This is a genomic window from Variovorax sp. 770b2 (genome assembly GCF_900115685.1).
GTDB lineage: Bacteria > Pseudomonadota > Gammaproteobacteria > Burkholderiales > Burkholderiaceae_C > Variovorax.
The window spans coordinates 1-57,671 of sequence record NZ_FOXJ01000009.1; the positions used below are offsets into that span (position 1 = coordinate 1).

Genomic DNA, 57,671 nt, shown 5'->3' on the forward strand with positions numbered 1-57,671 from the left:
ACCTTCACGCAGATCGCCTTCCTGGTCGACTGCTGGCAGGGCAAGGTGCACGAGCGCAGCTTCATCCACTACCTGCTGTTCGTGACCTACTTCCCGCACCTGATCGCGGGCCCCGTGCTGCATCACGCGCAGATGATGCCGCAGTTCGCGAATCCGGCGACCTACCGCGCCGACGGCAACAAGATCGCGCTCGGCTTGGCCATGTTCACCTTCGGTCTGGCCAAAAAGTTGCTGATCGCCGACCCATTGGGGCAATACGCCGACCTCCTCTTCAACGGCGTGCACAACGGCGTGCAGCCCACGCTATACACATCCTGGTTCGGCGTGCTTGCCTACACCTTGCAGATCTACTTTGACTTCTCGGGCTACTCCGACATGGCAGTCGGTCTCTCCTTGTGCCTGGGCGTCCGGCTGCCGCTGAACTTCAACTCGCCCTACAAGTCGACCAGCATCATCGAATTCTGGCGCCGTTGGCACATCTCGCTGTCCGGCTTCCTGCGCGACTACCTGTACGTGCCGCTAGGTGGCAATCGCAAGGGCCTTGCTCGGCGCTACCTGAACTTGTTTCTCACGATGCTGCTGGGCGGCCTGTGGCACGGCGCCAACTGGACCTTCGTGATCTGGGGCGCCCTGCATGGCACCTTCCTGATGATCAACCACATCTGGAATGCCAGGTTCCGCCGCGACGGCAAGACGCGCAGCCGCCTCACGCGCCTGCTGGGCTGGCTGCTGACCATTCTGTGCGTGATGGTCGCCTGGGTAGTGTTCCGCGCCGAGAGCATGCATGCCGCCACGGACATCTACAAGGGCATGCTCGGCCTGCACGGCGCGCCCGGCCGCGCCTTCCACGAGTTCCTCACGCTGCCTTACCGCAAGCCCGAGTTTTTCCAGACCATGCTGGTCGCCCTCCTGATCTGCTTCACGCTGCCGCCCACGATCGCGCTGCAGCGCTGGGTGCCTCAGGTCCAGTCATTGGCTGGCCGGCCAGTGCTCAGCAAGCTCCTCACCGCAGCGATGGCGCCGGCAACCGTCATCCTGCTCGGCGTTTGCGTGTCCAAGCTAGGCACCTACAGCCCGTTCCTCTATTTTCAGTTCTGACATGACGCCTGTAAAAGTCTGGCTACTGACCTTCCTAAGCGGCTTCTTCGTGATCGTCGCACTGCTGATCCTCACGCTCACGACCCCTATTCCCTACGGCGATCTGACCCGCCTCGGCTTGATCTCCGACAGCGAATTTGGCTGGACCCGCGAGCCCCCTCATGTTCCTCCCGAATTGCTGCGCGCCGCGCCTGTAGCCCAAGCCGACGTCCTCGTGATTGGCGACAGCTTTTCCAGCACCGGTCGCTGGCAGTCGGTGCTGACCAGGGGCGGCTACCGCGTGACCACGGTCTTGTGGGGCCAGGTCAACGAATCACTGTGCGACGACTTCGGCGACTGGCTGGCGCGCAACGGCTTCAAGGGCAAGCTGGTGATCATCGAAAGCGTCGAGCGCATCCTCAATGCGCGGGTCGCGCAAATGCGCAGTTGCAGGCAAATGAAAAAGCCGTTCGAATCTCGCGTCGAGCCCTTTGCCACGCCGGCCGAAAACGTTCCCGGCTTCGCGCTCAACTGGGACGCCAAGATCACTTCAGGCTGGTATACCGTGCGCAATACCCGCAGGGCGAAGGCGACGGCGGCTGACACGACCTCCGGCTACGCGACCAAGGCCCGCAGCGTAGTCAACGGCTGCGAGATGTTCAGCCACCGCCTGTGCACCAAGGCGCTGTTCTTCAGCGAGGACGACAGCAACGGCGAACTCCCGGCGGAGAACATCGCCACCATGCAGGCCTTCACCAAGGCGCAATCCTCGATCCCAATCCTGTGGATGGTGATCCCGAACAAGACCACCACCTACATCGATCTCGACCATTCCAAGGCCTTCGTCGAAGTCTTCAAAGCTTCCGGCCTGGGCCCCGACCTTTTCAGCTTCGCCCAGGAAAAGAAGACGCAGATCCGCGACTTCTACTTCCCAAATGACACCCACCTGTCCATGCACGGCCAGCTTGCACTGGGCGAGCGCATGCTTGTCGAAGTTCGCAAGAACGTGCCCGAACCCCCTTAGGACCGGTTGCAATGAAGCCATAAATTTCGCAGCGGACGACCAAAACGCGTGATCGGAGGGCGAGCAACAGTCGCTGACCCATGCGCAACTTCAGGCGCTGGTGCTGGGTCTGCCGTGGCAGCGCATCGGCGACGAAGGCGTCATCGGCCTGGTGTGAGCCTGCGCGAGAAGCACAGGCAATTGGGGCGTTCGCCGATGGTCCAGGCCTCGTATCCTGGCGACACTACGGAGTATGGTCGACGCCCCACTGATCAGCGCCGCTGAACTCGCCTCACTCCAGGCCGCCGGCCTCGGTGAGTTAGATGCCAAGCTGCTGCAGCGTCTGGACCATGCGCATCGCGAGATCGACTGGCGCGACGCCAGGATCGAGAAGCTGACCTTCGAGATGGCGCGGCTAAAGCGCGTGAAGTTCGGCAAGAAGAGCGAGCAACTCAACGCCGAGCAGAAGGCGCTGTTCGACGAGGCCGTGGACGCCGACATCGCCGCGCTCGAAGACCAGCTTGAAGAACTGCTGGCCGCAGCGAAGAAGCCTTCCGACACCAGCGCTCGTCCGAAGCGCACGGCCTTGCCGGCCAGCCTGCCTCGCGTCGAGCGCCATCACGAGCCCGAGAGCATCACCTGCATATGCGGCTGAATGCTCCAGCGCATCGGTGGGGACGTGAGCGAGAAGCTCGACTACACGCCCGGCGTCTTCACCGTCGAGCGCCATATCCGCGGCAAGTGGGCATGCACGCGTTGCCGCACGCTGAGGCGGCACCAGTGCATGCCGAGATCTTCGACAAGGGCATCCCGACGTCGGGCCTGCTGCCCAGGTGCTGGTCGCCAAGTACGCCGATCACCTGCCGCCGTATCGCCAGGAACAGATCTTCGCTCGCGCCGGGCTCGCTCTGCCACAGCTCGACGCTGTTGGCCTGGGTGGGCGTGTGCGGCGTGCGGTTGCAGCCGCTCGTTGATGCGCTCAAGGCGCAGGTCTGGGTTGCGCCGTCGTGCACGCGGATAAGACACCGGTAGCGATGTAGGCGCCGACACCGGGTTCCCAAAGAAGGGCCGCCACTCGGTCGGTGTCACGCGGCAATACTGCGGGCTTGCTGGGCAAGCAGGACAATTGCCAGGTGGCCTTCAGCATCTCCCTGGCCAGCAACCAGGGCAGCCTTCCCGTGGCTTGGCAGCTGTACCTGCCCGAGGATTGGGCGGCGGACCCTGAGCGCCGCGCCAAGGCCGGCGTTCCGATGAAGTGCGCTTCGCCACGAAGACGCAGATCGCGCTGCAGCAGTTGCGCACGCTGCTGGACGAAGGCGCGCCGCGCCACTGCGTGCTGGCCGCCGGCTACGGCGTGGACAACGCTTTTCGTCAGGCGCTCAGCGACATGGGCTTGGCTTATGCGGTCGGCGTCACATCGGCCGTTGTGGTCTGGCCGCCTGGGGTTTTGCCGCTGCCACCCAAGCGCTACAGCGGCATGGGTCGCCCGTTGGTAGTACCTCGGCGCACCGCCACTCTGCAGCCCATCAGCCTCAAGGCAATGGCGATGTCATTGCCGCAGGAGGCATTCCAGACCATCGCCTGGCGCGAGAGCACCAATACATTGCTGCGCGAGCGCTTCGCGCCCGTGCGGGTACGCCATGCCGGTGGCAATGTCGGTAAGGCACGCTTGCGTCCCGAGCAGTGGCTGCTCATCGAGTGGCCGGTGAACGACAAGGAACCGAGCAAGTACTTCCTGTCCACGCTACCACCAGCAGACACGCCCATCAGCGAACTCGTCAGCGTCGTCCATCAGCGCTGGCGCATCGAGCGCGACTACCAGGATCTGAAGCAGGACTTCGGTCTCGGCCACCATGAGGGCCGAGGGTGGCGAGGGTTCCACCACCACGCCGCTTTGAGCATCGCGGCCTACGGGTTCCTGATGGCCGAACGCCTGGTCGCCGACAAGCCTGTCGGTGGAAAAAAACTTCATCGAACGCCAGGTGCCTGCCCTTCCCGAGCGCTACGTCCCCCGCGGAAGCCCTGCGCGCGCAGCGCCACGTGGCGACCTCGATCACGAGTCTGCGCCAGCGGCTGAGTTACCTGCTGATCGCCCGTCTCGGGCAGTGCCCCTGCTGTGGAAGGGCAAGCGCAAAGCTACTCTTGTGACACAGTAAAACTAGGGACCCTCTGATCAAGTCGTAAATTGGCTTGTCGGAATGGCGTCAAATTCAGCCATGATCATTTGCAGTCGGCCCTCGTTTTCAACTCGCGCTGGATAGCGTCAAATTTAGTTGTATGAGCGGCGATCGTCCGTATTCAAGACCCTTGTTTACACCGGGGCTGGCTTGGACGTAGGTCGAGGTGGCGTAGATCGGCGGCATGATCGCGCCGGTCGACTGGTCAGCATGAAGTATGCGGGTATCGAAGGCGGGGCTTTCAGCGCTCTTTGGATGCTCGTTGCTCAAGTGAAAGTTCTCTATATGCATGCGCACAACTTAGCCATCAAGGCAGGGCAGGCGCAGGCAGCGAGCCACTTTGGCACATCGATGCCATGCGGGTGAGGCTGTCCATGCCGTTGCCTAACCCGCAGGCCGGCGAGTTAGCCTTCGCCCACGAACATCGCGCGGATGGGACCCTCTCCCCGGAGCTCCCGGCGGATCGGGCCGTCGCCCCGCCACTCGGCCTTCGCTTCGCCGATGGTGCCAGCCAAGATGGCTGCGAGGACGGTGCCGAACACGCCCGGGAACGTATTGCCTACAGTAGCGAGAATCAACCCACCGTAAATCCAACCGTTTTCGGCGCTCTCGATCGGATCTCCCATCAAGTGGTTCCCGGTCAGGACCACGGCCATCGCAGCGCTGAAACCACACAGTTGCCGGAACGAGTCCTTCTGCGCCTGGCTGCTCTTGGTTTCGTCGAAGACCTGGTTGATCAGAACAGTCATCACCATGCCCATATTGGCCGCGAGGTCCACCAAGCCGACGATCGAAATCTCCGCTGGGGCTAACGGTATGCTGGGGTCCACCTTGGGCATAGCGAAGAACGGAACCGGCCCTGCCAGCGATGCGGCACCCACGACCGAATAGATGCCCTTCTCCGCCTTTGCGGCCTGCTGGCTTTCGGTCAGGGCCCGCGCCGGCGGCGCGAACGTCGGATCTGACGCGGCAATGGCATCACGCGCGTTGTTCAGCGCCTTCTCGGCTTCACCCGCCAGGTAGTCGTGCGAGTCGTTGACGACGCGCCGTTCGGACGACATGCCCTTGCGAAGATCCTGGATCTGGCCTCGACGCTCCGGCTCACCAATCATGTTTCGCAGGTCTGCGGTCGTTTCGGCATTGAGGACCACTCCCGTCTCGGCGATGAATTCATCGAGGTCATTGAATTCACCCAGGATCATCCCGCGGCCGTCCGGAGTCGGCACTGTCAGCGCTCGCGGCGTATTTGTCAGCGCATCGGCCTGTTGCTTCAGGGTCTGCAAGGACTGAAGCACGTCGTCCGGCATCTCATCGGGCATTCCGTCACGGCTGCCCATGATCTTGGCGGACAGCTTCTTGATGCCCGCCCACATCTCGGGCCCGTAGAAGAGCGAGATGCCCGCGGCCGCCGAGACGACACCGACGGTGGCGGCGTAGCCATTCTGCGCTGCCTTCGGCAGGGCCTTGTAATCGGCCAGCAGCGTGAAGTAGAACAACGCGCTCTGCAACGTGTTGACGAAGTTGCGGTTGCGATTCAGGTTGAAAATTACGTCGCGGTTCGTCGTCATGCGCCACATCAGGCCGAGTGTGAGGAACATCGTCTTACTGGCCGACGCGAGGTAGAGCGCCTTCGTCTTGTTCTCGTTCTTGGCAAATGGCAAGTAGACGAAGGCCGCCAGATTAATGGCCATGAGGGCTGCATTGGACAGGACGAGCGCGGCCAGCGCTCCCTTGCCCTTCATCGTTGAGAGCTCCATGCCAGCGAGCGCATCGAGCAGGCGATGGGCTCGCTGCAGGTTCTTGGTGGCGGCGTTGTAGTTCGCCTCGGGCATGTTGGCCCGGGACGCCTGCACGCCCTCCAGTAGTTGGGTCGCGTCTTGGCGGATATCCCTGACCCCCTGCTGATAGTTGCGGTCGGCCAGGATGGCCGCCTCGTCTCCCTTGCTCAGTGCCGCCCAGACGTCCATGCCGCGGACGGCACTCAACAGCCGATCCATGAACGTGCGGGCCTGTGCCGACTGCTCGGGCGACAGGTTGTCGATGGCGTGCCGAAGTTGGAGCAGCGCGCGGGCGGGATCTCTCGGGCTCGCATCCTCCGACGGCGGCGCATGGGAGGTGAGGATGACCGACCCGCTGACTGTAGTGATTGTCATCGTCGGATCGTCGTCCGGCTGGTACAAGCGTCCGGTGACTCCGACATTTCCGCCGATGACCGGGGCTGTCTGGATATCCGTATCTGTGCCTTCCGTGCCATGGGTCGGCAAGTAGACCGTCTCGCTAGGCGGCAACGCGCGGGAACCATCATCGGGGGGCAACCCGATGCCAACATTGCGGCGAAAGTCGACCAAAGCCCGTCGCGGACGGCCGCGGTTCGAGACCGTCGGCCGCTCCTCCGACTGCGTGCGGGAAGGGGGTCCGCTTTCTTGGAACCGCCGGGTGTTCACCCGCGGCGGGGCGAGGTCGAGGTCGAGGCTCGGTATCACGCTCTGAGACTTCGGAGCATGTTTCACCGTTGGGGCTGGCGACTTGGACAGCGCAGAGCTTTCAGGTTGGACTATGGGAGACGGGAAAGGCGGGGTGCCGGTTGGGATGACCATCGAATGTCCTTTTGCGTTGTCGCGTCTAGTTCCCACTTGGGGTACTCAGCTTCAATCGTCCAAAGCATGTCATGAGGGGTCACGTCGCCCCAACGAAGGAAAACGGTATTGGATATGCGCCAACCAGATTTAAATCTGACCCCACTCCGTAGTGAACTCCATAGCCGGCTCACTTTCGACGGCAATCGACACCCGCACGAAGCCCGTTCACTCGAAAGGCCAACTCACGAATCCCGGTAGCACGGCCGGGTTTGTCTCCTGGAAGCACTGTCCTGGCGTGTCGAGCACCGTCTGATTCCATCGCTGCGCATAGACTGCCAGTACTACCTGCTCCGAGTGATTCAGATAGTCGTCGAGGGTGCTAGCGCAGTCGGCTAACTTGCGGGCTTCGAAGAGTTCGAGAATCCGCATGTTCCTGTCCAAGTACGGTGCATGCATGAACCCCGGCTTGCCGAGCAGACGAAACCCGAGCTGCAATTCGCACAGAAGGTCGCCGAACAATTCGTTGAGCTTCTCGCTGTCCGCAAGCCTCACGATGCTCTCGTGGAAGTCCAAGTTGGCCGCGCCGACGCCGACCCAGTCGCCGTTGCGGCGGCAGTGCAGCCCCATCTCCACCGCCGCGCGCATGTCGCTCCTGGCCGGATGCCAGGAACGGGCGCTTGCCACCGCCTGGCATTCGACGAGCCGGCGCACGCGGTAGATGTCGATGATCGATTCGATGCTCGGTATCGCGATGCGCACATCACCGTGCGGTTCGCGCTTGAGCAGCCCCTCTTTGGCAAGAGCGCAAAAGGCTTCGCGCAGCAGGCCGGGCGAGACCTCCAGTCGCTCGCGCAGCGCGGCTTCGGGCAGACATTGACCCGGAAAAAAATCGCCTCGGGCGATCAGCCGACGCAAGAGCCCCGCCACCCAGGCGATCGCCGCAGGCGGGTCGCCGTCGGGCGGGGTCGTCCTCACATCGATCAGGGCTCGCTGGTGATGCTGGGGCGCGTACATGAGGCCTCGACGGTGCTTTTCCCTACATGGCGCCGTATCCGCCTCCTCCGGGCGTCTCGATGATGAAGATGTCGCCGGCCGCCATATCTACCTGTGCGCTGTGGCTCAGTGTCTCGACGGTCCCGCACGCACGCTCGATCCGGTTCACACCGACAGCACCCGGTTGCCCGCCGCCCATTCCGAACGCGCCGTGCATGCGCCCGTTGCTCAGGATCGAAGCGCTCATCGGTTCCAGGAAGCGAATCTTTCGCACGCCACCGTCGCCGCCGCGCCATCGGCCGTGCCCACCGGAATGCAAGCGAATCTGGTAGCTCTCCAGACGCACCGGAAAGCGGAACTCCAGCACCTCCGGGTCAGTAAGACGCGAGTTGGTCATGTGGGTTTGCACGACGCTGGTACCGTCGAATCCGGGGCCTGCCCCCGAGCCGCCCGAGATGGTCTCGTAGTACTGGTGACGCCCATTGCCGAAAGTGAAATTGTTCATCGTGCACTGGCTGGAAGCCACCACCCCCAGCGCGCCGTAAAGCGCATTGGTGACACAGCTCGAGGTTTCCACATTGCCCGCCACCACCGCCGCGGGCGACACCGGGTTGAGCATGCATCCTTCGGGCACGACCACCTTGATGGGTTTGAGGCAACCCGCGTTGAGCGGAATATCGTCGTCAACCAAGGTGCGGAACACATAGAGCACCGCGGCCATCGTGATCGACTTGGGCGCGTTGAAGTTGTTGAACAGCTGCGCACTGGTGCCGGTGAAGTCGACTGTCGCGCTGCGCGCCGCGGCATCCACGCTCACCCGCACGCAGACGCGTGCGCCATTGTCCAGCGGAAGCTGGAATTCGCCGTTGGACAGCGCAGTGATCACGCGCCTGACTGACTCTTCAGCGTTATCCTGAACATGCTGCATGTACGCGGCGACCGTGGCGCTTCCATACTGGACCACCATCGCCTTGAGCTCCTGCACACCCTTCTCGTTGGCCGCGACCTGGGCGCGCAGATCAGCCAGGTTCTGTTCGACATTGCGTGACGGATAGGCACCGCCTGTGAGCAGTTCGCGAAGTTCTTTCTCGCGAAGATGCCCCTGGTCGATCAATCTGAAGTTGTCGATCAGCACGCCTTCCTCGGAGATGCTGGTGGAGAATGGCGGCATCGAGCCTGGCGTGACGCCGCCGATGTCCGCGTGATGGCCCCGCGAGGCCACATAGAAGGAAGGCTTCGCGTCGCGGTCGTCGATGTACACCGGCGTCACGAGAGTGATGTCGGGCAGGTGCGTGCCGCCGTGATACGGGTCGTTGAGCACATAGACGTCGCCCGGTTGCATCCTCGGGTTGCGGTCAATCACAGTCTTGATCGACTCACTCATCGAACCCAGGTGCACCGGCATGTGCGGCGCATTGGCGATCAGGCTTCCGACTGCATCGAACAGCGCGCACGAGAAGTCGAGCCGCTCCTTGATATTCACGGAGTAGGCGGTGTTCTGCAGCCGCTGGCCCATCTGCTCGGCGATGTTCATGAACAGGTTGTTGAACACTTCCAGCATCACCGGATCGGCTTCAGTGCCGATCGCGTGCGCCGTTGCGCGCGTGGCGATGCGCCGCATCTCCACGCCGCTTGCCGTGACCTGCGCCTGCCATCCGGCCTCGACGACAGTGGTAGCGTTCTTGCCGGCCAGGATCGCCGGGCCGTCGATTCGCGCGCCCGGCGCCAGTGTGTCGCCCAGATGAAGCGCAGCTTCGCGCCAGCCGGCCGGCTGCTCGTCTGCCTTGCAGTACATCGGCGCATGGCTCGCTGCGGCGGGCCGGTGTTCCAGCGCCGCCTCGAACTGTGCCGGGGTTGCCGTGCGCTCGCCAGCACACACGGACTCGACCGCGGCGGCTTCGATGACCAGTGCGCGGCCGGGCATTAGGAAGGCAAAGCGCTGACGATAGGCCTGCTCGAATTCTTCCCGGATGGCGGCAATGGCGCCCTGGGCGTCGACCCCCTGCCCCAGCGGCAGCAGGCACGGCAACGCAGTGTCAGTGCCTTCGTAGCGCATCTGCAAACGGCAGACGCTCCGGATGTCGGCACGCACGATGCCTTGTGCCAGCAACTCGCTCTCGGCCTGCGCGCGCATGCGCTCGGCGACATCGCCTGCAGCGTTTAGGCCCTCAGCATCGAGGTTGCGTTCCACCACCGCCTCGCGTATGGCAATTTGATCCGCCAAGCCCATACCGTAGGCAGACAGCACGCCGGCCATGGTGTGGGCGTAGATCGTGTCGATGCCCAGCGCATCGGCCACCAGGCATGCATGCTGGCCGCCGGCACCGCCAAAGCATTGAAGCGTGTAGCGGGTGACGTCGTAGCCACGCGCGACGGAGATGCGTTTGATCGCATTCGCCATGCTCGCCACCGCGATCTGCAGGGCACCGCTGGCGACCTCCTCCGCCCTCACGCTCCGGCCGGTCGCCTTGCTCATTTCCTGCGCCAAGGCGTCAAAGCGCCGCTTGACCGTCTCGCGGTCCAGCGCCTCGTCGGCGGCCGGGCCGAACACCTTGGGAAACCAGTGCGGCTGGATCTTTCCGAGCAGCACGTTGGCGTCTGTGGTGGTCAGTGGGCCACCGCGCCGGTAGCTGGCCGGCCCCGGATTGGCGCCGGCCGATTCGGGGCCCACGCGCAGGCGCGCGCCATCGAACCGGATCACCGATCCGCCGCCGGCGGCCACGGTATGAATGCTCATCATCGGCGCGCGCATGCGCACGCCGGCAACCTGCGTTTCGAAGGCGCGCTCGAACTCGCCCGCGAAGTGCGACACGTCGGTGGAGGTGCCGCCCATGTCGAAGCCGATCACCTTGTCATGCCCTGCCTGCGAGGCGGTGCGCACCATGCCGACAATGCCGCCTGCGGGACCGGAAAGGATGGCGTCCTTGCCCTGAAAGCGATGGGCCTGCGTCAAGCCGCCCGAACTCTGCATGAAGAACAGAGACACGCCGGGCATCTGCGCGGCCACCTGGTCGACGTAGCGCCGCAAGATGGGAGAAAGGTAGGCATCGACCACCGTGGTGTCGCCACGGGGAATCAGCTTCATCAGCGGACTGGTCTTGTGCGAGACGGAGACCTGCGTGAAACCGGCCGCCCTGGCCAGTTTCTCGGCCGCGAGTTCATGCTGGGTGTGGCGGTATCCGTGCATGAAGACGATCGCGCAGCTGCGCAGGCCTTGCGCAAACGCGGCATTCAGCTGTGGCCAAAGGTCCATCTCGTCCAGAGCCTGCACGACCTCGCCCGATGCGCCCACGCGCTCGCTGGCCTCGATCACGCGTTCGTAGAGCAACTCGGGAAGCACGATGCGGCGATCGAACAGGCGCGGCCGCGCCTGCGTGGCGATGCGCAGCGCGTCGCGAAAGCCCCGCGTGGTGACTAGCACCGTGGGTTCGCCCTTGCGCTCCAAGAGGGCGTTGGTGGCGACTGTGGTGCCCATCTTCACGCACTCCACGCGCTCGGGCGTGATGAGTTCGCCGGTCTTCAGGCCCAGGAGCCGCCGGATGCCTTCGACGGCGGCGTCCGGATATTGCTCAGGGTTTTCCGACAGCAGTTTGAGCGTGTGCAGGCCGCCTTGCGCATCCCGGCCCACCAGGTCGGTGAATGTGCCGCCGCGGTCGATCCAGAATTGCCAGCGGGTCGGAAGAAGAACTTGTTCGGTCATGACGAGAGAGAAGGAAGAATTCGTGCGGCGATGCGAAAAGGCGTGCAGACTAGTTGCGGCGTAGATCACGCCCGCTTGTCTCCGGCAGGCACATGGCCACCACGACGACGATGACGTAAGCCACCGCCGCGCAGATGCCGATGGCAGAGCCCAGCGACATGTGCAGGCGATCGCTCAGCACGCCCACCAGCACGGGAAAGGTGGCGCCGATGCCGCGCCCGAAGTTGTAGCAAAAGCCTTGTCCGGAGCCGCGCAGTTCGTTGGGGAACAGCTCGGACAGGAAGGCGCCCGCGCCGCTGAACATGCCCGACATGAAGAATCCCAGCGGAAAGCCCAGCACCAGCATCACGCCGTCGGTGATCGGCAGCAGCGTGTACGCATACACGAGCGCGCCGGCGCAGGCCGCAAACAGCATGAACGCGCGGCGGCGGCCCAGCGCGTCCGACAGGTATGCACCGCACAGGTAGCCGATGAATGAGCCGACGATGAACATGAACTGGTAGCCGCCCGAGCCCAGCACCGTAAGGTGGCGCTCGTTCTTCAGGAACGTGGGCAACCACACGCCGATGGCGTAGTAGCCGCCCTGCATGCCAGTGAACATCAGGCTGGCGAGCAATGTGGTGCGCAGCACGCCGGGCTTGAAGATCGCGAGAAAATTGCTGCTGCGTTCACCACGCGCCACAGCGGCGCGAGTCTGCAGGTAAATGTCGGGATCGCGTAGCGACCGGCGGATGAACAGGATCAGCAACGCCGGCAGCAATCCCAGCATGAACATCGCGCGCCATGAGTACTCCGGCGGCAGAAAGGTGAAGAGCGCAAGGGATACCAGCACCGCCGCGCCCCAGCCCACCGCCCAGCTGCTCTGCACCAGCCCGACGGCCTTGCCGCGGTACGCGGGCTTGATCGTCTCCGCGATGAGCACTGAGCCCACCGCCCATTCGCCGCCGAACCCCAGACCTTGCAGAGTGCGGGCGATCAGCAGTTCCTCAGGCGTGCGCGACAGCCCGCAGATGAAAGTGAAGATGGTGAAAATGAGAATGGTCAGCTGCAGGATGCGCACGCGGCCGTATCTGTCGGCGAGCACGCCAGCCGCCCAACCGCCGATGGCCGAGGCCACCAGCGTCGACGTGCCGATCAAGCCCACCTCGGTCTTGCTCATGCCCCACAGCGACAGCAGGATCGGCGTGACCAGCGGCAGCGTGTAGTAGTCGAAGGAATCGACTCCGTAGCCCGCGAACGAAGCCGCGAGCGTGCGTTTCTCGTTGGGATCGAGGGTACGGATCCAATTGCCTTCGGCCGGCGCATCGCTGGCCCGCGTCAGGCTGGTTTCCAGGATCGATTTCATGGTTTCGGTCTCCTTGTCGGAATAGTTTTGGGATAAGGCTGGAAAGCGGCGTCCCCTGGAGCGGGCCGATCTTCAGGGTGGGTTCGAAAGATTGGCGCTTCGACATGCGGCGTTGCCGATGCCAGTCGCATCGTTGTGGCGTGATGGGCCGCGATTGTGGGAATGCGTGCGCAATAAGGCCAACGCAAACTTTCTTGCTCATTCCATCGATTTTTTGAATGACCGTAACGGGTGCAAAGCGTGCACCATGGCAGAGCTCAAGGCCGCTTCCGGCAGCGGCGACGACGGATCGTCGCGGTAGCTCGCGTAGATCTGCAGCGGCTCGAGCAGGTCGTCGAAAGGCAGCACGCGCAGCGGCAACCGACGGGCCAGCAGTTCGACCACCGCGCGTGGCAACATCGCCACGCCAAAGCCAGCCTCCACGAGCTGGACCATCGCCGAGATGGAGGAAATGGCGTGCACACGCGGAGAAGGGCTGCCTGCCTTTCTGAACATTTCAATCAACGCCGCATACGGCTGGGAGTCCCGCTGGAAGGTCATCAGATCGAATGCGAGCAGATCCGGCATGCGGTATTGCCGCCGCACATGCAGTTCCTTGTGACCCACGAAGCAGATGGGCATAGCCGCGACGGCGCAAGCCCGCACGCCGTTGCCCGCGGCGGGCAATGCCGCGAACACCAAATCCAGCTTGCCGCGCTGCAAGCCGTCGACCAGCACAGGGGTGGTTTCGACGGTGAGCTCCAGCTCGAAATCCGGATAGGTCACCCGCATGTGCTTGAGCCAACCAGTAAGCCAGCTGTGCACCACCGATTCGATCGCCCCAACGCGAAGCACTGTCTCGTGGACTACGCCCTGCCCCATTTCGGCCTTGATATGCATCTGCATCTCAAGCAGCTTCTGGGCGTAGCCATGGAAGCGCTGACCTGCAGCGGTGAGACGAACCTGCTTGTTGCTGCGGTCGAGTAGGAGCACGTTGAGCTCGCGCTCCAGCGCGGCGATGCGGCTCGAAAGAGCCGACTGCGTCACATGAAGTTTCTCAGCGGCCCGAGTCACGCTCTTGAGCGCCACCGCCCAATGGAAGGCTTCTACGAAGCGAAGGTTCATGGTGATTCCGGTTTTCAGGGGAAATGCCGACACCGCGCCCTCGGCGTGTCTTGGTCGGCGAAAGCCTGCTGCAGCGCGCGACGCGCACGCAAATGACAATCCCACAGGGTCGTGAAACGGCGCGCGCGCGGCGTACAAAAAACGAAGCCGACGCCGGAATGGCGAGGCGCCGTTTTGAATTGCATCGCTCGCCTAGACGCACACTGTTTTGGGGAGAACCGCCTGCAGCCCTAGCCGCGCGGCGCTTCGTTTGCCGGAATGGGGCTTCGCACGCCATCTCGAGTCGCACGGCATCGGCCTTCAGACTGCCCACTATCCGATCGACAGGTAAGCCAAAAAGCTTCATGCATGCCCTCCCCGATCTCACGCCCCGGGACGCCGCCCGTTCAAACGGAACCGCAGCGCCCGCCACAGACGGACAGTTCATCGTCCGGTGTCACGACCGGGTCTCCGTTCAATTCCGCCTTGGTCCGCTTCCAGGACGGGGCGGCGCCATCGCTGCCGAAGCGGCGCAATTCGGTCACGGTCGCGGACCCTGTCGCCGCAGCGAGTAGCGCCGTCCTCGCCACCCGACGCAGGACCAACGCCGTGTTGCTCAAGGTACAGACCGAACGGGCGACCACACAAGCCGCGCAACAGCTGCAAAGGCTGGCAATGCAGACCATCGGATCGCTCGAACCTGCTGCCGTGCAAGGCTTTTTCGACAACCAGGTGCCGGACCTCTTCGGCCATCAGGCACCGGCGCAGGCCCGCCTGAGCCTCCTTCTCGCAGACCACGGCATCCAGGATGGCGCGCAGATCATCGACATCACGATGCGGGCAATGGACCGCCTGCTGAACGCAGCGCTCGCCGGCAACGCCGAGGGATCGTCGCCCGCGCTGCAGCCGACACCGAGCCGGCAGGAGCAGGCGGCGTTTCAACGCCTGTTCGACGCGCTCGAACAGATTCGCGGATCGACATCCGCGGCGGCGCTGCCGCCTGCCGGCGAAAACCGCATCCATGACCTCGAGACCGATGCCGACGTAGCGGCGTTCCTGGCCGAGACTGGGCAACACCCCATCGACAATGGGCCCACCCAAGGGTTGCCTCCTGCGTCGGACAACGGCGATGCCGCAACCTCCCTCCGGGGCCAATACCCGCCCTCGGAGCTCGAAGGCCGCGGCATGCTCGCCGGGCTGCTGGACGGCATGAACGGCGGCGCGATTCCGCGCTTCATCAAGCAGGTGCTCGAGAACAGGACCTTCGATTCGAAGGCGGCGCAATGGGCCGCTACAGCGAACAATGTTGCCCTGCGCAACCTCGCCTCGGTCGGCGTGACGGTCTTCGGCCGTGAGTTGCTGGCCTACGGAATCGAGCACGCGCTGAACCAGCACGGCGTCTCGGCCCAGAACCGCCGCGCCCTCAGCGCGTTGCTGGGCCCCGGCTGCCAGGCATTCGCGCACGCCGTGGGTGTGTATCGCGACTTCGCGGCCGGCACCGCCAGCAAAGAGAGTGTCGCGTCGCGCGGAATCTCCGCGCTGACCGCGATCGGAGCCTTCATGGTGGAAGACGCCTTAAACCTGTCGCAAACAACCACCGCTACACATGCGGCAATGACCGCCTACGCCCACGTGCGCGAGGTCGGGGCACAGTCGTGGCTGCGACTGCCCGCGGCAAAGGAAACGGCCCAGGACAAAACCCACTTCTGGTTCATGAGCGTCGCCTACGGCCTGGACCAGATGCTCGCATCGATGACGATGTCGATGCTGGCGCCGACGTCGGGTGCGGGCGCCGCGCTTGCCGGGCAGAGCTTACGAGAAGCGGCCGGGGCCGCCGGCATCCGGGGCGCTCTGAATACGGCCTACGAAGTTGGAGACGAGTTGCTGAACGAGGGCAACCGTGCATTGCGGGCCGGGCATGGGTTGGAAAAGGCCCTGGAAGTGGACGTCCGACAGCGCCACTTCGTCAATGCGCTGCTGGGTCAGCAACCCGCGCGCGCCGCCGTCCTCTCAGCAGTCCAAAGCTTAACTGCCGTGATTGCCCTCGAGATGGCAAAGAAGAAGGCTTCGCCGCAGACCACGCTCATGGTCACGGCGCTGATGACCGGCCTCGTCAATGGTGCGCAATATTGGCCCCGCATGACCAGCGCCTCAGGTCAACCGAAGGTAGCATCGTCGCCGGCCGACGTCGAACAGGGCTTGGCCCTGGACGACGTCGGGTCACCCCGCGTCAGCAGCGACGATGCTCGGTCGCCGCAGATCGAAGAATTGGACAGCAGCGATCCGCAGTTGGCGCACTTGCCTGTCCTGGATAGCCACCCGGTGATCGAGGAGCCCGACGGCGCACATCCCAACGGGTAGGTAGCCACAGCGCAATACAGGCTGCGCCAAATACAGGAGCGATGGCCACCGCAGCTATTGATAGATACTGGCGGGACCGAACGGGCCTGAGCCGCCGTAGTCGAGCCACGTGCCCGACAACGCAGGCTGAACTTCGCCGCGCACGGACCAATCGCACACGCCCTGCGGGAACGCGGCTCCCAAGCGCCCCTTCTGCGCAGCAGAGAAGGTCACCGCGTAGGCGGTGAAGTCGATCGGCTTGAGCTTACACATGAGAACGTCGGCGGCGGGCGGAGCGCCGGCTACCGAACGCGGGTTCTGGTGGATGGGTATGGCCTGGTTGCAAGCCGTGGCCGGATCCCATGAGATGGGCTCTTCGATCTTTTTGCCATCCACCCAGCACGCATCCTTGAGCGAGGCCGGCTTGTTTCGCATCACCTTTGCTGCAAGCGGCACCTGCGATGCATCGGCTTGAACAGCCACGAGCCAGTCGTTCAAGGCCAGCAGTGCCATCCGGTCGAGATCGGGTGCATTGGTTCCGCGTGCAGTCCAGTTGACCTGGTTGGCCGTCGTTCCCCTGGCGTTCTGAAGTCGTTGCAAGAAGCTCAGCGTCCGGTCGCGCGTGTGGATGTCGCCGAGGTTGTCGGTGTAGGCCCGGATATCGATAATGGGCAGCACCATGTTGTCGAAGTTCGTGACCAGCCGACCGCTTGCATAGGCCCGCGCAACGCCGATGGCATCGCCCCTGACGCGCCCGGTTGTCAGGTTGCCATCGATGTCGATGCCGCCCACCTTTTCATTGATATCCACGAACTCTTCCGGCGTGATCTTTCCAGCGTTGAGCGCCTGCAGGCCGTACTGGACGCCGGCGTTGTCGTAGAACGACCGCGCGAAGCCGGTCTTCGGATCCATTCCCAGACTGTTGACGTTGCCATCCCACAGCCCCCCTCGGGCACCCGTGACGTTGGTGACCGGGTCGTACCGCAGCGCCAACGGAACCACGGGCGAAAAGGTGACCGGGTTCGGCGAATAGAGCGCCGGGATGTAGCCCAGGTAGTTGTTCTGGCACACCGTCTTCCCGATCGACGGGCCCGCGTCGGCGACGGCACCGCCATCGACGGTGGAGCGGCGAAGGCTGGTCCAGACGGCCGGATCGGCTGCGAGATGGTCGAAGTAGTTGTTGAGCGGACTGCAGTCGATGGCGCTCTGGATGATCGACCCGATATCGGGCAAGGAATAGCTGGGCGTGAGGGCATCCAGCAATCCCGGATAGTTCTGCACAATGTGGTGCTGCTGGACGGAGCCGCCCGAACCGCCGGAGCCGATGGTGAATTTCGGCAGGCCGTACTGCTCGATGAACCGTTCCTTGATCATCATGAGCGTCTCCGCCGAGGTGACGTCATCAAAGCCGTTGCCGTAGGCATTGCGGGTCCCGAATGCCACCGCGAAACCTAGGCTCAGCGGCAGATCCTGAAGCGCTGAGGTGACCAGATTGCTGCCCGACCTGAAGCCGGGATCCGCACCGCCGACGAACGGGTAGGTGAGCTTTCCGTTCCAGCCGTCGCCCGGCTTCGTGCCGCCCTTGAGCCACGGATCGCGAATCGGATCTGCCGGGTCGTCGATCACCGCGATCCGGTAGATCGATTCATCGATGGTTCCGGATTCGACGCGAACGATGTAGTTGACGGTCTTGCCCTCGGTCGTGACCGTGGTCGCAAGGTCGGCGGGGTACGGCGCGGCGAGGCGTGCAAGCGGCGCGAAGGTGCCGCCGGTCGTGCGATAGAACCAGTCGTATTGCACCGCCGCGACACAGGGTCCGGCGGTGGGCGGCGCACCCAGCCCCGAAGCCTGCGTTTCGCAGATCCATGGGCTCTGTCTCTTGCCGGAAAAGATGGGACCGGATGCGGGGAAGTTCTTCATCTCCAGGCGGCCGACTTCCTGGCCACCGCTGACGGCTGCGAGCACGTTGACACCGGGCACCAGGCCGGTTAGCAGACCGTTTGCCGATCTCGCCGTCGCGTCGAAGACCATCCGGTCCGTGACGTCCACGCCATTGAGCTGGAAAGTGGTGCTTTTGTCGAACGCGCCCGCAGGCGCGGTCGCGCTCACGACCACGTCGCCTCCGCTTACCATCAGCGCGCGCGTCGAGACAGTCGACAGGTTGACGCTGGCAGCCGCAGCCGTGGGCGTCGTCGCGGGGGGATTGGCGAAAGCTGCAGACCATGCGCGCGAATGATCTCCGCCGCCACAGCCTTGCAGGCCAGCCAGAAGAATGCTGCCGGCGATCAGGCCGGCAACGGGAAATGGAATCGCACTCCGTCGATGTTGAAATTGCATTTTTGTCTCATGTAGTTCTTGAAAGAATCGATCGCTTCGGCCGTCTGCGCGGCGGCGGCATTAGGCATACGCCGCACCCACTGGCCGATCCAGATAGTGACCAGCCGTGCGCGGGGGAGCAATTGCACAATCGCTCAATCGAATGTCGTTAGACCTCAGTTCGCATCGCACCTACACATGGGAAAGCGTGCCAATGCAACACGCAATCATGTTGCGTTATTTGACGGTGGGTATGTTGGCGCGGGCGGCCCGTGGGGATGCAGCGCAGGCAGACCCGGAGTATCTAGATAGAGCAACCAGCGGGGTAGACTGCGAACACCACGAACCGAATCGCCGGCCGCAGGACCGGCGCCGGCGTAATCTCAGGCGTACAGCTTTCGCGCGATCAGGTCTTTCATGATCTCGGTTGTGCCGCCATAGATGCGCTGGACGCGTGCATCGGCATAAAGCCTGGCGATCGGATATTCGGTCATGTAGCCATAACCACCAAAGAGCTGCAGGCACTCGTCAGTCACCTTGCCCTGCTGCTCGGTACACCACCACTTCGCCATGTAGGCCGCCTCCTGGTCAAGCTTGCCATCGAGCAGGCGCTGGATGCAGTCGTTCACGAAGCTTCGCACCACGTGCGCGATCGTGGCGCATTCGGCCAGCTTGAAGCGCGTGTTCTGGAAGTCCCCGATCGCCTGGCCGAACGCCTTGCGCTGCTGCGTGTACTCGACGGTCAGTTGCACCGCACGTTCGATGACCGCCGCAGCCGGCACACACAGGAACAGGCGCTCGTAAGGCAACTGGCTCATCAACTGGACAAAGCCCTCCCCCTCTTTCTCGCCCAGCAGGTGATCAGCAGGCACGCGCACGCCGTCGAAGAACAGTTCGGCCGTATCGGAAGCGTGCTGGCCCAGTTTCTCCAGGCGCCGTCCCACCCGAAAACCGGGCAGGCCCTCGGTTTCCAGCACGACGAGCGACACGCCGCGGCTGCCGGTGTCGCTGGTGCGCACTGCCACCACAAGCAGGTTGGCGGTGAAGCCGTTGGTGATGAAGGTCTTGGCACCATCGACCACATAGTGGTCACCTTCGCGTGAGGCGCGTGTGCGCAGCGCCTTCAGATCCGAGCCGCAACCGGGCTCGGTAAGAGCTATGCCGGCCAGCATTTCGCCGCTGGCGAGCTTGGGCAGCCAGCGCTGCTTTTGCAACTCGGTGCCGTAGTCGAGGATGTAGTGGGCCGCGAGGTTGTGGACCCCGGTGTTCGCGGGAAACTCGGCCTTGGCCAGTTCGTCCTGCACCACCAACTGGTAAGCCAAGGAGGCACCTGCACCGCCGTAATCTTCGCTCAGCTCGGGCAGCAGAAAGCCCATCTGCCCGAACGGACGCCAGACCTCTCGCGGAATGAAGCCCTGGCGGCGCCAGTCGTCGAGATGGGGCGACAGTTCACCGGTGATATACCGGCGCACTTGGTCGCGAAAGGCCTCGATGTCTTCGTCCATCCAGCGATGGCGCAGCAGTTGGGGCAGCATGATTCAGCTCCCCGCGCGACTGTGGTTGCACATCGGCGCGTGGCCCGCGCAACACATCACAACGCGATCAGTGTCTTGCCGCATCGCTCGATGCTTCGCTTGAGTGAGGTTCATGCTTTTCATCTCCATCCGACCGCGGAAATCCATGGCCTTCTTTATGGTGCGCCGATGGTAGAAAACGACTGGCCTGCGCGCGATAGCACATTGTTTCGATCCCATGGCAAAACACCCCAAAAACAGGTTGCGGTTCGCCACGAACGCCCTTCATCAGAATTTGAATGTGACGAGCAAGATGATGACTGCGATGACGCCGTAGGGCATCCATGCGGCGCTTGCGGCCCATTGGGGGTGCGGCAGGCTGGCGTCGCGCAAGCTGCGGCGCAGCGACCCCGCCAGAACGCCATGCAACCCCGATAGTGTTACAGCCAGCGGCACCTTGAGCCAGAGCCACGTCGCCCCAAACCATCCGCCGCGCGATGCCAGCGCCAGTCCGAATATCCAGAGCAGCAGCAACGCCGGACTGGTCACGCGCCTGTCCCAGCGCTGAATGGCCACCAGCCAGCGTCGCTCCTCGGGCCCGACGATTTGGAAGGTACGCGAGAGATTTGCAAGAGCGAGCCAGAGCGCCGTCATTCCGCCAACCCAAACGATGACGGCGGTGATGTGGAAGGCCTTGAGAAACAGGTAGATCAAGCGGGATCCCCAAGCGCATCGAGCTTGCGCCTCAGAAACGAGTCGTTGAAAAAGGTACCGAACGGAACGATCGCGACGCCGCACAGACGAACGGTCTCTCGGCGCTCCCATCCTTCCGCGACCGAAACGCGAATGGCAAGCCACAGATACAGCAGGAAGATCAATCCGTGTGTCGGCCCCGCGGCGGACACGAAGCCGGGCACACCGGCCCAGTGCTTCATGGGGACGGCGATGCAGATCAGGAAAACCAGCGTGGCTCCCTCCATCAGGCCAAGGCGGCGCAGCATCCTGAGCAGGCGAAGACGTTGCTCCAGGTCCGTGCGCTCCGGGCCTTCTTCAGGTGTTGTCATTGCGTTTCCCACAGTCGATCCTGGATCAGGTATCCCGCCAGTGCCTTGGCAGCGGCGTCGAGCAACAGAGCGCCTTTTTGCGCCGATGCCAGATGCGGCGTGCCGACCACGCCAGTGCGAGACCAATGCGCTATGTTGCGCCAGCGGTGCATGCCGCCGGCCTGCAGGAACCCGGTGACCGGTGCATCGACGGTGCAGGCGGTCACCGCATCGACGAGTTCCGGCCGAAGGTGCATCACCATAGATGTTTCGGCTTCGCAGGCGTGCAGCAGATTGGACTGCCCCTCGAGCAAGCGTGAAAACTCCTGCGCGGCAACCATCCAGTACGTTGCCGTGACGAGCGGCATCGCCAGCTCCACACCCAGCAGGTCCACGATCACGGTCAACGCGGCCATATTTCCTCCATGGCCGTTGAGCAGCAACACGCGCTGGTAACCCTGCCGCTGCAGTGAGCGCATCACGCAGCGCACGAACGCGAGCAAGGTGTGGAAGTCGAGCGTAAGGCTCCCGGCGTCGCTCATGTGATGTTCGGCCAACGATACCCAGAGCGTAGGCAACACCAACACGGACGCGTCTGCCGCCAGCGCGGCGCGCTTTGCCACCTCTGTCACCAGCAGGCTGTCGACCTCCACTGGCAGGTGCGGGCCATGCTGCTCGGTAGAACCGATCGGCAGGATAACAACCGTGCGCGCGACTGCCGTGCGGTCGAATTCGGTGGTCTTGAGCCGACCCCACCGCGTCTGGCGAACTGTCATTGCGGCTGGTAGTTCACGGCCGCCATGAGGTTGCGAACCGTGCCTTGCGAAGCGGTGAAGATCCGCTCGAGGTCGGCGGGCGCGCCCGATTGCGGTTGCATCGCATACGACAGCAGCCGACGCGACACGTCGGGCATTGCAATCACCTTCTGCACCGCTGTGTTGATCCGCGTGACCTCATCGGCGCTCATGCCGCGCGGCGCATACACCGCCAGAAAGTCGGAGGCCGAAAGCTCCGGTAACCCTGCGTCGGCGAACGAGGGCACATCAGGAAGCAACGGCGTTTTCCTGGTCACCGCCAGCAACCGCAACGATGCCCGGTACTGCAGCGCGTCGCCCAGAGGGACGATGGCAGCCGCTACTTGGCCGCCGAGAAGATCCTGGACGGCCGGCCCGCTTCCCTTGTAGGCAATGGGCTGGATATCCGATCGAGTGAGCTGGGCGAGCCGGCCGACCATGAACTCGGGTGCGCTGCCCGGCGCCGGCACGGCGATGTTGCGGTCTTTGGGGTTGCCCGCGAAATACGCCGCAAGTTGCTTCACGTCGTGCGCACCGGTTGTCGCATGGGCCGCCAGTACCAGTTCGAAGGTAGCGAACGGGCTCACTGGCTGCAGATCGGTACGGGTATCGAAACCCGGTGCCTTGAGCACCAACGGCACGGTGACGACGGTATGGCCGTTGGTGAAGAAAAGCACTGAACCGTTGGGCGATGCCGCCTTGACGTACCGCGCGGCGATCTGCCCGCCCGCGCCCGCTCGGTTCTCGACGATCACCGGCTGGCCCAGCAATGCGGGCAGCTTCTCGGCAAGGATGCGCGCGCCGATGTCGGCCGAACCACCGGCCGGATAGCCGACCACGAGCGTGATGGGTCCTTTATAGCCCTCTGCACTAGCCGACGTGATCGCCAGCCCGAGCAGGCATGCTACAGCCATGTGGCGAAATATGCGCGATGCAGTCACCATGAAGAACTCCTTGGCGTCTCGTACGCCGTCTGCATAGAAGCATAGGAGGCCGCCGGGAGGCGCTCGCCGCTTTCCGGCGAGCGGCGGCGGAATCCGGCAGCGATTTCGAGCAAGCGTCAGCGCAACCAGCCGTGGCGATGCGCGATGCGCTGCGCCGCAGCGATGCGCGCATCGGTCGACTTTGCCGCCAGCGCGCGCACCCGCTCCACGAGTTCGGCCGGGGCCGTGGCCAGCGAACCCGTGTCGAAGGGGGGCGCCGGCGCGTATTCCATGGCGAGTTGCATCGCCTGGGCATGCGCGGTTCCGTGCAATGCGGCGGCCACGGTCAACGCGAAGTCGAGGCCAGCCGTGACACCACCACCGGTGATGCGGTTGCGATCGACCACCACGCGTCGGTGCACTGGCTCGGCGCCGAAATACGGCAAGACCTCCATCGCGGTCCAGTGCGTTGCCGCCTTGTAGCCGCGCAACAGACCCGCGGCCCCGAGCACCAAGGCACCGGTGCACACGGAGGTGATCCAGCGCGCCTGCGGCGCGCGCTGCGCGAGGAACCTGATGGTCTCTTCGTCTTCCATCAACAGGTTGACGCCGGGCCCGCCGCCGATGAAGAGCAGATCGAGCGTGGGCGCATCCTGCATCCGCATTGTCGGCAACTCATGCAGGCGGATGTCGGTGACGACGGGGACCAGCGTCTTCGCGAGCACATGCACCCGCGAGTTCGGCAAACGCGCAAACACGTCGAGCGGGGCGGCGAAATCGAGGCTGGTCATGCCGGGAAAAATCAGCATGCCGATCTGGAACGGTGCAGCGCTCATGCCTCGGCCTCCACGGCCGCCACGCATTCGATCTCGAGCAGCATGCGCGGATCGGGCAGCGACAACACGACGGATGTCGTTCGCGCCGGATATGGCTCCGATCCGACGGCCCTCGCATAGCGCTGGTTCATAAGAGTCACGTCTTCCAGGCGCGTGAGCAGCACATTCACCTTGAGCACCGAACGCAGCGAACTTCCTCCGATTCCGAGCAGTTGCGTCAGTACCGCCATGGACTGATCGAACTGAGCGTCGAAGTCACCTTCGTCGATACGTCCATCGGCGTGATAACCGGGCGTGCCCGAGACGAAAAGCAGTTCACCCGGACGCGCTGCACCCGACAGGGGCGGCATCTTGAACTGACCCGGCGATGGGATGCACGTGATGGCGTTCATTCGAAATTTTTCGGAGTCAGGAGTCCATGAGCTTCGATCGCAAGGTATGCGTCGGTGCTTCGCCGTACTGGCGGCGATATTGCACGGCGAAGTGCCCGGAATGCGTGAAGCCCCAGCGCGCGGCCACCTCACGCACATTGCCCCGGCCGCCCTCAAGGTCGGCGCGAGCCGCCGCCAGCCTGGCCTCGCGCACATAGGCCGCGGGCGTCGTCTGGCGAAAGCGCCGAAAGCCGTCGAAGAGCGCCCTCGTGCTGACACCGGCATGGGCCGCAATCTCGGCTGTGGCGGTAGCATGGTGCAGATTGGAGTGAATGAACTCCTCGGCACGTCGCACATGGCGCGGGGCGATCGCAGGGCGCGGGCGCAACAGCGCCTCGCTGTGGCTGTGCGGCTGCGCGAACAGCAGGGTCGAAAGCACCATCTCTTCCAGCGCAGCCATTGCCGGCGCGGGAAAGTCCCGCAGCGCGCTGGCGTCCACCGCAGCCAACGTCGCGGCAACGGGCGCCCATGCCGCCCATGCTTGCGAGCCACGCGCCATGCCACGAAAAAAGGACAGCGGCTTGGGAAGCCGACGGCCCAGATCTTCTTCCAGCCGGGCGTTCACGCGATCCATTGCGATGCGCAGCACCAGCATGTCGACCTCGCGGCCATAGAGCACCTGGGCTACGCTGCGTGCGTGAACCAGGGCGTAGTTGTCTGCGTCCATCGGCATGCTCGCGTCGTCGAACTGGGCCCGCCCGAACCCCGAGCGCGGCATCTGTACCAGCAGCACGTCCGCGCGCTCCTCAGGATGCACCACTGCCTGTGCGCCGTAAGAGAGTGAACTGACCGACATCGACGGTGTTATCGAACGAATCGAAAAGCGAAGCCGAAGCGCATGGCCGTGCTGAACGCTGATACGGTGGCGCGACCATTCGCTGCTAAGAATCTGGTTGCCCTCGGGCAGCGAATCGCTGCGGTAATTTCTGCTTTGCATAGTCTCTCCATGTGAGGGCAACTAGTCTCGTTTCGCTGCGCCGTTTTCCATGGCCTGCTGAAGTTAAGCTACCTGCCTTGGAAGCAATGCCGAATTCCGGCAACCGAGTACGGATTTCGGCAGCTCATCTGCTTCATCGATTCTCGATTGCAGGTCCGCAGTTTGCGCCGTCTCGCGCCTTTTCCGAAGTGCCTCCGTGCGCTCCAGTGTCTAACGCGATTGATCTTCGTATATCGCGCCAAGACTTCGCAGACGGCGATGGGCTTGAAGGTTCGCCGAGCTAGATTGCCTTGGCTTCTCTCCTCAGCCATATACGGTAAAAAATTGCCGCTACAGCCAACTTTCGTGAAACGTACGCTTGACGCTGGACCTCGGATCAGCGGCGCAGGCGCAACACAAGATGGCTCGTGCATGCGAAACAGCCTTTCCTACCTCATTCCTGCTGCAATGCGTCCCCACGAAAGCGGCGATCTCGCGAACGATCTTGAGGCAGCCAGGCCGCACGCGGGTGCTGCGCCCTTCAGATCACGCGGCGACATTCCGCTCGGCCCCATGACCACCCGTGCGAACGCCGCATCGACAGGTCGTTCTCCGCGGGCCGCAGGCAACGTCATGCGTCAGCGGATGGGAGCGAGCTCACACCAGAATCGCACCGACGATGCTTCACAACATACGAGCAATCAAGCTCACGCAGCAGCGAAAAGCGTGCGAAGAATAGGCGACATCCAAAGGGTTGAAGCCGATCAATACAGCTGCAAGCTCGCTGGCCAACGTTTGCTCGAAGCATCGGCCGAGGCAGCCAAGACTGGAACAACGCCGAAGGCGGCAAATCAATTCGGTCCGTCTACGTCCCCACAGACCACAACTGGTCGGATCGACGCATCGCGCTCAGTGCGTTGGTGATCAATGGATTGCAGAGCCTGCCTGTAGCGCGGTAACTCATCATGTTCCGTGTGTCTGCAATCTCTTCACTTCCGCCTCACCATGGCTGCGGCAGCGGGCAACGGCTCTCATCGAAGCGAGCGGTCGAAAAAGCGAAGCCGGTCCGGGCGGCGGGAACATCGATTTTCATGCTTGATCTTCAACTCGGGTTAAAGCCTACCATCGGCCCGACGCATCAGATCGATGCGGTGCATTCACCACTCAGGAGACCCCATGAGCACCCGCCCCCAATGTCTGGTCAGCTATTTCGCCGCCTGGAACGCTCGCGACCCGGCGAGCATCCGCAAGCACTTGGCCGACGCCTTCGGCAAGAACACGCGCTATCTGGACCCGCACCGCATGGCCACGGGCATCGAGGAGTTCGCCGCCTGCCTCGACGAATTTCGCTCGGGTGCGCCCGAGGCCACGATCTCGTGGGCCTCAGGCGTCGACTCGCACCACAACCTGCATCGCTACGCATGGACGCTGCAAATCGGGCCGAAAACGGTTCCCGGCTACGACGTGGTCGAAGTGGACGCCGAGCAGCGCATGGTTGCGGTGTTGAGCTTCTTCGGTCCCTTGCCGGACCTCTCCGCACAGTAGCGCGCGCCTACCGAGGGCGGGGCAGTTCCCGGAAGAATGCACCGCGTCTTGGACAAGGATTTGAGGCGAACGCTTCAATGGGATGGGCGCCTGCACATCACCCGCCCAGAGAGTCATGACGAGCCCCGGCCAAAGGTCGCCACGCCAGTTGCTTCCCCAGGTTGAAGTCGAGCGCTTCCGCTCGACCGAACTCGGCTACGAGCCATCGGATGAGGTGGGACTGGTGCGCTGTCTTGAGCACGGCTTCCCCACCCCCCTGGCACGGTGGCATTGCCATGAGGAGTACGAACTGCACCTGATCGTCGCCACTTCGGGCAAGGCTTTCGTGGGCGACTGGATCGGGTCTTTCGAGCCGGGGCATCTCGTACTATGCGGCCCGAAGCTGCCTCATAACTGGATCTCGCTCGATGCTCCGCCTGAAGGCGTGCCAAGGCGCGACTTGGTAATCCAGTTCAGGCACGGTCCCATCTTCGAGGCGGGCGAGCGCATCCCGGAACTGCTCGAAGCCGTGCGCATGCTTGAGCGCGCGCGCTACGGCATCGAGTTTTTCGGCATGGCCGTTTGCGCCGAGACGCACTGGCAGCGCGTGAAAAATGCAAGGGGCCTCAAGCGATTCAGCTTTTTTTGCGAGCTTCTCGGCGATCTGGCGCAGTGCACCGAATACCGCCTCCTGTCCGGCATGCAGACGCAGAGCGACGGCCGCCTCGAGACCATCAACACCGTCGTGACGCGCATCGCCAACGACCCAGCGAAGGACCACAGAGCCGCGGACATCGCGGTCGAACTCGGCATGAACCAAGGCCGCTTTGGCCGGCTGTTCCGACGCGCCACGGGCCACAACTTCGCGAGCTATGTGAATCAAGCGAGATTGAGCAAGGCCTGCCTGTTGCTGATGCAAAGCGATCAACACGTCAACTCGATCTGCTATGACGTCGGCTTCAACAACGCGTCGAACTTCAACCGTCAATTTCTGAGGCTCAAGGGCGTCACGCCGAGAGATTTTCGCAAGCAGAGCCAATTGCGGCTTAAATGAAAATAGTCTCGTTTACCAAAGTATTCAACATCTGCGAAAAAATTCGTCGCTTTTTTATTTGCATCGAAATCAGTAAGGAAAATATCAGGCAGACGAGAAGCACCATCCTATGATTTCAGTCCACTCTTATTAAGGATCAAACATGCAATCTCTTCTTATTTACCTGATGTCGGTTCTTGGTGGCGGTTAAAATGCTTGACGGAAGCAGCAAGTCTCTGATTGACTACCTGGTGTCCATACTTACCGGAGGAAACAAACACGGTTGAGACGGATCTCGGCTTCCAATTCCAATCGGTTTTAAACGAGTTCTTTGATCGCAGTTGAAGAAATCGTTTTATGGGTGTCGGGCTGCAGCGACGCCTGCGGGGAGCCATGGCCACAGATGAGCATGCCGTCACTCGGTGTGTTCATCTGCTTGCTGCCGGACGATGGTCGCCATTCCCAACTCGTGCTTCACATGCAAACCCACTTCAAGCGCCTGCATGTCGCAGTTCGAGAACTTGTTCTGCCGGCATATCTGTAGGGCCACGCCGAGCTGTGCGGGCGTCATCTCGATCGGAGACGCCAGCCCGTGCTTGCTCGCGTTAATGCGCTGCTGGAGCTGCGCCAAGCCAAGCTCTTCAAGGTTTCATTCGGGAACGTCTCCTTGGCAGCTGCGACGTATTGTTCGGCGCGCTTGACCGTCATCTCGGATATGGCATCAGGCGTGTCGCGGTTGTTTAGCCGTCCCATCGCTACCTGATAGCCGGTTGTCGACAAGTACGTCCGCGCCGAGATCGAATCGCACATGCTACAAAGCTTGGCCACCATTGTCTTTCTTGCGCTCGGAGTTCGCAGCTTGCTCGCAGCCGGCCGCTTCATCGATGAGCAGAGAGTGTGGCGAGCTTGTCGATGCTGCCGCCGCGGCGGTCTCCCTCGAGGCCGCCAAGCGAGCAATCCTTGCCGAACGGATATGGCAAGCCGGGCGATGAAATGCGCCGCTCCCTTTCAGAAGTTCTCGGCGCCCCTGCGCAAATGTCGACAGGAGTCACAGGCCGGGAGATGCCGGGCGATGAGACATTGACGCGAGGGGATGCCATGCGGACAAGGGTAGGCCTTGCTCCGCGATTAGACGACGCCTTGCCCGAACGGTTGTCAGCGAATCCGAACATGCTATGCGTTTGCCATTGGCGTCTGAGCCCGCACGCCAGCAAAATGCAACTCTTCAGTCAGTGAGAATTCAGAGAGCGGCTCTCTGCGCCAAGCAGAGCTTGGTGAAAAGGCTCTCGATGCAGGTACCAAATATGGCAACCGATATGCATTGGAGTTTTTGATGGGTGGCCACATTGACAACACTGATTCTGTAGTTCCTCGTGAAATGAAATCGCGGCAGGGCGAGCAGGTACTGCCATCTTCTGGAAGTTTTTTTCAGCTCATCCCTAAATTCCGAGGTCCGTATCGCCCCGGCCTCGCATACACACAGAGCGCGGCGATTTACCAGTACCGCGCATGGCTGGATATAAACCCGCGGCACGTTGCCAACTTCGCAGCTGCGCGCAATAGCGCCGAGCGGGCCAGCAACGGCCGCTACGCCGACTGCCTTCGACGCGAGCCTGCAAGACGGATCACGCCATGCGCTGCGCTTTCCTCTTATCGCCACCTGTCTTGACGTGACGAGCCAAGCTGGCTTCAACCTGCATTCGACGAACTTCATTTCCTGCACGATCCGCAACGTACAGCCCTCATACGACGCCGCGGCCGGCCGGATTCGTTACACACCCGGGCCGGGCAAGGGAGCCGGCACTGTCCACCTGAACACCTCGGCGAGGAACAATGAGACGCTGGCTGCGCTCACGATCGTCCACGAATGCGCGCATGCGATACGCGGTGCGCGCGACCACGACGCCACTTGGCCAGCCTACCTGCACGAACGGCTTGCCGAATGAGGGGCAGTCTGTGTTTGCAACGCTGAAGTTCGCTTCGCAGGCATTCAAGGATGGTGAGATCGACCCGCACGATTCGCGCAGGATGCCTCTATTGCAATACCACCTGCAATGCATCGACGAGTGGATGAACGCCTACATTGCGCGCAACGGCCAACCCAGCGAAGCACTGGACCGCGAACTGGGCGAAATCTACGACTGCCACGTCCCGCAGTCGAAGCGATGGGAGACGTCGTTCGACCGATGTGCGGACGTCTGGGCGTACCGCGCGAAGAGTCGCGACTGGCCGAGATCGAATGAGTTCGAATCGACACTTCGGCAGCGGCTAGAAGGTCACAATTGCCGAAGCTCCATCTCCATGGAGCCGCCTCTCGATTGAATCATGGTCGTCGATTTGCAAGATTCTTCAAATCTGTAAGACGTTCCGTGAATTCATCCATTTCAAGGGCCTCATTTGCACTCGACACGGCCCCATGCATTGGGCTCATCCAACACGGAGCACGCCGCAACCCAAGCGGGGTCGCCGGCATACAGCCTGCTGCGGAGAAAGGCCCAGGTCATTTGCTGGACGATGGCAACCCGCTCGGGGCTCTCATCCGTCGTCTCCTTGGCTTCGTACCCGGAAATTCCCCCAAGCAAGTGCTCTCCCCCAGGCAGCGTCAGCAATGCCCTGCCGCCCGGGCTCAGAAAGTACGGATCGGCGAACCAGTCGGGACCCCGGACGGTGAGTGGGGAGCGGTCGTTGGTGCCCGCAACAACCAAGGTTGGCGTGGTCATCGTGGCAAGGTCCATATTCAGATACGGCAAGTGCTCTGCCGCAAACGCGCTCAGGTTGTTACCCCCCTGCCCGCCCGCGGCCAGCAGCACGCCCGCTTTGAACCGCTGGTCGGACATGTCCTCTCGAGCCTCGCCGTCCGGGCCGACTATCCGCGCGCCAAGCAACAGCTGCGTCGTCTGCCCACCGAAGGAATGCCCGGCAGCGGCCACGCGGGTGTGATCAAGACGACCGGCGAGCCCGGGCACCGCGCTCTCGACGAGGTCCAAATTGTCGAGAACGCGCTTCATGTCCTCGACGCGGTATCGCCAGATCACAGGCGCGCGGGGATCGTCTGCGAGAAGGCCCACCCTCCTGGAATCCAGGTGAGTTGGCTGGATCACAACGAAGCCTCGCCCAGCCCAGAATTCGGCCAATGGCGCGTAGCCATCCATGGACGAACCATGACCGTGGGAGAACACGATGATCGGCAAGTCGTGCCCCTCGACGGGAGCCGAGACCCGCAGCTGAAGATCTTCACCCCGGCCTGGGGCCGACAACACGATAGAGCGCACGGACACGACGGGAATCGGCGCGCTCATATTTGCATCTCTTGGGCGGACTGAGGCGCTCACCGCGGACTCCCTTTTCCACGATAGTCGCTGCCGTCGGCGATCAGAAGACCGGCTGTGCCGCAGCTGATCAGACACGGGGAAAGAGCACGGGTACGCGTCGAAACCGCTGCACTTTGACGATCTGAAAGCAAATTGCTCATTAGCTGTTTTCCATGGTCTACATTGATGACCATGAGAGCCTATTTGACTGGCATTTCGTCGTCAAAAGCATATTTTCGGAACCAAGTCAAATGAATGTGACCACACCCATCGAGACGCCTGCGGGTTGCCGTGGGGTCAGTGAAGTTCTCAATCGCGTCGGGGACAAATGGACAATGCAGGTGGTGATCGCCCTGCGCGGCCATCCGCGGCGATTCAACGACATGAAGCGACGCGTGGAAGGCATCTCGCAGCAGATGCTGGCCCGGACGCTCAAGACGCTGGAGCGGGACGGCATGGTCGAGCGCGACGTGCGTGCGACGACCCCACCACAAGTCGAATATTCGTTGACTGCACTTGGGCAATCGCTGTCGGAGCCGGTGCGAACCTTGGCGGATTGGGCACGCGTGCATTTCGAAACCATCCATGGCAACCGTCAGCGGTACGACGGCGAACGCTGACGCGATTCGGGCCACTCACAGGGTCGAGGTGTCCCTCGGGAAATTCCCGGCCTTGATGGCAACTGCAACCGGAACTCAGAGCACTCAGCCTATGCCTGTGGGCGTTGCTGCTCTTCGTCATCAAGAGGCGCGGTGCGCGCCGCTGCAAGGCTGCGCCCGAGTGCTGCCCCAGCGTCCAGGACCAAGTGGGCAGGCGCCCGTTCGAGGAGTGACACCAGTGTGTTCAATCCGTCCAGGCCCTGCATCGCAATCTTAGTGTTGGGCGAGTCAGGAGGCACCAATGATTGAAGCTGCGGCGGCCAGTTCGTCACGTTGTGACGCGAGCCTTGTAAAGGCTTCTCCGTTGTGTTCCAGCGCCCCTTCATCTCGGAATGCATCGTAAAGAACGCGAGCCCGAGCAAGGCCAATGGGCTGACCATGCCGGCGCCGAACTCGGAGGCCACTCCATTTTTTTCCATCACAGCCATCAGGCCAGCCTGGGCGAGCCCGCCCTGGAACAACGGCACCGCGCGCCCTACCAATATGTCGTGCGAAATACGCAAGAGCACATCGCGCGTGCTTTCCTCAGTGCCATCTACCTTTTTCTTCGGCATGGCGTCCGCGATGCCGGCCTTGAGCCGACTTTGCAAACTCTTGTCCGAGATATCAATCTCGTGAGTAGCTTCTCCATCCACGCTGGTCAACAGATTGATGGTTGAATGGAGAAATTCCATCCCAGCCCCGCCGCTTGCGGAGGCCCATCCAGCGCTATTGGCAGAAGTAAATCCCGCTTCGCCTCGAACTCCTTGCATGGCCCCGAAGGAAAGCAGTCCCGCAAGATTTCCCGTCAGGCTGTTGACCTTGCCGAGAGATTGCGCTCCCTTCATGCGGGTGCGTTTGCTGGCGTTTGACTCTCCGCCTTCAATGACGGCGCGATCTTCCGGGAAAATGTCGTTCGGATCCCGCGGCTTGATGGACAAGCCGACCCCTTCCGTGATGGCAGGTTTAAGGACCATTTCGCCAAGATAGTGGGCTGCCGCCGCTACCAGAGCGACAAGCGCTTGGCTGCCGATGAAACCGGCAACGCCCTGGAGGCCATCGGCATCGCCCCAGTCCCGGGTCTGCTCAAGCATATGGTTGCGGGTCAAGCCCAAATGCATGCCCGACGCAATGCCCTTCGCTGCAGAAGCCACGATCAATGTTCCGACTATCGTTGCAGCGAAGGCCAATCCTCTGGATCGAACCTGCGTGCCGGACCGCATTGACGAATCGAGGGAATCTTGCGCCGGATGTTCTGACTCGGCAACTGACGACACAGCTGAAATCTGACTCGGCGAGTTCCCCATATTTCTTGGCTCATCTGTCGAAGGGCGAGGCCGATCGTCGACCGGCTCAAGCATCGCCAGCGCTCCTGATGCCTCTGCTTCCAGAAATCGCCGAAGGGATTGGATCGAATCGCTTCTGCGAGGATGGGTTGACGGTTGCTGCAAAAGCAGGCCATCGTGATCGGACACTGCGGCTCCGACCGACTTTGGCCGAGGTGGGAGACCGTGTGAAGTGCCTCCGCGTTCCCTCAGACTACCCTTGAGAGCAGAAGGAGACGCGGCTGGCGCGGCCCCGCCCGCTGGGGGAAGGGACTGCGTTCTGTTGTTGTGAATAGGAAATGTCATGGTCGCGCTCTCCTTGGAGGGTCTAACAAAACACTTCATCACCGAGGGCGCATCGACGTTCATGTCGCGCTGCCTTGCTTGGCGTGATACGTGCTCTGCGCTCGCACTCTTGCCTCATTGTGTTGGCCGCTCTTAACCTACGGGCTGCGGACGTGACGTGATTGCCCCGGACTCTCGCGATCCGTTGGTTTGGAGCGCGCCGACGTGCTCGGCTTGCGCGCTGGCATCTGTGTGAGCGGCTTGTGACGTGGTCAGAAAATGATGTTCACGCCACTGCGATGCATAAGCGGCGATTTGATCTAATGCCATGGCGAGATGCTTCGCATCCACTTCATCGATCGCCATACGAAAGATCAGCAACACGCGGTTTGTGGTGGGGTTGTAGCCCAATACTGGTGCACCAGGCGCACAGAGATGGAGATTGATCTCCAGTAAGCGTTGGAGCACCGCAGATGACGATAGCCCGGTGGGCAACGCGCCAAAGTCGCCATATAGATACAGCCCATCCGGGTCTACCTCTTTGCCTGCCTGTATCGTGAACGCGATGTTGCGCAAGGTGAGGTTGCCGCTACGGAGTATGGGTTCGGGGTCACGGACAGAAGTGGCCTGGCAAAAACTGGACAAAAGGCTTCGCAACCGCTGTTGACTCATGAATTTATCTCCCACGTTGATGACGGCCCGGTAGCACCAAACCTGTGCGCAGAATAGGAGCCGTGGGGCCTCGGTTCAGCGAGTCGCGCGAAGTGGGGGCTGGCAAACCGAAGGGCCGGTATTCTGCGGAATCCAACAGGCCTGCGTCTGCTGGATTCCGCAGACTACTGACCTGCTGGACATCTCAGCAGATTGAACCGTTTGCTACTGTGAGCAGTAACTCAGGAAGCCGATGCCTTTCGCGTACGCCAGAAGAAACCCGCTTACCAAGTTCTCTCTCATCAACCGGCTTTTGCAGACCGCCCAGAGGTATTGCAATTTCTTTAGGAACTGGCTTCTCAGCCGCGCTTTCGATCGCACTAATCCGAATCGCCTCCAATGCGTCTACGGCCCGCCGCGCTGGTCGACGCCGGCCGCGGCATGGTGCTGCAGGTCGGTTCGGGTATCGACCTGGAAGTGGCCGCTGCGGGCACTACCGAGGTCGTGCGCGCCAAGCACAAGACGATGAAGGATCTCAGCCCGAACGATGTCTTTAAGGACATCCTGATCACACTTGGACGCCGATACCACATCATCCGCCCACTGCAGAAGCACGAAAGTCCTGTTCGTCTGCCTGGTGCTCGACAAGTCGAAGGCGAACCTCGCGCTCGCGCGTCGGAAGACGCGAGTGGAGCAAGGTCTAGCAGACCGATACAGCGACGACTCGTTAGCCGCGAGCGAGCATCTCAGTAGCAGCCTTGCCGATGTCGCCGGGGGTCATGCATGAAGACACCACGACCCGCCTGATACCGCCGTCTTTCCGCCCATTGTCGGAATCATTCCGCCACGCCCGTTGGCATCCCAACAGTTCGTCGCCGCGATGTCGATCGCTGGTACTTGTTATCGACGGCGGTTAGGCGCGTTGGGCCTATAGGACCTGTGCTTGGCCTGACTGGGCGTCCCCTAAGGTCATCCAACGACTGGAGACCCGGGCGCGATCTCTGATCTGCTCGCTCTTCCTCACAAGCGCGATGCCCGAAAGAAAAGCTTCAGATGCCGGATACGCTTGACCTTGCCTCGCAGTCGAAACTTCGGCCTGTCTTCTGGAAGTCAACGTGCAATAATTTCGGAAAACTCTGAAAACTCATTCCACCTCGTCATGACACTGCTAGTGAAGTCTTTTGTCAGCCACCTCGGCGAGTTAAGAAGCCGTTGGGGCATCTGCCGCACAGTGGGACAAATTCACGCTTTGTTGTTCGTGGCCGAAAGGCAACTCCGTGGAGACGGCATTGGCGGACGGTTAGGTACTTTCCGCTCCAACCTCAGCATCGGCTCGAGGGGGTTGCAGTCTCGGGGGCTCGTGAGACTGGCGCAAGTGCCTGGCAACGGACGCAGGTACTTCTCTTCGCTGGGTGACGGGTGGCGCAACTTCCAGGTCATCGCGACAGAACGGCGTCGAGGCGAAGTTACATCGACTCTCGCGATCCCGCTGGATTCCCTACTGATCGCAACCTCCCATCGCGCAGAGCTTCATGCCCAGAAGCGCATGCGAGAGAAGTACGAAATCGTAGCTCTGGCCAACACTCGGTTCGGAGATTTCCAAGGACTCTCAACGGAGTCGATCTCACAGCTGATGAAAATGGGGCGGCGAGGCTCAAAAGCTACTGGGCGCGAAGACCCGTTTGATCGGTGTGATCACGGGTACGGATGGCTGACTACATGAACCTTCGCCGCATTCGGTCGCGGGTACTGTGGATTGCCATCCTGGCAGTCCTGTTCGGCGTTCTTGCACCCTCGTTGTCGACTTGGGTCGCAGAGACCGCCGGCAAAGCCTGGACCGAAGTCTGCACCGCCTCAGGCACCAAGCTGGTTCAGGTCGATGGCGACGACACACCCACTCACGACGGTCACAACGGCAGCATGCACTGCCCGTATTGCCGTTTGCAGCAGGACCTGCCCGCCATTGCGCATGCGCCGGGAGTCCGGATCCTTGCCGATGGCTCCGTTCGCGGGGTACCTCGCGTCGCCGTGTGGGAGCCTCCGCTCGCGGTGAGCGTCTGGCCCGCGCCACCCAGCCGCGCGCCGCCCGTTTTCTCCTGACATTTCGCTGATCGCGCCGCAGCGCGCCTTACGACGGTCGTCTCGCTCTCTGGGCATGGCGCCGTGTCGGGCCTGCGCGCTTGCCGTCCTGCCTGAATTTGTCCGGAGAACTTCTCATGCGAATCATCGAAATCATGATGAGCGAAGTGACGCACCTGAACATGAGAGCGTCGATTGCTATCCCTGGCTGGCTTGTCTGGTCCCTCGTGACCGCCGGCACGAACGAGCCGTCGGCGAAACCAGTTTCACCTCGTACCGCGCACACGCATCGAGGACTTCGAAGCAGCTGCGCTCCATCGGAGGGGGCTGATAGTTCCCCGCGCGCGACCCACGACGCGCCCTGAGGCTGTCAGCCGACGCCACAGCGCTCCGACTTTGCCAAGCCATCGGCTTCGTCTAGGGCCATGCGCCTCCAACCCTTTCCCCGCCGCCTTGCTGCTAGGCAGCGACGCGCATCCGAGCGCCCCTTGCGGTCGCTCACGACAAGGAGATATCCCACCATGGACATACTCGGTATGTACCCCACGTTCTACATGCCCTGGATAGGCTCAGCCTGGGTCATGGGGATCATCGGCGTGATTCACGTCGTGGCATCCCACACGTCGGTCGGCGCAGCCTTCCTCTTCGCCTTGCTCGAGACCAAGGCGTACCGCGAGAACAAGCCGGAGTTGATGGATTTCATTCAGCGCTATGGCAAGTTCCTGCTGGTCTTCTCTTACATCGTCGGTTCGGTGACAGGGGTGGGCATCTGGTATGCCATCACCATCGCGAGTCCGCGCGGCACTGCGGGCCTGATCCACAGCTTCGTCTGGGTCTGGGCCGCCGAATGGGTGTACTTCACCGTCGAGGTGATCGGTGTCTATGCGCTGGTCTACCTGATTGGCAAGATCGACCGGCTCACACACCTGAAGGTGACCTGGGCCTTCGCGCTCGCGTCGTGGGCCACGATGCTGCTGATCGTGGGGATCATCTCTTTCATGATGTGGCCCGGCAACGATGCCTGGTATCAGACGGGGTCCACCAACGACGCCTTCTACAACATCAACTTCTTCGCTCACCTGGGCGTGCGCACCGGTTCGATGCTCGTCATGGCCACGGTTGTGGGGCTGATAGTGACAGCGGGCATGAAGGACAAGTCCGAAGCGTTGCGCAGGAGCGTGGTGCGCACGCTCACCCCAATCGGCCTCATCGGCGGCGCGTTCTCGGCGATCATGTTCTTCTACTACCTGCAGACACTGCCTTACAACGCGCGCGTCATGCTGGACGCACATCTGCTGCCACAGTACGCGGCCGGCATGATCGCCGTCGTGGCGGTCACCGTCGCCTACCTGGTGTTCGCTTGGTGGCGCCCCCTGTGGGTGACGACTTGGATCGCGGTGCCGCTGTTCCTGTTCATCGCCATCGTGGGCGTGTGGCCCGAGGAGCGCATGCGTGAGAGCATGCGCAAACCCTACGTGGCTGGCCAGTACATCTACGGTAACCAGGTGATCGCGCGCGACGTGCCGGGCAAGGGCATCAAGGGCGAGGTGGACATCATTGCCGAGAAGGGATTGCTGAAAGTCCACCCCTTCATTCCCGACCGGCTGCGCACCATCACGCCAGGCAACCAACTGGAGGTCGGACGCCTGCTGGCCAAGATCTCTTGCGCCAATTGCCACGCCCTGGAGGCGGGCGCGCCGTTGCGCAGCCTTCCTGACAAGTTCCACGGCGCAACCGACAAGGATCTGATCGCCGCCTTCATCAACGGACCACTCAAACACGGTGCCGTGCCCTACATGCCACGCATCGATCTGCCAGCGGAAGAGGTACAGGCCATCGCGGCCTTCTTGGCTGATGCCAACGCGCACCGCGAAGGCGGTACCGCCCAGTCCCCATCCACCGCCGCAGTTCCAGTTGCTGCGGCAAACAAGGAGTAACCCCATGGACGTCGGATCCGTTCTGCACACCATGCGCGACCCTGCAGGCATTCCCTCGCACCCGGTCGTGTTCCAGGTACTGATGATCGTGACCTGGATCTTTCACATCGCATTCGTGCACATGACCCTCGGCACCGCCGGCCTGGCCATCTACGCCTTCTACAAGCGACGCGTCGGCACATATTGGGAGCAGCTGTCGATGGCGATGACAAAGTCGGCGAAGGTCGGTGTATCGCTGCTGATCGTGCTGGGCGTCGCACCGCTGCTGTTCACTCAGGTGATCTACGACCCGCAGTGGTACACCGCCAGCGTGCTGTCAGCGCGCTGGCTGATCGCATTTATCTTCACGCTGATCATCGGCTACTGCTCATGGTTCGTCTTCTACTACAGCAACCACAAGGGCGCGAGGAAGCGCCTTGGCATCTTCGCACTGGTCGGCCTCGCGCTGTTCCTGCTCGACGGGCTCATCATGCATGTGCTGGCCTACCAGTCGTTGCTGCCCGACCAGTGGATGAGCTGGTATGCGCCGGGCGGGTCGGTGGACACGCGCGGCGCCAAGCTGCATGCGATCCAGTGGCCGCGTTACCTATTCATTATCAGCCTGTCACTTCCCGCCCTGGGGCTGTACCTCATCGCCTATGCCGATTATTTCCGTGACCGGGCCGACCGCGCGGCTGACTACTTGGCCTTCACGCGCAGGCTGGGATTGCGCTTTGCGGTGAACGGCAGCGTCATCTCGTTCGTGCTTCTGTTGGCCTGGCAGTTCGTGCATCCTGCCGCCACGGGCCTAGCTTGGCATCCCGTGGGATGGTTGCTGGCGGCCGCACTTCTGGGTCTGGGTTACTTCGTGCGGCACAGCGGCGAGCGCGTTCATGGCTACTTGCCGTTGCTCGCGGGCCTGTGCGTGCTCGGTGTCCTTGCCGTCTGGCGCGAGCTGATCCGCATCCGCTACATGATCCCGTACGGCTATGACATTCGCGATTACACCGTGCATGCGGACTGGCCCTCGATGGCGCTGTTTTTCTCCACCTTCGTCGGGGTCGGTGGCCTAGTCGGTGGATTCTTCCTCATCACTACCTATCGCGCCGGACAGGTGCAGGGCCTGTACAAGGCCGACAAGATCGTAGCGCGCATGGGCACCGCGGCGGTGGCAGTCCTCGGGCTCTGGATCACCATCTTCTTCGCCTACGGCATCGCCATCTGGATGCGCAATGCTTTTGCACTTTAAATTCTGGAGACTCATGATGAACAAGACCAAGCAATGGATCGTGCAGGCCCTCGTCGTTTTGGGAAGTTCGGCCGCAGGCACTACCTCGGCACAGATTCCCGATATGGCGGCCGGCCAGAAGCGTGCGCAGGTGTGCTACGCGTGCCATGGCGAAAACGGTGTCTCGAAGATTCCCGGCACACCCCACCTGGCCGGTCAGGACCGCGCCTATCTCGTAAAGGCGTTGCAGAGCTATCGCAACGGCCAACGACAGGATCCGACGATGACGGCAATGGCCAAGGCATTGAGCGATGCCGATATGGCGAACATCGCCACCTATTTCCATCTGGCGGTGAAGAACGCCCGGGGCGAGACGCTCGCGGCACTGATCCAGACCAATGAAAGGCTCAAGCCCGTGGGAACAGTCGCAATCGCCGAGACCCCAGTGGCGGCGGCGGCGCGCACCGCCGATTCGATCTATGGATCGACTTGCACAGCCTGCCACGCAAGCGGGGCGGCTGGCGCTCCCAAACTGGGTGACAAGGCGGCCTGGAGCGCGCGCATTGCGCAGGGCAACAGCAAACTCTATGAGCATGCGTTCAAGGGGCTAAATGCCATGCCCGCTCGGGGCAGCTGTTCGGACTGCTCAGACGAGGAGCTCAAGAAAGTGGTCGACTACATGATCGGCAAGAGCAAATAGCCAGCGCGACACGCGCAGCATGTCAGCTGCCCATCAAGTGCGGCAGCTGGCCGGAGCAATCCAACGCGCCGGGCTCGGACTGTGTACCTTGCTGGCGTCACGGGTTTCGACTCCGGGGCGCAAACGGCGCCTCGAGTGCGTACGAATTTTTCATCATTGGACTGGCGCGCCGAATGAGCTTATGCAAGAAGAAATGCTGCTGCCGAAGATCGGGGCGATCCTGCAGAAACTCGCAAACTTCCGCTGAGATGCCACCTACAGTCTGTAGCGATTCATCACATAGAGCGCGACTCATCACGAAGGCTCATGAACCACTTCAATGCCAAGCCTCTTCTTGCTCGCCTGCTAGTCCCGACCTCTCCGTCGCACGCGCTCGTCTGAACGCGGGGGCACGTTGGTTCGGTCGCACCAGTTGTCGGCAAGCCTCGATCCGCGCTCCGTCCTTTGGAGCGATTTGCAGAAGCGGGATTTTCCTACGGCGGAGCTTGAACGCCGCGTCGTAATTCTGCCGATTTGGCTCGCGCCTTGATCGCCGTTGCGTTGGCAAAAGGCACCTGCGTTTAGTGTCGTCGGCTCTCCTTCAGTTGCATGGCGAGCCGCGCTCGTTTGCTTTATTGAGGAGGTAGCTCTCATAGTGAGGATCTCATCAGAAGGGGCTCCTGAGTCTCACCCGATTGCCGCCTTGCTGTTTTATACGTCTACGCCCGCAGTTCGAGTACTCAAAGGGCCCGGGCTGCAGCTTGTGCTCCCCTTCAGGGTACTGCGAGGCTTTCGTGATGGCGCCAGTCGGGTTATCGGAAGGGACTACAACGACCTGAATGTGCCATGCAGCCCTAGAGGCAATGCATAGGGTAGGTGGACTTGAGCAACTGGCCCATCACTGATGTGATGAACATTAAAAACAGATATCACACTCCGCTTGGCTGCGAGATCCAGCGCGGTGCCGACTGCCCATGGCGAATTCCTTCCGGCGTAGACGTGCTCTTCGGCAATCCAATCGTTGCCGAATCCGAACGACTGGATGGTGCCCCGCCCCACATCAAACGCAGCCAAGTCGCCCCAGCCAGGCGTTCCGCTCGGCCGACCGGGGCTACGCGCGAGGCACAGCACCTGATCGTATTCACGACCAACAACAGCAGGATCAACCACTGGAAACTCGCCTTCCAGCGTCTCGAATCTGATGACCTCTGGCGGCTTGCCAACCCGGAGTTCGATCAGTGTCATGACCGGCCCTGGCACGTGCACGTACTTTCCTCGCATGACGCTCCAACCAGTCGCCGTTGCCCTCGGCTCGGTGTTGGCCATGAGATCGAATCGAATCACCTCATCTGCGTCTTCCCATGCATTCCCGACGTGGTGAATGACCCAAGCGGGCAACAAGTACCAAGTTTGAGCCCAGGTTCGCTTGTCGATCACCAGCACGCGCGTCCCAAGTGCCGGCGCCCAGTTCATCGACAAGCCGAACGGCTTTCCGCTAGTGAGTTTTCTTTCATCGAACAATGTAGGTGGAAGAAGGAAGATCAAGTGATTTTCAGTGACCGCGAAATCATGCATCGGTGGCAAATCCTTCACCGTGAATCGATGACACACCTCGAGCACACCCGCGGCCGTGAGCTTGTAGATGCTCAGTTCCGACGTGATCGGATCTGATCCAAAGTTCCACAGCTCGCCCTTAGTGTCGATCTTTGGATGTGCCGAAAAAGGCCGAAGCAGTTCCGGCCGATTTGCACACAAGATGCCCTTTGTTTCGAGCGTCTCAGGATCCAGCTCGTAGGGCGAGCCAGGCTCCCAGAGAGCCAGAAGGCGGCCAGCGTGGTACACGGCACTCAGGTTGGCCGCGTTCATGTCGTCGATATCGAGGTTTAACCCGGTTTTTCCAAACACAGAGGAGCCGAATGTACTGAACAGAAATTCGCCTGCCGATTCCTCTGCCAGATACTTCTTGGTCCGAACGTAGCGGCCGGTGTGGGTCACGGCATCGTCCGCAAAGCGAAAGGCATGGACCATCCCATCTCCGTCCCACTTATGAGCGTATCGACCAGCACCGCGCTCATGCATGGCGGGTCCGTTCCGATACAAAATGCCTTGCAAATCTTTCGGCAGCCTCCCTGTTGTCTCAAGGCGCCCCGAATAAATGTCTGTGCTTACGGATGCTTCGTACCCAACTGTCCATGGTTTGTGCCGCCTAGCATGAAATGCCCTTTTGATCTCTCCGTCTTGCCAGTTCATTGGTCATCCTTGTTTTCTCTTCTACAAATCAAATACCTGCCGAGCGCGCTCTTCAAGCATTGCGATGGACCGTCGTCTCAGCCCCAGGAAGTATTGATCGACCATGGCGATCGCTTCTGCAACCTGGTCGACTTCAAATAGGTGCCGCTGAATTCTTCTTTCAACTGCTTTTGCGCAACTGTTCAGGAACGAAGACCGATATGGCGTGACGAAACAAGTCCTCAAGGGTGTAAGGCACTGCGTCGAAACGATTACCAATCTCGCTCGCGTTACGTCATTGACCGGCTCTCTACCGCTCCCTACTGATCACGCCCCCGATCGGAAGCAGGCCCCCCGTCGAATAGAGCAACCTTAAGTCGCGGATGGAGGAGTTCTCGTTGTCGCTCGCGAGGCTCGGACGTGACGTTTCTTGACGAGCTCGAGCTCCATCGTGAGCTGCCCAGCCTTGCGCTCCAAGCGCTGCGATCTTCACTTCGTAGTCGGCCACAAGAGCTGCCTCGATCTCCTCGTTGCTAGGTTCGCCGCGATCAAACGTAAGCGGCCGGGCATTCCATCTTGACAGGGAGGCTGATTGAGGTCGAAGACTAGACTTCACAGTGGGCTAGAACCTGTCGGTCAGCCGCATACGATGCAGCGTATGCGTCCGGCAAACTCATCTTGTGTGAGCCTCCCAGAGGCTGAGCTCGGTGCTGATGAGGGGAGTGGAATCCCGCTCCTTTCAGTGACTCGCTGAGCTCGCGTCCACTCCAGGAGGAGGGGCCAGGGGCGCCTCACAACGATCCGCCTCCTCGCATCGCTGGCGAGCGGCTTGAACTGCGGCCATCAATTCCCCTGTCACTGCAGGGTTCGACTGCCCGTCCTTTGCAATTCGGCTGATGTCTTGCGAGACGGCTTCAACAGCAGTTGCCAGGCCGCCAAGGCCTGCTGAATCGGCTTGCTCGTCGCAAAGGGGGTCTTTGCCATGCAGCGATGGTGGCACCTGCTAGTCTCACTCACTGTGCAGCTAGCCCACATAAGGACCGGGCGCAGCCCCAGAACGCACATAGCGACAGGCTGATTGCTTCAAGCCCTTCTTCGACGTCGTGCTCGAAGTCGGGTCGTCGAACACCTCGTACATCCTGCTATAGATCCTCGCCATGTGGGCACATTCCTACAAAAGAGGCATACTCAAACGATGCGCCTGAGCCAATTCATCAAGGAGAACGTTGAGCTGATCCTGGTGGAGTGGGAAACATTTGCGCGCACGATGATTCCTCCGGCGGAAACGATGTCGGTCGTCGAATTGCGCGATCACGCGCACGAGATTCTGCTCGTCATTGCCCACGAAATGGAATCAAGCCAGTCGGAGGACGAGCGCGAGGCGAAGTCCAAGGGCTTGGCTGAGCCGCGCGCGAAGGCAACATTCGCAGCCGTGCATGGCACATTGCGCCAGCGCGTTGGCTTTGACCTGACCCAACTGGGAGCCGAATACCGCGCACTGCGTGCATCGGTGCTCCGTTTGTGGATGGCTCGTGTGGGGACAGTCGATGCAGCAGTACTCGAAGAGGTGATTCGTTTCAACGAAGGCATCGACCAAGGTCTTGCCGAAGCCATGCGCACCTACTCGGAGCATATGGCCAGTTCACGGGATACCTTTCTCGCTGTGCTCGGACATGATCTGCGCAGCCCGCTCGGCGCGCTCAACTCCTGTGTTCATTTGCTAGGCCGCTTGGTCGACGGCAAGCCCAACGAACGCGCGTTGCGCATCGCAAAGCAGAGCATCACCTCCATCAGCGAGATGATCACCGATCTTCTGGAGTACACCCGCACGAGACTGGGCCGGGGCATCGAGGTCACGCCGCAGCGTGGAAACTTCGATGCGCTGTGCGCAGAGGCGTTCGACCAAGTCTGCGCTGCCTATCCGCTGCGCAAGCTCGAAGCCGACATCACTCCCGCAGTTACGCTGAGCTTCGACGCGCCGCGCATGCGTCAGGTCCTCAGCAATCTTCTGAACAACGCCGTGCAACACGGTGATCCTGCCTTTCCAGTTGTGCTGACGGTGCATGCCGAAGAGAACGAAGTGGTCCTGATCGTGAAGAACCGCGGCACGCCCATTCCGTCCGATTCGATGCAAGTCATCTTCAACCCGCTTGTGCAAGTGGTGTCCAAAGAGTCGGAGCCCCACGAGCGACCTGCCACAAGCTTGGGCCTGGGCTTGTTTATCGCCCGCGAGATCGTGAAAGGCCACGGCGGCACGATTGCGGTGGCATCCTCCGCGGAAGAAGGCACATCCTTCACCGTGCGGCTGCATCGTTGAAAGCGTGCAAAGTGCGGGCGTTATCTTTGGCCCTCGCGTACTCGAAACCACGTAGTGCAAGCAACAAAAGCTCTCAGCCCGAAGACTGCGTAGATCGCCGGCCCGGACGGGACGGCTGTAAGTGAGCCCGGCTTGGCGTCTTAGGGTAAGCACGCAGCCAACACGTCTTGACGAACCGCGATCTAGAGGAGTTCAGTGGGCTCGACTAGGTCGTCCGCTTGTAGCAACATCTCCCCATGCCGAAGTACCGATGGTCATGTCTCGCTTGCGGTGAGACGAATTCGAGTGAGATTGAGTTTTGCACCACTTGCCAGTGCCCTTCCCACGCTACGTCGGCGCAGATCACCGCGAACCGAATGAGGCATGTCGAGGGAGGCGGTCAACTTCTGGGAGAGGCTGCGATCAGCGCTTCGGGAGATCTTTCGGCTTTCGAGGTTCTGTGCAAGCCCGTGATCTTGTTCCTCTTTGGGTGGTGGCCAGGCAGGCGGCCTTAGGAGGTCAGCTTTGCTTCCAGCGATGAGGCAGCAGCTCGCCGATGCGGCTATACGGCTGCGTCGGCAAGCGCAAGAACACATCCTTCAGATAAGCATACGGATCGTGCCCGTTGAGCTTCGCTGACTGGATCAGGCTCACGATGGCTGCGGCGCGTTGACCGGCACGCAGGCTCCCAGCGAACAGCCAGTTCCCCCTGCCCACGGCAATGGGCCGGATTTGGTTCTCTACCCAGTTGTCGTCCGCGGGCAGACTCCCGTCGTCCAGATAACGCGTCAGCGCGGCCCATCGCTTGAGGCTGTAGTTCAGTGCCTTCGCGGCCCCTGACCCTTCCGGGACCTTGAGCCGCTGCGCGATCATCCAGGCATGCAGTGCCTCGGCGATCGGCCGACCCCGCGCTTGGCGGATGCGATGCCGTTCATCTGCGTCGAGATCCTTCACCTCACGCTCGATCTCGTAGAGCCGAGCGAAGTACTGGATGCCTGCCTCTGCGATGTGACTCTTGTTGGCCGTATGCAACTCAACGAACTTGCGCCGGGCGTGTGCCAGGCATCCAGCTTCGACGACGCCTTTGGCCAGCAGGGCCTTGTAGCCCGAGTAGTCGTCGCAGACCAGCGCGCCGCGCCATTCGCCCAGGAAGTCCTGCGCATGCTGGCCAGCCCGGCTGTCGGCGAAGTCGTAGACCACAGCCTTCATGCCTTCGAAGGCGCCTAGGGTGTAGGCCCACAGGTAAGCGCGGTGCGTCTTGCCGGTGCCAGGTTTGAGCATCGCCACGGGCGTTTCGTCGGCATGCAGAACATGGTGATCGAGGATCGCTTCCTTGAGCGCGTCGACCAGTGGCTGCAGGCGTACGCCACAGGCGCCGACCCACGCACCGAGCGTCGAGCGCGGGATGGCCAGGCCGGCACGCCCGAAGATGGTTTCCTGGCGGTACAGCGGAAGGTGGTCGGCGTACTTGGCCACCATCACCTGAGCCAGGAGTCCAGCCGTAGGGATGCCCTTGTCGATGACCTGAGTCGGCACCGGCGCCTGGATCAGCGTCTGGCACTTCGCGCATACCCACTTGCCTCGCACATGCCGCTCGACGGTGAACACGCCGGGAACGTAATCGAGCTTCTCGGCCACGTCCTCGCCGATGCGCTTGAGCGCGCAGCCGCACGTGCAGGTGGTCGACTCGGGTTCGTGGTGGACATCGACGCGCGGCAGGTCTGCCGGCAGTGGCGCGCGGCGCGGCTGCTGCTTGTCCTCGGTCTTGGGCGGCGGACGAAGCTGCTTCAGCTCTTCTTCGATGGCCGCCAGGTCGGCGTCAAGCGTCTCTTCCAGAAGGCTGGCCTGCGCAGCGTCGAGCTTCTCGCTGCTCTTGCCGAAGCGCAGGCGCTTGTACTGTGCGAGCTCGTGGGTAAGCTGATCGACCTTGGTGGACTTGAAGGTGACTTCGCGCGTGAGCGCTTCGATCGAGCGGTCCTTGGCCTCGAGCAGGCGCTGCTGCTCGGCGAAGCCATCAATGAGCCGGAGGGTCACCTCGTGCAGTTGCTCTGCACTGAGACCCTTCAGTTGTTCGGCGTCCACCATGAGCACGTAGGGTGCCGCGCGATTGCGCGACTGTCATCGGCGTTTGCCGCAATTGCAGGGGCCGTGCGCGATCACACGACGGTGATGACACCTGCTGCCCCGACGCGCTGCCATGGCAATCCGAGCACAAGCGCGTCGAGCTGCTCACGCGTCAACGCCATCTGCGTGCCCAGGCTCGCGTTAGCCCAGAGGAATCGGTCCTGGTTCAGCCGACGTGCGCACAGCCAGATGCCGATGCCATCGTGCACGAGGACCTTCATGCGGTTGGCCCGTCGGTTGGCGAACAGGTAGGCATGGTGTGGATGCGCGGCGCCGAACACCTTCACGACGCGTGCCAGCGCCGTCTCGGTGCCAGCGCGCATGTCGATCGGCTCGGTGGCCAACCACACGGCGTCGACGCGGATCAACGCAGCCACTCGCGCAGCCAGGCTGCGCACGACGACGCTGATTCCACCGGCCAGTGCACCACTGCGGTGGCGCTGCCTCGCTTCAGTTCGATGCGGATGTCAAGGGCTGGCATCTCGGCTTCGGGCTGCACATCGAGCGCGATGAAGTCGGGCATCGGCAAGGTTGGAATGTCAGTCGTCTTCGGCGACGCAGCCTTGCGATCGCCGCGGCAGAAGCATCCGGCTGCCGGCACGCCTCAAGGACCTCAGCCTTGAACCGCGCGCTGTGCTTGCGACGGGTCGCCCGCTTAACCACATCATCTATTGCGTCCACATCATTCATCGCGGACACGATGCCTGCCGACTCTCAGGTGATCAAGATGACTTCACCGAGCGCTTACGATCAAACTGCGTCAGCCACATCTGGATGAGATTGACTGAGAGGGTGTACTTGCGCTGGGCATCTCGACGCCCCAGGGCATCTGAGCGAATGTCATGCCACAGCTGCAGCTTGAGATGCGCAGAACGTCCGCGACATGAACCTCTTGAGGACATTGACCTTCTATAAAGGCCCAGCCAGCGTATCGGTTCATTTCCCAATGGGCCAGTCGATGGGTTCACTCCCATCTAGGGTCAGAGATCGACGGAATCCGACAGCGAAGGCATTCAGGCCTCTAGAATCCCGCTATGCGCGTCGGCCAACCCTTCAGAAAACTCATCTCGTGGATCACCTGCGTGGCGATCCTGATGGGCTCTGTCGCGCCAGTGCTGTCGCATGCGTTCCAGCCCTCGCAAGGCGGCGCGGGCTGGGTTGAGGTCTGCACAGCCTTGGGTCAGCAGTTGGTACACGTCGATGGCTCAGCGGCCGAGCCGTCGAAGAACAAGCAGACCGACGATCACGCGCGGGCGCACTGCCTCTATTGCTCGTCACATGCGGCGCAACTGGGCCTGCCACCCGCATCCTCGCCGGTACTGTTCGTGCCGACCTTGCACTACGGCCTGCCCACACTCTTTCTAGCAGCTCCGCGCACGTTGTTCGCGTGGTCGACTGCGCAGCCCCGCGCGCCTCCGCGCAACTCCTGAAGTCCAAAGCCTTCCGCTGCCGGCGTTGACGCCTGCCAGCGGATCTTTTGCATTTTGCCGGGCCGGTGCGTCTGGCTTCAGGAGTTTCCATGTCCTACGTCGAACGCGCGTTGCGCGCTTTGATGCGTTTGAATATCGGTGCGACCCTCGGCCTTGTTGCTTGGTTGCTGTGGGCCAGTTGGAGTGTGGCGCTCGAAAGTGTCTCGAGAACAGCCAGTTCCGCGCACCGTACAGGCTCAGCCAATGCGACGTGCCAGTGCCTGGTCCTGAATCCCGTGTTGACCACGCAGCAGCGTGATGTCGAGCAGGTGGCACAGATCGGCCCTACGGCCGTGGCCGCGCCATGAACCTCCCCTCCGACGACACCCTCTATTGGCGTGAAGTCCACGCCGCCTTTCGCCCGTGGGTCGGCGTGGCGGTGCTGTTCGGCGCTGCCTGCGCCGCGGCACTCACGTTGACCGGCGCCGTCGCCCCGCAGTGCGGCATCGCGTGCGGCGCCTACGTTTTCCATCCCATTGCGCAGAGACATACCCCATGAGAAGCATCTTCCGCCTCCAACCATTGGCCGCCGCAGTGTACGCAGCAGGCCTGGGCTTCGGCGCCGGCTGCGCGCTGGCGCAAAGCAGCGTGCGGCAGAGTCTGCCTCCCGTCACGGTCAGCGCCGACCACGAGAGCTATCTGGCTCCCGAAAGCGCGACCGCAACACGAACCGAAACACCGTCGCTGCAGAGCCCGCAAAGCACGCAGGTCGTGCCGCTCTCGGTCATCCAGGACCAGAGCGCGCTGAACCTGGGCGACGCGCTGCGCAACGTGGCCGGCGTGCAGTCCGACTTCGGCTTCAACGGCTCGGCGCAGCCGCTCGCCATCCTGCGCGGCTTTCCGAGCATCTCGATGACCGCGATGGGCTCGATGTCGGGCAGTTCCACCTACTACATCGACGGCAGCAAGGTCGCCGGCGTGCCGATCAACATGGCCAACGTTCAGTCGGTAGAAGTGATCAAAGGCCCCTCGAGCGTGCTGTACGGGCGTGCCGAGCCGGGCGGCCTGATCAACGTGGTCACCAAGCCGATCGGCAGCATGCCGGCCTTCAGCCTGGAGCAGACACTGGGCCATTACGGGCTGTCGCGCACCAGCATTGAAGCTTCGGGGCCTGTGAATACGGACGGCACTGTTCGCGGGCGCGCGGCTGCCTCGTACTACAGCGCAAACTCCATTCGCGACTATGTGACTGACAAGCTCGGTGCGATCACGGCCAGTCTGGCCTGGGTGCCCGATTCGCACACCAGCGTGACGGCAACCATCGACTACAGCAACCAGCGCTACCGCACCGACTACGGGGTTCCCGCCGTCGGCAACCGGCCAGCGAACCTGCCATGGTCCCGGCAGTTCAACGACTCACCCGCGCTTTCCGGAACCAAGACCTCGAGCTTCAGCCTCGAAGGCACGCATCAGCTCTCGGACGCCTGGCAGATCAAGGCAAAGATGCTGAGCGTGCGGGGTGATACCTCGGAGGTGGACGTAACGCCCTATCGTCTGGACGTGGGCGCCGGCATGTCGCCGGGCGACAACTGCCTGGGCTCCGGCAACCCCATGTGCCGGTACTACTTTTACGCGCGGCCCAAGGGGAAGTACAAGCTCGACCAGTTCAACATCGACTTCGTCGGCAAGTTCGACACCGGCGGCGTCAGGCACACCGTGCTCGTCGGCTTCGATACGTACACCAGTCGCAAGAGCGGCACGACGTATTTCCAGCAACTGTCCGCCGTGGACATATACAGCCCGCTCCTTGGCGCCACACCGAGGCTGGACACCGCGCTGTCCTCGCCCCTGGACGTCCGTGATCAGAACCGCTGGACGAGCGCGTATGTGCAGGACCAGTTGGCGTTCGGCAACGGCGTTTTCCTGACCGGTGCGTTGCGGCACGACCGCACCAGCGCCGTGTATGCCAGCGATGCCTCCACGTCGCCGAACACGGCTTCCTTCACCACGCCTCGCTTGGGTGTCGTGTGGCAGTTCGCGCCCAACCAAGCGGTCTACGCGCAGTACCAGGACGCCGTCTCAGCCAACAATGGGCGCGACTCGGTGACCCAGGAGGCCCTGAAGGCGGAGAAGGCCAGCCAGATCGAGATCGGGCACAAGATCGAGTTGCTCGACGGCAAGTTCAGTTCCACGGTGGCGCTCTACCAACTGGTGAAGCGAAACCGAGGCGGCTCGGTGCCCATCGACACGGCGCCGTACTACAACACCGTCACCATCGGCAAGGCGCGCTCGCGTGGCCTGGAGTGGGATGTGTCGGGAGAAATCACCAAGCGGCTCTCGCTGATCGCGTCATACGCCTACACCGACACCAAAGTCACTGAAGACCCGACCTATCAAGGCAAGCAGTTGGCCAATGTGGCACACCACACGGCCAGCCTTTGGGCGCGTTATGCGTTCGACAGCCAGTGGAGCGGCGGGGCGGGCGTGTTCGCGCAGAGCCGGCGCCAGGGCGATGTGGGCAACACTTTCCAGTTACCGGGATATGCGCGTGTGGACGCGATGCTGGCCTACCGCTTCGTGCTGAGCAGCGCCAAGGCGGCGCTGCAATTCAACATCGACAACCTCTTTGGCAAGAAGTACTACACGGCCAGCCATCAGTTCGTCTCGGACTGGATCAAGCTGGGGACGCCGCGCACCGCAAAGCTGACGCTGCGGCTGGACTATTGAAAGGAAAACAGCATGACCATCGAACGCAGATCGTTCTTTCGCACCGCCGCGGCCGCCCTGGCCGCATCCCCTTGGCTGGCCAGCGCAGCCGAAGACAAGGCCACACCGGTGCCTCCCACACACGACATGAGCGCCATGCCCGCGTACTGGACCGGCAAGGAGCAGATCGGCATGCTGCTCTATCCAGGATTCACCGCGCTGGATTTCGTGGGGCCGCAGCACATGTTCGCGGGACTCATGGGCGCGACGGTGCACCACGTCGCCAAGACCATGGCGCCGGTGACCAGCGACACGCACCTGTCGATCTCGCCGACCACGACGCTCGCGCAATGTCCCGCCGAACTCGACGTCCTGTTCGTGCCCGGCGGCGGCGAAGGCACGCTGGCCGCGCTACGCGACAAGGCGCTGTTGCGCTTCGTCGCGCAGCGCGGCGCACGCGCGAAATGGGTGACGAGCGTGTGCACCGGGTCGCTGATTCTCGGTGCAGCCGGGTTGCTCAAGGGCTACAAGGCGACTTCGCACTGGGCAGTTCACCCGCTGCTGGCGGACGTGGGTGCCATGCCCGTGGAAGCGCGCGTGGTGCGCGACCGCAACCGCATCACAGGCGCCGGCGTAAGCGCGGGTCTGGACCTGGGCCTGCGCATCGTCGCCATGCTGCGCGATCAGCCGTATGCCGAAATGACGCAGTTGCTCGCGGAGTACGCCCCCGAGCCGCCCTTCAACGCCGGCACGCCGCGCACCGCCGCACCCGCCGTCAAGGCCATGGTGGACGACATGTTCAAGGATTTCCTGGTGCAGACGCGCTCGGCGCTTTCCACGGCGCCGACCCTGAAATGAAGCCAGACAACAAGACCAACCTCATGAGATGCACAAACCCAAAGCCAATGCGCCGCAGGCTCCTGTTCAATTTTTGCCAGCTCGGCGCCCTGCTCCTGGCACCTGCCCGGACTTTCGCAGCCGATACGCCCGAGCAGGCGGCCGCGCGCTGCTGGTGCGCAACGCGCAGGGCCAGTGGCAGGTGACGGTGCGCGCGTGCAATGGGCTCAAGGAGGCGGCCACGCTGGATTCCGGGGGCAACTGGCACGGGACCCGGCACACGCTGTCGGAGAGAAGTGCAAATTGCTCGAGCTACATTACATTCGGCAAGCGAGCGTTTTCGAGCTTGCTTCGTGCCCACTCGGTCGCCACGAATGCAGGGGATAGCCCTGTCTCCTCGGCGCGCCGGAGGAGTTCCGCCACGCGGGTCCGGATCCTTCCGACTTCCTGCATCACCGAGTGCTCGTCGCCTGTGCCCAAGTATTCACGCACGACGCTGATGATCCCGCCGGCGTTCACCAGGAAGTCTGGCAGGTACATCACGCCACGTGCCTGCAGCCTTTCGCCGTCCTGTGGTGTGGCCAACTGGTTGTTCGCTGCGCCGGCCACAATGGGGGCCTGTAACTCGGCAATCGTCGCACTGTCCAGCGCTGCGCCTAGCGCGCACGGTGCGAACACGTCCGCTGCAGCACCGAAGATTCGGTCGACTGTGGCGGCCTCGGCCCCAAAGCGATGGCGCATCTCCTCCACTCTCGACGCCTGGATGTCGGCAACAACCAGTTTCGCGCCCTCCTTGTGCAGGAAGCTACACAGACTCGCTCCCACGGCACCCAGTCCTTGCACTGCCACGCGCACGCCTTTCAGGTCGTTTCGCTTCAAATGCGTGCGCACCGCCTCGTCGATGCTCACGAACACGCCCCAAGCCGTCTTGGGCGATGGATCGCCGCCGAAGGCTCCCAGCCTCGGGATGCCGCTGACGTGACTCGTGACGCGCTGCACCACGCGCATGTCGCTTGTCGTGCTGCCGACGTCCTCGGCAGTCAGGTAGCGGCCACCCAGAGATTCGACTGCCGCGCCGAAAGCCCCGAAGATTGCGTCCCGGTCGAAGTCCCCTTCAGGCTTCAATATGACGGCCTTTCCTCCACCGAAGGGCAAGTCTGCCAACGCGTTTTTTAGGCTCATGCCGTACGACAGGCGCAAGGCATCAGTCAGCGCGTCTTGGTCGCTCGCGTAGTGCCACATCCGGCAGCCCCCGAATGCGGGGCCGAGCGACGTGCTGTGAATCGCCACGACAGCACGCAGGCCCGACCGGGCGTCGGCGACCCAGTGCACGCATTCGTGCGACGCCTGACCGTTCAATCCGAAAAGTGCATTCGACGCGGTCATTTGCCGACCATCGCTTTCGCCACGCGCGCGCACACGGTGCGCCGTTCTTCGAGCATCGAGGACGCCGCCTCCTTGACCTTGTCGACCAGAGCGACAGCCGCCACGCGCGGGTGTCCGCTGTTGAATGGTGGGGCAGGGTCGTACTCGAGCATGAGCTGCAAAGCCCTGGCTGCTTCCTCGCCGCGCAATGCCGCCACCACGGTGAATGCGAAGTCCAATCCCGAAGTCACGCCGGCGCCGGTGATCCTGTTGCGGTCCACCACTACGCGCTCCGGCACTACTTGCACGTCGAACAGCGCCAGAATGTCCATCGACAGCCAATGGCAGGTCGCCTTGTAGCCGGTCAACAGATGCGCGGCCGCCAGCAGCAGCGACCCAGTACAGATCGAGGTGACGAGGCTCGCCTCGGCGCCCTGGGCACGCAGGAATGCAATGAACTCTTTGTCTTCCATCATCGCCGTCTGTCCAGGGCCACCGGGCACAACGATGACGTCGTACTGAGGCGCGGTGTCGAAGCGCTGGGTGGGCACGATGCGAAGTCGCGTGTCGCCTTCGATTGGCTGGAGGTCCTTCCACACCAGATTAACTTCGCAGTCCGGCGCTCGGGCCAGGACTTCGAACGGCCCGAGGATGTCGAGAGAAGTCATTTGCGGAAATACAAGCATGCCGATTTGGGTTTTCTTCATGAGACTCATGGTTGTCCTGCTGTTGATGTGAAGATGCCCAGTCTGCTTTCGCGCGCATTTCCAAGCCGGACATAAAGGTTCGATCGGCGGACATCGATCACGCTGGTTGAAGTCCACAAATCACCCCAAGATGTCCGACGGCGGTATCTCAATCACCCCAAACTCCACTTCGATGGAAGGCCCTTCGGCTATCTTGAAGAGTTGGAAATGAACAATCGACGCCATTCATTGCGACTGCTCGGCGCCCTGGCTCTCTCCCATCCACTGGGCAAAGTGATGGCCCAATCAACGGGCGGATCGGTTTCGCGTCTTTTGGTGGGATTTCCGCCCGGCGCTACCGGTGACCGAATCGCCCGAATCGTGGCCCCGGTGCTTGGCGGCTTTTCCCAGATGAATCTCATCGTCGAAAACAAACCGGGGGCGGGTGGCCAGGTGGCCATCGAGTCTGCAAAGCACAGTGCCGCAGACGGCTCTGTGCTGCTCCAGACGATTGGATCGTCCATGGTGATCTATCCGCACACCTACAGGAGCCTGCGATACGACCCTTTCAGCGATTTTGTTCCGATCGGCACGGTTGCTACTGCGCCGATTGCCTTCGTCGCATCGCCCAATACGCCTGCGGTTACATTGGCCGAAGCACTGGCGCTGCTCAAGCGTGACAGCAAGTACGGTTTTTACGGTTCGCCGGCTTCGGGCAGCCTTTTTCACTTTACCGGCGTGCTGCTGCAACGATCACTGCGTGCCCAGTTCGATCATGTGCCCTACAAGGGTTCCGCTCCATTGGTGTCGGACGTGCTGGGTGGGCAGGTGCCGTTCGCTTTCCTGGCCCCGAGCGATATCCTCGATCTCCATCGCTCCGGCCGGCTGAAGATCCTGGCGGTGACTGGCACAGAGCGTGCATCCCAATTGCCGGACGTGCCAACGTTCGCAGAGCGTGGGTTTGGAGACCTGAACTATCAAGAGCGGTTTTCGTATTTCCTTGTAAAAGGCACGCCGCCGGACGTCGTCGCAAAATACAGGCTCGCACTACGAAAGACAGTGGCGGCGAGCGAAGTGCGCGCCAAGCTCATCGATGCAGGCCTTGAGATGGGAGAAGGCGAACCGGAACCGTTGACAGCAACCATGCAGAGGGACTATGCAAAATGGAAGCAGATCGTCAAGGAAATTGGATTCGTCGCGGACTGAGCCGCGCTGGGCATTGAACGCGCCTGGTCCCACCCGCGAGATCGGGCTTGTTGTCTTCGAGGACGTGCTGTTGCTTGACGTGGCCGGCCCGGCCGATGTCTTCAGCAGGGCCAATGCTCATCTGAAGGTAGCTGGTCATCCCGACCGCTATCGCGTGACCTCTATCTCGTCCTATGGCGGGGAGGTCGGCGCCTCCGCTGGCCTGCGCATGCAGACTGCGGCGCTGCCGAACCCGTCCATCTGCGCATTCGACACCTTGCTCGTGGCTGGTGGCCCCGGCGTGTTGAGCGCGCGGCATGACCTCCTGCTGCGCAATTGGCTCTTGGCCGTAGAGCCTCGCGTGCGACGAATTGGTTCAGTTTGTACCGGCGCTTTCATCCTTGCCGAAAGCGGGTTGCTGACAGACAAACCTGCTACGACACATTGGAACCATGCAGCTTCGTTCGCGGAGCTCTACCCACAAGTACGGCTCAACATCGACGCGATGTATGTGCGCGAAGGAAAGATGTTCTCCTCCGCTGGTGCCACCGCAGGCATCGACCTCGCCCTCCATCTTGTGGACGAGGACTTCGGGCGCGAATTGGCATTGGCCATTGCAAGGGAACTGGTCGTTTTTCGAGTGCGATCGGCCGGCCAAGCGCAATACAGCGCGGCGCTGGCGTCATATGGCGGCGAGTCGGACCGGATGCGACGGGCTACCGAGTTCATTCTTTCGCGTCTCCACGAACGTGTTTCCGTCGAGGACGTTGCGGCTCATGTGTGTCTGGGCGTGCGCCAACTGTCGCGTCTGTTCGCCAATACATTGGGAATTTCACCCATCCAGTACATCGGCGCGGCGCAGGTCGATCTGGCCAGGGAACTGCTCAGCGGCACGCAGCAGCCCCTAGAGAAGATTGCGCTCCGATGCGGTTTCTCGGGACGCCAGCATTTCGCTCGTGTGTTTTCCAAGAACGTGGGCGTATCGCCGAATGACTTCAGAGCCCGTTTTCATCCATAGCGCAAAGGGCCAAATAGGCAAGGCTTTTGTCCACTACGGGATGCTCGGTGTCTGCATGCATCCTTGTGATGTAAGGATCGTCATTCAACCGTGCGCTGCAGGAGCAACTTGCTGAAGCGCAGGGCGCCTCTCTCAACAACCCCCGGTGTTGTTGGATTCCACCGATCTCTGACCCCGTTCTTCTGCGACATGCCGGTCTTGTCGAGCACGCTCACTCCCTTGCCTTCCAGGATGCGCGGCCATGCCAATCAGCGCGCCGACTTTGATGACGCTGGTCCCGCCGATGCCGACAATCAGCATGTTGTGGATATGCTGGAGCAACGGCGGTACCGGCTCGGGCAACGCGAACACCGCTTTTGCCTTGGCTTGAACCGGCTTGCTCCTCTGCGGCGCCACGCCCTCGACGTTGACGAAGCTGGGGCAGAAGCCCTTGATGCATGAAGAGTCGGCGTTGCAGGAACTCTCGTCGACGCGGCGCCTGAACCCGAGGTCGGCTGCGACTGCAGTGAAGTGCAGTTGGACTGTCCGCCGTAATCGACGCATCGTTCACATACTGCCTCGTTGATGAAGACGCGCTTCGCGATCGCCGAAAAGTCGCCCTTCTTGCGCTGGCGGCGCTTCTCCGCGGCGCAGCGTTGCCAAATAGCGGAACCGGATGCGAGGAAGCACCAGCCGATGAGCGCTATTGCTCTAGGGGCGTGAACAAAACAGGCTTCTGTTTTCCTGCGCTTATGCAGCTCGATTACGAAAACTATTCGGTCGATGCTTTCAGCACCCGAGCACCAATCTTCATTCATCCAGTGGATGTCGCGCACCTGCAAGCTAAGTCGTCAAGTCCAGGAGGGCGGTGGCGGTAATGAGCTTGTTTTTGTCATTTCCGCCAGACTGACGGGCGGGACAATCTTCCTCTTCGGCCTTCCATGCGCCGCTCCAGAAGTCGAAAGCGAAATGACCCCAGACGTATTGGTTCTAGGTGCCGGCATGCTTGGGACGTGCACGGCTCTGCAGCTCGTGCTGCGTGGCCACTCGGTGGCATTGATCGACCGACGGGCGCCGGGCGGCGAGACATCCTACGGCAACGCGGGAATAATCCAACGAGAGGCGGTCGAACCCTACGCATTTCCACGTGACGGCAGGGCGGTTCTCAAGGTCGCCTTCAAGCGCGGCATGGATGTGGACTACCACGTGGGCGCGCTGCCGTCGCTCATGTCGCCGCTGGCGCGCTATTGGCATGCATCGGCGCCATCCCGGTATCGGGACATCGCCCGCGACCACTGCCGCCTGATCGAGCACTGCCTCACGGAACACCAGGCACTCATCGCCGAATCGGGTGCGGATGCGCTGGTGCGAAAGGACGGCTACCGGCTGGCCTTTCGCAGCCATGCGGTCATGGACAGCATGGCTGCCCGTGCGCTCGTGCTCCAAGAGCGATACGGAATCCGGTACTCGCTGCTGGACGGCGACGCGCTGGCGCATGCGGAACCCGGCCTTCACAGGCGCCTGGCCGGTGCGGTGCACTGGGAGGACCCGTGGTCCGTCAGCGACCCCGGCGCATTGGTGCAGCACTACGCGGATCGATTCATTGCGCTGGGCGGTCATCTCGCCGAAGGCGACGCAGCCACATTGACGGCGGTAGCGGGTGGATGGTCGGTGCAATCGCAGGCCGGTCCGCTGACGGCACGTCATGCCGTCATCGCACTGGGCCCGTGGGCCCAGGCAGCGAGCTGCGCACTGGGATACAAGCTCCCCCTTTTCGTGAAGCGCGGCTATCACCGTCACTATCGTGGCGGACCTGGACTGCAGCTTCCGCTGCTGGACGCAGAGAGCGGCTTCGTCATGGCGCCGATGGCAGATGGCGTGCGCGTGACGACCGGCGCGGAGTTCGCGCGCATCGGTGCACCCGCAACACCCGTGCAATTGGCGAAGGTCGAGCGCGCAGCGCGCGAACTGATCGACCTGCCGCAGCCGGTCGAGACGCAACCCTGGCTGGGCAACCGACCCTGCACCGTGGACATGAAGCCGGTGATCGGGCCGGCACCGAGGCACCCGGGCTTATGGTTCAACTTCGGCCACGCAC

General features: G+C 62.2%; 47 protein-coding genes and 5 pseudogenes (1 of these 52 running past the window's edge). 26 read left to right on the forward strand and 26 right to left on the reverse strand.

Annotated elements, in window-relative coordinates; translation table 11 throughout:
- The 6 genes and pseudogenes from BM133_RS30760 to BM133_RS30780 all read left to right on the forward strand — a co-directional run.
- On the forward strand, nt 1-1,098 hold a 1,098-nt coding region (locus BM133_RS30760; protein ID WP_143100241.1), incomplete at its 5' end, for an MBOAT family O-acyltransferase.
- Nucleotide 1,099: 1 nt separating this feature from the next.
- Nucleotides 1,100-2,101 carry an alginate O-acetyltransferase AlgX-related protein gene (locus BM133_RS30765; RefSeq protein ID WP_093442715.1) on the forward strand — a complete coding sequence of 334 codons (1,002 nt, stop codon included), beginning with the start codon at nt 1,100-1,102 and terminating at the stop codon, nt 2,099-2,101.
- 232 nt (nt 2,102-2,333) lie between these two features.
- Nucleotides 2,334-2,735, forward strand: coding sequence for an IS66 family transposase (locus BM133_RS35815; RefSeq protein ID WP_093442717.1), 402 nt, complete (start codon nt 2,334-2,336; stop codon nt 2,733-2,735).
- Nucleotides 2,736-2,792: pseudogene (locus tag BM133_RS35820) on the forward strand (hypothetical protein); the annotation flags it as partial.
- 121 nt (nt 2,793-2,913) lie between these two features.
- On the forward strand, nt 2,914-3,054 hold the full coding sequence (locus tag BM133_RS35825; RefSeq protein WP_371286368.1) for an IS66 family transposase: 141 nt from the start codon (nt 2,914-2,916) through the stop codon (nt 3,052-3,054).
- Between the two features lie 71 nt (nt 3,055-3,125).
- A pseudogene (locus BM133_RS30780) lies at nt 3,126-4,236 on the forward strand (IS701 family transposase); the annotation flags it as partial.
- A gap of 129 nt (nt 4,237-4,365) precedes the next feature.
- Here BM133_RS30780 and BM133_RS35625 read toward each other — a convergent pair.
- The 6 genes and pseudogenes from BM133_RS35625 to BM133_RS30810 form a co-directional block, all read right to left on the reverse strand.
- Nucleotides 4,366-4,548, reverse strand: a pseudogene (locus BM133_RS35625) (hypothetical protein); the annotation flags it as partial.
- A 113-nt stretch (nt 4,549-4,661) separates the two neighbouring features.
- Nucleotides 4,662-6,854, reverse strand: coding sequence for a hypothetical protein (locus tag BM133_RS30790; RefSeq protein ID WP_143100242.1), 2,193 nt, complete (start codon nt 6,852-6,854; stop codon nt 4,662-4,664).
- Nucleotides 6,855-7,061: 207 nt separating this feature from the next.
- Nucleotides 7,062-7,850 (reverse strand): GntR family transcriptional regulator, encoded by a 789-nt coding sequence (locus BM133_RS30795; protein ID WP_093442725.1) that lies wholly within the window; start codon nt 7,848-7,850, stop codon nt 7,062-7,064.
- A gap of 22 nt (nt 7,851-7,872) precedes the next feature.
- Entirely contained in the window at nt 7,873-11,529 is a 3,657-nt protein-coding gene (locus tag BM133_RS30800; protein WP_093442727.1) for a hydantoinase B/oxoprolinase family protein, read from the reverse strand.
- A gap of 49 nt (nt 11,530-11,578) precedes the next feature.
- On the reverse strand, nt 11,579-12,874 hold the full coding sequence (locus BM133_RS30805; protein WP_093442729.1) for an MFS transporter: 1,296 nt from the start codon (nt 12,872-12,874) through the stop codon (nt 11,579-11,581).
- A 198-nt stretch (nt 12,875-13,072) separates the two neighbouring features.
- A complete protein-coding gene (locus BM133_RS30810; RefSeq protein ID WP_093442731.1) occupies nt 13,073-13,978 on the reverse strand; it encodes a LysR family transcriptional regulator in 906 nt (301 codons plus the stop codon).
- Nucleotides 13,979-14,443: 465 nt separating this feature from the next.
- On the opposite strand from BM133_RS30810, the gene BM133_RS30815 reads away from it, so the two are divergent.
- A complete protein-coding gene (locus BM133_RS30815; RefSeq protein WP_093442733.1) occupies nt 14,444-16,318 on the forward strand; it encodes a hypothetical protein in 1,875 nt (624 codons plus the stop codon).
- Nucleotides 16,319-16,372: 54 nt separating this feature from the next.
- Here BM133_RS30815 and BM133_RS30820 read toward each other — a convergent pair whose 3' ends face one another.
- The 9 genes from BM133_RS30820 to BM133_RS30860 all read right to left on the reverse strand — a co-directional run bounded on the left by BM133_RS30820 (nt 16,373) and on the right by BM133_RS30860 (nt 25,091).
- A complete protein-coding gene (locus BM133_RS30820; RefSeq protein ID WP_143100243.1) occupies nt 16,373-18,634 on the reverse strand; it encodes a DUF6351 family protein in 2,262 nt (753 codons plus the stop codon).
- 362 nt (nt 18,635-18,996) lie between these two features.
- Nucleotides 18,997-20,148, reverse strand: coding sequence for an acyl-CoA dehydrogenase family protein (locus BM133_RS30825; protein ID WP_093442737.1), 1,152 nt, complete (start codon nt 20,146-20,148; stop codon nt 18,997-18,999).
- A 267-nt stretch (nt 20,149-20,415) separates the two neighbouring features.
- Nucleotides 20,416-20,841 (reverse strand): CopD family protein, encoded by a 426-nt coding sequence (locus BM133_RS30830; protein WP_177224991.1) that lies wholly within the window; start codon nt 20,839-20,841, stop codon nt 20,416-20,418.
- Nucleotides 20,838-21,191, reverse strand: coding sequence for a DUF3817 domain-containing protein (locus BM133_RS30835; protein ID WP_218158410.1), 354 nt, complete (start codon nt 21,189-21,191; stop codon nt 20,838-20,840). Before BM133_RS30835 ends, BM133_RS30830 begins: the two co-directional genes overlap by 4 nt.
- Complete coding sequence (locus BM133_RS30840; RefSeq protein WP_093442741.1) at nt 21,188-21,946, reverse strand: creatininase family protein; 759 nt, start codon at nt 21,944-21,946, stop codon at nt 21,188-21,190. The genes BM133_RS30835 and BM133_RS30840 overlap by 4 nt, the downstream gene beginning before the upstream one ends.
- Nucleotides 21,943-22,908, reverse strand: a complete 966-nt coding sequence (locus BM133_RS30845) for a tripartite tricarboxylate transporter substrate-binding protein (RefSeq protein ID WP_256219400.1) — start codon at nt 22,906-22,908, stop codon at nt 21,943-21,945. Before BM133_RS30845 ends, BM133_RS30840 begins: the two co-directional genes overlap by 4 nt.
- Before the next feature lie 116 nt (nt 22,909-23,024).
- Entirely contained in the window at nt 23,025-23,723 is a 699-nt protein-coding gene (locus BM133_RS30850; RefSeq protein WP_093442745.1) for a DJ-1/PfpI family protein, read from the reverse strand.
- Nucleotides 23,720-24,115, reverse strand: a complete 396-nt coding sequence (locus BM133_RS30855) for a RidA family protein (protein WP_093442747.1) — start codon at nt 24,113-24,115, stop codon at nt 23,720-23,722. The genes BM133_RS30850 and BM133_RS30855 overlap by 4 nt, the downstream gene beginning before the upstream one ends.
- A 16-nt stretch (nt 24,116-24,131) precedes the next feature.
- Nucleotides 24,132-25,091 carry an AraC family transcriptional regulator gene (locus BM133_RS30860; protein ID WP_093442749.1) on the reverse strand — a complete coding sequence of 320 codons (960 nt, stop codon included), beginning with the start codon at nt 25,089-25,091 and terminating at the stop codon, nt 24,132-24,134.
- A 1,155-nt stretch (nt 25,092-26,246) separates the two neighbouring features.
- Between BM133_RS30860 and BM133_RS30865 the strand changes: the two genes are divergently transcribed.
- Together BM133_RS30865 and BM133_RS30870 are read left to right on the forward strand one after the other, a co-directional pair.
- A complete protein-coding gene (locus tag BM133_RS30865) occupies nt 26,247-26,615 on the forward strand; it encodes a nuclear transport factor 2 family protein (RefSeq protein WP_093442751.1) in 369 nt (122 codons plus the stop codon).
- Nucleotides 26,616-26,730: 115 nt separating this feature from the next.
- On the forward strand, nt 26,731-27,648 hold the full coding sequence (locus BM133_RS30870) for an AraC family transcriptional regulator (RefSeq protein ID WP_093442753.1): 918 nt from the start codon (nt 26,731-26,733) through the stop codon (nt 27,646-27,648).
- 394 nt (nt 27,649-28,042) lie between these two features.
- Here the strand turns inward: BM133_RS30870 and BM133_RS30875 are convergent, their stop codons facing one another.
- Nucleotides 28,043-28,258 carry a hypothetical protein gene (locus tag BM133_RS30875; RefSeq protein ID WP_093442755.1) on the reverse strand — a complete coding sequence of 72 codons (216 nt, stop codon included), beginning with the start codon at nt 28,256-28,258 and terminating at the stop codon, nt 28,043-28,045.
- Nucleotides 28,259-29,162: 904 nt separating this feature from the next.
- On the opposite strand from BM133_RS30875, the gene BM133_RS34925 reads away from it, so the two are divergent.
- Both BM133_RS34925 and BM133_RS30880 read left to right on the forward strand, forming a co-directional pair.
- Nucleotides 29,163-29,573 (forward strand): hypothetical protein, encoded by a 411-nt coding sequence (locus tag BM133_RS34925; protein ID WP_143100244.1) that lies wholly within the window; start codon nt 29,163-29,165, stop codon nt 29,571-29,573.
- Nucleotides 29,574-29,583: 10 nt separating this feature from the next.
- Nucleotides 29,584-29,949, forward strand: a complete 366-nt coding sequence (locus tag BM133_RS30880) for a hypothetical protein (RefSeq protein WP_143100245.1) — start codon at nt 29,584-29,586, stop codon at nt 29,947-29,949.
- 71 nt (nt 29,950-30,020) lie between these two features.
- On the opposite strand, the gene BM133_RS30885 is transcribed toward BM133_RS30880, so the two are convergent.
- Nucleotides 30,021-30,926, reverse strand: a complete 906-nt coding sequence (locus BM133_RS30885) for an alpha/beta hydrolase family protein (RefSeq protein ID WP_093442759.1) — start codon at nt 30,924-30,926, stop codon at nt 30,021-30,023.
- Nucleotides 30,927-31,111: 185 nt separating this feature from the next.
- On the opposite strand from BM133_RS30885, the gene BM133_RS30890 reads away from it, so the two are divergent.
- On the forward strand, nt 31,112-31,558 hold the full coding sequence (locus tag BM133_RS30890; RefSeq protein WP_256219401.1) for a winged helix-turn-helix transcriptional regulator: 447 nt from the start codon (nt 31,112-31,114) through the stop codon (nt 31,556-31,558).
- An 89-nt stretch (nt 31,559-31,647) separates the two neighbouring features.
- Here the strand turns inward: BM133_RS30890 and BM133_RS30895 are convergent, their stop codons facing one another.
- Both BM133_RS30895 and BM133_RS30900 read right to left on the reverse strand, forming a co-directional pair.
- Nucleotides 31,648-33,051, reverse strand: coding sequence for a hypothetical protein (locus BM133_RS30895; RefSeq protein WP_177224992.1), 1,404 nt, complete (start codon nt 33,049-33,051; stop codon nt 31,648-31,650).
- Between the two features lie 288 nt (nt 33,052-33,339).
- Complete coding sequence (locus tag BM133_RS30900; protein ID WP_093442763.1) at nt 33,340-33,858, reverse strand: CesT family type III secretion system chaperone; 519 nt, start codon at nt 33,856-33,858, stop codon at nt 33,340-33,342.
- 378 nt (nt 33,859-34,236) lie between these two features.
- Between BM133_RS30900 and BM133_RS35630 the strand changes: the two are divergent.
- The 5 genes and pseudogenes from BM133_RS35630 to BM133_RS35635 all read left to right on the forward strand — a co-directional run.
- Nucleotides 34,237-34,525, forward strand: a pseudogene (locus BM133_RS35630) (hypothetical protein); the annotation flags it as partial.
- 1,031 nt (nt 34,526-35,556) lie between these two features.
- The gene (locus BM133_RS30915) at nt 35,557-35,937 is read left to right on the forward strand and encodes a DUF2946 domain-containing protein (RefSeq protein ID WP_177224993.1); all 381 of its coding nucleotides are present in this window, start codon (nt 35,557-35,559) and stop codon (nt 35,935-35,937) included.
- Between the two features lie 500 nt (nt 35,938-36,437).
- On the forward strand, nt 36,438-37,853 hold the full coding sequence (locus BM133_RS30920; protein WP_093442767.1) for a cytochrome c: 1,416 nt from the start codon (nt 36,438-36,440) through the stop codon (nt 37,851-37,853).
- Between the two features lie 4 nt (nt 37,854-37,857).
- On the forward strand, nt 37,858-39,081 hold the full coding sequence (locus tag BM133_RS30925) for a hypothetical protein (protein WP_093442769.1): 1,224 nt from the start codon (nt 37,858-37,860) through the stop codon (nt 39,079-39,081).
- 16 nt (nt 39,082-39,097) lie between these two features.
- Nucleotides 39,098-39,760, forward strand: coding sequence for a cytochrome c4 (locus BM133_RS35635; protein ID WP_256219402.1), 663 nt, complete (start codon nt 39,098-39,100; stop codon nt 39,758-39,760).
- 804 nt (nt 39,761-40,564) lie between these two features.
- Here BM133_RS35635 and BM133_RS30935 read toward each other — a convergent pair.
- Nucleotides 40,565-41,989: a carotenoid oxygenase family protein gene (locus BM133_RS30935; protein ID WP_093442771.1), complete on the reverse strand. Its 1,425-nt coding sequence runs from the start codon at nt 41,987-41,989 to the stop codon at nt 40,565-40,567.
- Between the two features lie 1,174 nt (nt 41,990-43,163).
- Between BM133_RS30935 and BM133_RS30940 the strand changes: the two genes are divergently transcribed.
- Nucleotides 43,164-44,285 carry a sensor histidine kinase gene (locus BM133_RS30940; RefSeq protein WP_093442773.1) on the forward strand — a complete coding sequence of 374 codons (1,122 nt, stop codon included), beginning with the start codon at nt 43,164-43,166 and terminating at the stop codon, nt 44,283-44,285.
- A gap of 498 nt (nt 44,286-44,783) precedes the next feature.
- Here BM133_RS30940 and BM133_RS30945 read toward each other — a convergent pair whose 3' ends face one another.
- The 3 genes from BM133_RS30945 to BM133_RS35280 form a co-directional block, all read right to left on the reverse strand.
- Entirely contained in the window at nt 44,784-46,349 is a 1,566-nt protein-coding gene (locus tag BM133_RS30945) for an IS66 family transposase (protein ID WP_093442775.1), read from the reverse strand.
- Nucleotides 46,350-46,420: 71 nt separating this feature from the next.
- The gene (tnpB, locus tag BM133_RS30950) at nt 46,421-46,756 is read right to left on the reverse strand and encodes an IS66 family insertion sequence element accessory protein TnpB (protein ID WP_143100247.1); all 336 of its coding nucleotides are present in this window, start codon (nt 46,754-46,756) and stop codon (nt 46,421-46,423) included.
- A complete protein-coding gene (locus BM133_RS35280) occupies nt 46,753-46,911 on the reverse strand; it encodes a hypothetical protein (protein ID WP_177224994.1) in 159 nt (52 codons plus the stop codon). Before BM133_RS35280 ends, tnpB begins: the two co-directional genes overlap by 4 nt.
- Before the next feature lie 511 nt (nt 46,912-47,422).
- Here BM133_RS35280 and BM133_RS30960 point away from each other — a divergent pair.
- The 5 genes from BM133_RS30960 to BM133_RS30975 all read left to right on the forward strand — a co-directional run bounded on the left by BM133_RS30960 (nt 47,423) and on the right by BM133_RS30975 (nt 51,361).
- Nucleotides 47,423-47,818 carry a DUF2946 domain-containing protein gene (locus tag BM133_RS30960; RefSeq protein ID WP_093442777.1) on the forward strand — a complete coding sequence of 132 codons (396 nt, stop codon included), beginning with the start codon at nt 47,423-47,425 and terminating at the stop codon, nt 47,816-47,818.
- Nucleotides 47,819-47,907: 89 nt separating this feature from the next.
- Entirely contained in the window at nt 47,908-48,165 is a 258-nt protein-coding gene (locus tag BM133_RS34935; protein ID WP_143100248.1) for a hypothetical protein, read from the forward strand.
- Nucleotides 48,162-48,356 carry a hypothetical protein gene (locus BM133_RS30965; RefSeq protein ID WP_093442779.1) on the forward strand — a complete coding sequence of 65 codons (195 nt, stop codon included), beginning with the start codon at nt 48,162-48,164 and terminating at the stop codon, nt 48,354-48,356. Before BM133_RS34935 ends, BM133_RS30965 begins: the two co-directional genes overlap by 4 nt.
- Nucleotides 48,353-50,524: a TonB-dependent siderophore receptor gene (locus BM133_RS30970; protein ID WP_093442781.1), complete on the forward strand. Its 2,172-nt coding sequence runs from the start codon at nt 48,353-48,355 to the stop codon at nt 50,522-50,524. The genes BM133_RS30965 and BM133_RS30970 overlap by 4 nt, the downstream gene beginning before the upstream one ends.
- Nucleotides 50,525-50,536: 12 nt before the next feature.
- Complete coding sequence (locus BM133_RS30975) at nt 50,537-51,361, forward strand: DJ-1/PfpI family protein (protein WP_093442784.1); 825 nt, start codon at nt 50,537-50,539, stop codon at nt 51,359-51,361.
- Between the two features lie 291 nt (nt 51,362-51,652).
- Here BM133_RS30975 and BM133_RS30980 read toward each other — a convergent pair whose 3' ends face one another.
- Nucleotides 51,653-52,726: a Leu/Phe/Val dehydrogenase gene (locus BM133_RS30980; RefSeq protein ID WP_093442787.1), complete on the reverse strand. Its 1,074-nt coding sequence runs from the start codon at nt 52,724-52,726 to the stop codon at nt 51,653-51,655.
- Complete coding sequence (locus BM133_RS30985; protein ID WP_093442789.1) at nt 52,723-53,421, reverse strand: DJ-1/PfpI family protein; 699 nt, start codon at nt 53,419-53,421, stop codon at nt 52,723-52,725. The genes BM133_RS30980 and BM133_RS30985 overlap by 4 nt, the downstream gene beginning before the upstream one ends.
- 198 nt (nt 53,422-53,619) lie before the next feature.
- Here BM133_RS30985 and BM133_RS30990 point away from each other — a divergent pair, with 198 nt between their 5' ends.
- Nucleotides 53,620-54,597, forward strand: coding sequence for a tripartite tricarboxylate transporter substrate-binding protein (locus BM133_RS30990; RefSeq protein ID WP_093442791.1), 978 nt, complete (start codon nt 53,620-53,622; stop codon nt 54,595-54,597).
- 13 nt (nt 54,598-54,610) lie between these two features.
- Nucleotides 54,611-55,594 carry a GlxA family transcriptional regulator gene (locus tag BM133_RS30995; protein ID WP_177224995.1) on the forward strand — a complete coding sequence of 328 codons (984 nt, stop codon included), beginning with the start codon at nt 54,611-54,613 and terminating at the stop codon, nt 55,592-55,594.
- 173 nt (nt 55,595-55,767) lie between these two features.
- Here BM133_RS30995 and BM133_RS31000 read toward each other — a convergent pair.
- Nucleotides 55,768-56,232: pseudogene (locus BM133_RS31000) on the reverse strand (indolepyruvate ferredoxin oxidoreductase family protein); the annotation flags it as partial.
- A gap of 310 nt (nt 56,233-56,542) precedes the next feature.
- Here BM133_RS31000 and BM133_RS31005 point away from each other — a divergent pair.
- Nucleotides 56,543-57,671, forward strand: the 5' portion of a protein-coding gene (locus BM133_RS31005; RefSeq protein WP_093442797.1) for an NAD(P)/FAD-dependent oxidoreductase. It continues 107 nt past the right edge of the window; 1,129 of the gene's 1,236 nt are visible here — the first part of the coding sequence; the start codon lies at nt 56,543-56,545; its stop codon lies off the right edge, out of view.

What these genes read in the sequence shown, in the direction of transcription:
- BM133_RS30765 (WP_093442715.1), top strand. Translation starts at nt 1,100, where the DNA reads ATGACGCCTGTAAAAGTCTGGCTACTGACCTTCCTAAGCGGCTTCTTC.
- BM133_RS35815 (WP_093442717.1), top strand. Translation starts at nt 2,334, where the DNA reads ATGGTCGACGCCCCACTGATCAGCGCCGCTGAACTCGCCTCACTCCAG.
- BM133_RS30790 (WP_143100242.1), bottom strand. Translation starts at nt 6,854, where the DNA reads ATGGTCATCCCAACCGGCACCCCGCCTTTCCCGTCTCCCATAGTCCAA.
- BM133_RS30795 (WP_093442725.1), bottom strand. Translation starts at nt 7,850, where the DNA reads ATGTACGCGCCCCAGCATCACCAGCGAGCCCTGATCGATGTGAGGACG.
- BM133_RS30800 (WP_093442727.1), bottom strand. Translation starts at nt 11,529, where the DNA reads ATGACCGAACAAGTTCTTCTTCCGACCCGCTGGCAATTCTGGATCGAC.
- BM133_RS30805 (WP_093442729.1), bottom strand. Translation starts at nt 12,874, where the DNA reads ATGAAATCGATCCTGGAAACCAGCCTGACGCGGGCCAGCGATGCGCCG.
- BM133_RS30810 (WP_093442731.1), bottom strand. Translation starts at nt 13,978, where the DNA reads ATGAACCTTCGCTTCGTAGAAGCCTTCCATTGGGCGGTGGCGCTCAAG.
- BM133_RS30820 (WP_143100243.1), bottom strand. Translation starts at nt 18,634, where the DNA reads ATGCAATTTCAACATCGACGGAGTGCGATTCCATTTCCCGTTGCCGGC.
- BM133_RS30825 (WP_093442737.1), bottom strand. Translation starts at nt 20,148, where the DNA reads ATGCTGCCCCAACTGCTGCGCCATCGCTGGATGGACGAAGACATCGAG.
- BM133_RS30835 (WP_218158410.1), bottom strand. Translation starts at nt 21,191, where the DNA reads ATGACAACACCTGAAGAAGGCCCGGAGCGCACGGACCTGGAGCAACGT.
- BM133_RS30840 (WP_093442741.1), bottom strand. Translation starts at nt 21,946, where the DNA reads ATGACAGTTCGCCAGACGCGGTGGGGTCGGCTCAAGACCACCGAATTC.
- BM133_RS30845 (WP_256219400.1), bottom strand. Translation starts at nt 22,908, where the DNA reads ATGGTGACTGCATCGCGCATATTTCGCCACATGGCTGTAGCATGCCTG.
- BM133_RS30850 (WP_093442745.1), bottom strand. Translation starts at nt 23,723, where the DNA reads ATGAGCGCTGCACCGTTCCAGATCGGCATGCTGATTTTTCCCGGCATG.
- BM133_RS30855 (WP_093442747.1), bottom strand. Translation starts at nt 24,115, where the DNA reads ATGAACGCCATCACGTGCATCCCATCGCCGGGTCAGTTCAAGATGCCG.
- BM133_RS30860 (WP_093442749.1), bottom strand. Translation starts at nt 25,091, where the DNA reads ATGCAAAGCAGAAATTACCGCAGCGATTCGCTGCCCGAGGGCAACCAG.
- BM133_RS30865 (WP_093442751.1), top strand. Translation starts at nt 26,247, where the DNA reads ATGAGCACCCGCCCCCAATGTCTGGTCAGCTATTTCGCCGCCTGGAAC.
- BM133_RS30870 (WP_093442753.1), top strand. Translation starts at nt 26,731, where the DNA reads ATGACGAGCCCCGGCCAAAGGTCGCCACGCCAGTTGCTTCCCCAGGTT.
- BM133_RS30885 (WP_093442759.1), bottom strand. Translation starts at nt 30,926, where the DNA reads ATGAGCGCGCCGATTCCCGTCGTGTCCGTGCGCTCTATCGTGTTGTCG.
- BM133_RS30890 (WP_256219401.1), top strand. Translation starts at nt 31,112, where the DNA reads ATGGTCTACATTGATGACCATGAGAGCCTATTTGACTGGCATTTCGTC.
- BM133_RS30900 (WP_093442763.1), bottom strand. Translation starts at nt 33,858, where the DNA reads ATGAGTCAACAGCGGTTGCGAAGCCTTTTGTCCAGTTTTTGCCAGGCC.
- BM133_RS30915 (WP_177224993.1), top strand. Translation starts at nt 35,557, where the DNA reads ATGAACCTTCGCCGCATTCGGTCGCGGGTACTGTGGATTGCCATCCTG.
- BM133_RS30920 (WP_093442767.1), top strand. Translation starts at nt 36,438, where the DNA reads ATGGACATACTCGGTATGTACCCCACGTTCTACATGCCCTGGATAGGC.
- BM133_RS30925 (WP_093442769.1), top strand. Translation starts at nt 37,858, where the DNA reads ATGGACGTCGGATCCGTTCTGCACACCATGCGCGACCCTGCAGGCATT.
- BM133_RS35635 (WP_256219402.1), top strand. Translation starts at nt 39,098, where the DNA reads ATGAACAAGACCAAGCAATGGATCGTGCAGGCCCTCGTCGTTTTGGGA.
- BM133_RS30935 (WP_093442771.1), bottom strand. Translation starts at nt 41,989, where the DNA reads ATGAACTGGCAAGACGGAGAGATCAAAAGGGCATTTCATGCTAGGCGG.
- BM133_RS30940 (WP_093442773.1), top strand. Translation starts at nt 43,164, where the DNA reads ATGCGCCTGAGCCAATTCATCAAGGAGAACGTTGAGCTGATCCTGGTG.
- BM133_RS30945 (WP_093442775.1), bottom strand. Translation starts at nt 46,349, where the DNA reads ATGGTGGACGCCGAACAACTGAAGGGTCTCAGTGCAGAGCAACTGCAC.
- BM133_RS35280 (WP_177224994.1), bottom strand. Translation starts at nt 46,911, where the DNA reads ATGCCCGACTTCATCGCGCTCGATGTGCAGCCCGAAGCCGAGATGCCA.
- BM133_RS30960 (WP_093442777.1), top strand. Translation starts at nt 47,423, where the DNA reads ATGCGCGTCGGCCAACCCTTCAGAAAACTCATCTCGTGGATCACCTGC.
- BM133_RS34935 (WP_143100248.1), top strand. Translation starts at nt 47,908, where the DNA reads ATGTCCTACGTCGAACGCGCGTTGCGCGCTTTGATGCGTTTGAATATC.
- BM133_RS30965 (WP_093442779.1), top strand. Translation starts at nt 48,162, where the DNA reads ATGAACCTCCCCTCCGACGACACCCTCTATTGGCGTGAAGTCCACGCC.
- BM133_RS30970 (WP_093442781.1), top strand. Translation starts at nt 48,353, where the DNA reads ATGAGAAGCATCTTCCGCCTCCAACCATTGGCCGCCGCAGTGTACGCA.
- BM133_RS30975 (WP_093442784.1), top strand. Translation starts at nt 50,537, where the DNA reads ATGACCATCGAACGCAGATCGTTCTTTCGCACCGCCGCGGCCGCCCTG.
- BM133_RS30980 (WP_093442787.1), bottom strand. Translation starts at nt 52,726, where the DNA reads ATGACCGCGTCGAATGCACTTTTCGGATTGAACGGTCAGGCGTCGCAC.
- BM133_RS30985 (WP_093442789.1), bottom strand. Translation starts at nt 53,421, where the DNA reads ATGAGTCTCATGAAGAAAACCCAAATCGGCATGCTTGTATTTCCGCAA.
- BM133_RS30990 (WP_093442791.1), top strand. Translation starts at nt 53,620, where the DNA reads ATGAACAATCGACGCCATTCATTGCGACTGCTCGGCGCCCTGGCTCTC.